Source organism: Cohnella hongkongensis, assembly GCF_042654645.1.
GTDB lineage: Bacteria > Bacillota > Bacilli > Paenibacillales > Paenibacillaceae > Cohnella > Cohnella hongkongensis.
Map to the genome: position 1 here is coordinate 1 of NZ_JBHSEP010000011.1, position 57,671 is coordinate 57,671.

The 57,671-nt window shown below is 55.3% G+C and carries 59 protein-coding genes (1 of these 59 running past the window's edge); 1 reads left to right on the forward strand and 58 read right to left on the reverse strand.

Going from position 1 to position 57,671, the window contains the following annotated elements:
• Positions 1–209: 209 nt before the first annotated feature.
• From ACFO3S_RS15375 to ACFO3S_RS15485, 23 genes are all read right to left on the reverse strand, one after another.
• Positions 210–572 carry a hypothetical protein gene (locus ACFO3S_RS15375; RefSeq protein WP_378097802.1) on the reverse strand — a complete coding sequence of 121 codons (363 nt, stop codon included), beginning with the start codon at positions 570–572 and terminating at the stop codon, positions 210–212.
• Positions 573–831: 259 nt separating this feature from the next.
• On the reverse strand, positions 832–1,335 hold the full coding sequence (locus ACFO3S_RS15380; RefSeq protein WP_378097805.1) for a hypothetical protein: 504 nt from the start codon (positions 1,333–1,335) through the stop codon (positions 832–834).
• 276 nt (positions 1,336–1,611) lie between these two features.
• Positions 1,612–2,172, reverse strand: coding sequence for a ribosome hibernation-promoting factor, HPF/YfiA family (gene hpf, locus ACFO3S_RS15385; protein WP_378097808.1), 561 nt, complete (start codon positions 2,170–2,172; stop codon positions 1,612–1,614).
• 206 nt (positions 2,173–2,378) lie between these two features.
• On the reverse strand, positions 2,379–3,044 hold the full coding sequence (locus tag ACFO3S_RS15390; RefSeq protein ID WP_378097811.1) for a TylF/MycF/NovP-related O-methyltransferase: 666 nt from the start codon (positions 3,042–3,044) through the stop codon (positions 2,379–2,381).
• A 17-nt stretch (positions 3,045–3,061) separates the two neighbouring features.
• Entirely contained in the window at positions 3,062–3,787 is a 726-nt protein-coding gene (kdsB, locus tag ACFO3S_RS15395; RefSeq protein WP_378097813.1) for a 3-deoxy-manno-octulosonate cytidylyltransferase, read from the reverse strand.
• Between the two features lie 32 nt (positions 3,788–3,819).
• Positions 3,820–4,317 carry a KdsC family phosphatase gene (locus tag ACFO3S_RS15400; RefSeq protein ID WP_378097816.1) on the reverse strand — a complete coding sequence of 166 codons (498 nt, stop codon included), beginning with the start codon at positions 4,315–4,317 and terminating at the stop codon, positions 3,820–3,822.
• On the reverse strand, positions 4,317–5,318 hold the full coding sequence (locus ACFO3S_RS15405; RefSeq protein ID WP_378097819.1) for a KpsF/GutQ family sugar-phosphate isomerase: 1,002 nt from the start codon (positions 5,316–5,318) through the stop codon (positions 4,317–4,319). Before ACFO3S_RS15405 ends, ACFO3S_RS15400 begins: the two co-directional genes overlap by 1 nt.
• An 18-nt stretch (positions 5,319–5,336) precedes the next feature.
• Positions 5,337–6,143, reverse strand: a complete 807-nt coding sequence (gene kdsA / locus ACFO3S_RS15410) for a 3-deoxy-8-phosphooctulonate synthase (RefSeq protein WP_378098296.1) — start codon at positions 6,141–6,143, stop codon at positions 5,337–5,339.
• 251 nt (positions 6,144–6,394) lie between these two features.
• Positions 6,395–6,592 (reverse strand): cold shock domain-containing protein, encoded by a 198-nt coding sequence (locus tag ACFO3S_RS15415; protein WP_378097822.1) that lies wholly within the window; start codon positions 6,590–6,592, stop codon positions 6,395–6,397.
• Positions 6,593–6,754: 162 nt separating this feature from the next.
• Complete coding sequence (pseC, locus tag ACFO3S_RS15420; RefSeq protein WP_378097825.1) at positions 6,755–7,936, reverse strand: UDP-4-amino-4,6-dideoxy-N-acetyl-beta-L-altrosamine transaminase; 1,182 nt, start codon at positions 7,934–7,936, stop codon at positions 6,755–6,757.
• 21 nt (positions 7,937–7,957) lie between these two features.
• On the reverse strand, positions 7,958–8,905 hold the full coding sequence (locus ACFO3S_RS15425; protein ID WP_378097828.1) for a dTDP-glucose 4,6-dehydratase: 948 nt from the start codon (positions 8,903–8,905) through the stop codon (positions 7,958–7,960).
• 21 nt (positions 8,906–8,926) lie between these two features.
• Positions 8,927–10,129: a glycosyltransferase family protein gene (locus ACFO3S_RS15430; RefSeq protein ID WP_378097831.1), complete on the reverse strand. Its 1,203-nt coding sequence runs from the start codon at positions 10,127–10,129 to the stop codon at positions 8,927–8,929.
• Between the two features lie 38 nt (positions 10,130–10,167).
• Positions 10,168–11,103: an aldo/keto reductase gene (locus ACFO3S_RS15435; RefSeq protein WP_378097834.1), complete on the reverse strand. Its 936-nt coding sequence runs from the start codon at positions 11,101–11,103 to the stop codon at positions 10,168–10,170.
• 21 nt (positions 11,104–11,124) lie between these two features.
• A complete protein-coding gene (locus ACFO3S_RS15440; protein ID WP_378097837.1) occupies positions 11,125–11,910 on the reverse strand; it encodes an SDR family NAD(P)-dependent oxidoreductase in 786 nt (261 codons plus the stop codon).
• A 22-nt stretch (positions 11,911–11,932) separates the two neighbouring features.
• Entirely contained in the window at positions 11,933–12,667 is a 735-nt protein-coding gene (locus tag ACFO3S_RS15445; RefSeq protein WP_378097840.1) for a cytidylyltransferase domain-containing protein, read from the reverse strand.
• A 15-nt stretch (positions 12,668–12,682) separates the two neighbouring features.
• Entirely contained in the window at positions 12,683–13,729 is a 1,047-nt protein-coding gene (pseI, locus tag ACFO3S_RS15450) for a pseudaminic acid synthase (protein WP_378097843.1), read from the reverse strand.
• 29 nt (positions 13,730–13,758) lie between these two features.
• Positions 13,759–14,433, reverse strand: a complete 675-nt coding sequence (locus ACFO3S_RS15455; protein WP_378097846.1) for an HAD family hydrolase — start codon at positions 14,431–14,433, stop codon at positions 13,759–13,761.
• Entirely contained in the window at positions 14,430–16,325 is a 1,896-nt protein-coding gene (locus ACFO3S_RS15460) for an NAD-dependent epimerase/dehydratase family protein (RefSeq protein WP_378097849.1), read from the reverse strand. The genes ACFO3S_RS15455 and ACFO3S_RS15460 overlap by 4 nt, the downstream gene beginning before the upstream one ends.
• The gene (locus tag ACFO3S_RS15465) at positions 16,318–16,899 is read right to left on the reverse strand and encodes a GNAT family N-acetyltransferase (protein WP_378097852.1); all 582 of its coding nucleotides are present in this window, start codon (positions 16,897–16,899) and stop codon (positions 16,318–16,320) included. Before ACFO3S_RS15465 ends, ACFO3S_RS15460 begins: the two co-directional genes overlap by 8 nt.
• A gap of 80 nt (positions 16,900–16,979) precedes the next feature.
• On the reverse strand, positions 16,980–18,107 hold the full coding sequence (locus ACFO3S_RS15470) for a glycosyltransferase (protein WP_378097855.1): 1,128 nt from the start codon (positions 18,105–18,107) through the stop codon (positions 16,980–16,982).
• 31 nt (positions 18,108–18,138) lie between these two features.
• Entirely contained in the window at positions 18,139–19,575 is a 1,437-nt protein-coding gene (locus ACFO3S_RS15475; protein WP_378097857.1) for a motility associated factor glycosyltransferase family protein, read from the reverse strand.
• A 28-nt stretch (positions 19,576–19,603) separates the two neighbouring features.
• Entirely contained in the window at positions 19,604–20,737 is a 1,134-nt protein-coding gene (locus tag ACFO3S_RS15480) for a glycosyltransferase family 8 protein (protein ID WP_378097860.1), read from the reverse strand.
• A 28-nt stretch (positions 20,738–20,765) separates the two neighbouring features.
• A complete protein-coding gene (locus ACFO3S_RS15485) occupies positions 20,766–21,932 on the reverse strand; it encodes a nucleotide sugar dehydrogenase (protein ID WP_378097863.1) in 1,167 nt (388 codons plus the stop codon).
• A gap of 125 nt (positions 21,933–22,057) precedes the next feature.
• Here ACFO3S_RS15485 and ACFO3S_RS15490 point away from each other — a divergent pair, with 125 nt between their 5' ends.
• Entirely contained in the window at positions 22,058–22,717 is a 660-nt protein-coding gene (locus ACFO3S_RS15490) for an SGNH/GDSL hydrolase family protein (protein WP_378097866.1), read from the forward strand.
• 20 nt (positions 22,718–22,737) lie between these two features.
• On the opposite strand, the gene ACFO3S_RS15495 is transcribed toward ACFO3S_RS15490, so the two are convergent.
• The 35 genes from ACFO3S_RS15495 to ACFO3S_RS15665 form a co-directional block, all read right to left on the reverse strand.
• Positions 22,738–23,742: an SDR family NAD(P)-dependent oxidoreductase gene (locus ACFO3S_RS15495; protein ID WP_378097868.1), complete on the reverse strand. Its 1,005-nt coding sequence runs from the start codon at positions 23,740–23,742 to the stop codon at positions 22,738–22,740.
• A gap of 24 nt (positions 23,743–23,766) precedes the next feature.
• On the reverse strand, positions 23,767–25,614 hold the full coding sequence (locus ACFO3S_RS15500) for a motility associated factor glycosyltransferase family protein (protein ID WP_378097871.1): 1,848 nt from the start codon (positions 25,612–25,614) through the stop codon (positions 23,767–23,769).
• Entirely contained in the window at positions 25,611–26,201 is a 591-nt protein-coding gene (locus ACFO3S_RS15505) for a hypothetical protein (RefSeq protein ID WP_378097874.1), read from the reverse strand. Before ACFO3S_RS15505 ends, ACFO3S_RS15500 begins: the two co-directional genes overlap by 4 nt.
• A gap of 152 nt (positions 26,202–26,353) precedes the next feature.
• Entirely contained in the window at positions 26,354–27,175 is an 822-nt protein-coding gene (locus ACFO3S_RS15510) for a flagellin N-terminal helical domain-containing protein (RefSeq protein ID WP_378097877.1), read from the reverse strand.
• Between the two features lie 117 nt (positions 27,176–27,292).
• A complete protein-coding gene (locus ACFO3S_RS15515; RefSeq protein ID WP_378097880.1) occupies positions 27,293–27,718 on the reverse strand; it encodes a hypothetical protein in 426 nt (141 codons plus the stop codon).
• Positions 27,705–28,100 (reverse strand): flagellar export chaperone FliS, encoded by a 396-nt coding sequence (gene fliS, locus ACFO3S_RS15520; RefSeq protein ID WP_378097883.1) that lies wholly within the window; start codon positions 28,098–28,100, stop codon positions 27,705–27,707. The genes ACFO3S_RS15515 and fliS overlap by 14 nt, the downstream gene beginning before the upstream one ends.
• Positions 28,101–28,141: 41 nt before the next feature.
• Positions 28,142–29,584 carry a flagellar filament capping protein FliD gene (fliD, locus tag ACFO3S_RS15525; protein WP_378097886.1) on the reverse strand — a complete coding sequence of 481 codons (1,443 nt, stop codon included), beginning with the start codon at positions 29,582–29,584 and terminating at the stop codon, positions 28,142–28,144.
• A gap of 29 nt (positions 29,585–29,613) precedes the next feature.
• Positions 29,614–30,000, reverse strand: coding sequence for a flagellar protein FlaG (locus ACFO3S_RS15530; RefSeq protein ID WP_378097889.1), 387 nt, complete (start codon positions 29,998–30,000; stop codon positions 29,614–29,616).
• A 5-nt stretch (positions 30,001–30,005) separates the two neighbouring features.
• Positions 30,006–30,266 (reverse strand): carbon storage regulator CsrA, encoded by a 261-nt coding sequence (gene csrA / locus ACFO3S_RS15535; RefSeq protein ID WP_378097892.1) that lies wholly within the window; start codon positions 30,264–30,266, stop codon positions 30,006–30,008.
• A complete protein-coding gene (fliW, locus tag ACFO3S_RS15540) occupies positions 30,266–30,703 on the reverse strand; it encodes a flagellar assembly protein FliW (RefSeq protein ID WP_378097895.1) in 438 nt (145 codons plus the stop codon). Before fliW ends, csrA begins: the two co-directional genes overlap by 1 nt.
• A 27-nt stretch (positions 30,704–30,730) precedes the next feature.
• Positions 30,731–31,186: a DUF6470 family protein gene (locus ACFO3S_RS15545; RefSeq protein ID WP_378097898.1), complete on the reverse strand. Its 456-nt coding sequence runs from the start codon at positions 31,184–31,186 to the stop codon at positions 30,731–30,733.
• Positions 31,187–31,228: 42 nt separating this feature from the next.
• Complete coding sequence (flgL, locus tag ACFO3S_RS15550; protein ID WP_378097902.1) at positions 31,229–32,119, reverse strand: flagellar hook-associated protein FlgL; 891 nt, start codon at positions 32,117–32,119, stop codon at positions 31,229–31,231.
• A gap of 17 nt (positions 32,120–32,136) precedes the next feature.
• Positions 32,137–33,714, reverse strand: coding sequence for a flagellar hook-associated protein FlgK (gene flgK, locus ACFO3S_RS15555; protein WP_378097905.1), 1,578 nt, complete (start codon positions 33,712–33,714; stop codon positions 32,137–32,139).
• Positions 33,715–33,771: 57 nt separating this feature from the next.
• On the reverse strand, positions 33,772–34,272 hold the full coding sequence (locus ACFO3S_RS15560; RefSeq protein ID WP_378097908.1) for a flagellar protein FlgN: 501 nt from the start codon (positions 34,270–34,272) through the stop codon (positions 33,772–33,774).
• Between the two features lie 17 nt (positions 34,273–34,289).
• Positions 34,290–34,559, reverse strand: coding sequence for a flagellar biosynthesis anti-sigma factor FlgM (locus tag ACFO3S_RS15565; RefSeq protein WP_378097911.1), 270 nt, complete (start codon positions 34,557–34,559; stop codon positions 34,290–34,292).
• Between the two features lie 83 nt (positions 34,560–34,642).
• Positions 34,643–35,065, reverse strand: coding sequence for a TIGR03826 family flagellar region protein (locus ACFO3S_RS15570; protein ID WP_378097914.1), 423 nt, complete (start codon positions 35,063–35,065; stop codon positions 34,643–34,645).
• Between the two features lie 87 nt (positions 35,066–35,152).
• Complete coding sequence (locus ACFO3S_RS15575; protein WP_378097917.1) at positions 35,153–36,340, reverse strand: acyltransferase; 1,188 nt, start codon at positions 36,338–36,340, stop codon at positions 35,153–35,155.
• Positions 36,341–36,458: 118 nt separating this feature from the next.
• Complete coding sequence (locus ACFO3S_RS15580; protein WP_378097920.1) at positions 36,459–37,217, reverse strand: ComF family protein; 759 nt, start codon at positions 37,215–37,217, stop codon at positions 36,459–36,461.
• Positions 37,218–37,258: 41 nt separating this feature from the next.
• Positions 37,259–39,634 carry a helicase-related protein gene (locus ACFO3S_RS15585; RefSeq protein WP_378097923.1) on the reverse strand — a complete coding sequence of 792 codons (2,376 nt, stop codon included), beginning with the start codon at positions 39,632–39,634 and terminating at the stop codon, positions 37,259–37,261.
• 158 nt (positions 39,635–39,792) lie between these two features.
• The gene (locus ACFO3S_RS15590; RefSeq protein ID WP_378097926.1) at positions 39,793–39,951 is read right to left on the reverse strand and encodes a hypothetical protein; all 159 of its coding nucleotides are present in this window, start codon (positions 39,949–39,951) and stop codon (positions 39,793–39,795) included.
• 666 nt (positions 39,952–40,617) lie between these two features.
• Positions 40,618–41,058: a hypothetical protein gene (locus ACFO3S_RS15595; protein ID WP_378097928.1), complete on the reverse strand. Its 441-nt coding sequence runs from the start codon at positions 41,056–41,058 to the stop codon at positions 40,618–40,620.
• Between the two features lie 301 nt (positions 41,059–41,359).
• Positions 41,360–42,082 carry a response regulator gene (locus ACFO3S_RS15600; RefSeq protein ID WP_378097931.1) on the reverse strand — a complete coding sequence of 241 codons (723 nt, stop codon included), beginning with the start codon at positions 42,080–42,082 and terminating at the stop codon, positions 41,360–41,362.
• On the reverse strand, positions 42,072–43,250 hold the full coding sequence (locus tag ACFO3S_RS15605; protein WP_378097934.1) for a sensor histidine kinase: 1,179 nt from the start codon (positions 43,248–43,250) through the stop codon (positions 42,072–42,074). Before ACFO3S_RS15605 ends, ACFO3S_RS15600 begins: the two co-directional genes overlap by 11 nt.
• A 140-nt stretch (positions 43,251–43,390) precedes the next feature.
• Positions 43,391–46,093 carry a phosphodiester glycosidase family protein gene (locus tag ACFO3S_RS15610; RefSeq protein ID WP_378097937.1) on the reverse strand — a complete coding sequence of 901 codons (2,703 nt, stop codon included), beginning with the start codon at positions 46,091–46,093 and terminating at the stop codon, positions 43,391–43,393.
• 203 nt (positions 46,094–46,296) lie between these two features.
• Positions 46,297–46,653, reverse strand: a complete 357-nt coding sequence (locus ACFO3S_RS15615; protein WP_378097939.1) for an MmcQ/YjbR family DNA-binding protein — start codon at positions 46,651–46,653, stop codon at positions 46,297–46,299.
• Between the two features lie 33 nt (positions 46,654–46,686).
• Positions 46,687–50,724 carry an Ig-like domain-containing protein gene (locus ACFO3S_RS15620; protein ID WP_378097942.1) on the reverse strand — a complete coding sequence of 1,346 codons (4,038 nt, stop codon included), beginning with the start codon at positions 50,722–50,724 and terminating at the stop codon, positions 46,687–46,689.
• A 135-nt stretch (positions 50,725–50,859) separates the two neighbouring features.
• The gene (gene metK, locus ACFO3S_RS15625) at positions 50,860–52,062 is read right to left on the reverse strand and encodes a methionine adenosyltransferase (protein ID WP_378097945.1); all 1,203 of its coding nucleotides are present in this window, start codon (positions 52,060–52,062) and stop codon (positions 50,860–50,862) included.
• Positions 52,063–52,194: 132 nt separating this feature from the next.
• Complete coding sequence (locus tag ACFO3S_RS15630; RefSeq protein ID WP_378097948.1) at positions 52,195–52,461, reverse strand: small, acid-soluble spore protein, alpha/beta type; 267 nt, start codon at positions 52,459–52,461, stop codon at positions 52,195–52,197.
• A gap of 96 nt (positions 52,462–52,557) precedes the next feature.
• On the reverse strand, positions 52,558–53,418 hold the full coding sequence (rfbD, locus tag ACFO3S_RS15635) for a dTDP-4-dehydrorhamnose reductase (RefSeq protein WP_378097951.1): 861 nt from the start codon (positions 53,416–53,418) through the stop codon (positions 52,558–52,560).
• Positions 53,415–54,395 carry a dTDP-glucose 4,6-dehydratase gene (gene rfbB, locus ACFO3S_RS15640; RefSeq protein WP_378097954.1) on the reverse strand — a complete coding sequence of 327 codons (981 nt, stop codon included), beginning with the start codon at positions 54,393–54,395 and terminating at the stop codon, positions 53,415–53,417. Before rfbB ends, rfbD begins: the two co-directional genes overlap by 4 nt.
• Positions 54,396–54,406: 11 nt before the next feature.
• A complete protein-coding gene (gene rfbC / locus ACFO3S_RS15645; protein WP_378097957.1) occupies positions 54,407–54,961 on the reverse strand; it encodes a dTDP-4-dehydrorhamnose 3,5-epimerase in 555 nt (184 codons plus the stop codon).
• Between the two features lie 17 nt (positions 54,962–54,978).
• On the reverse strand, positions 54,979–55,719 hold the full coding sequence (locus ACFO3S_RS15650; RefSeq protein WP_378097960.1) for a sugar phosphate nucleotidyltransferase: 741 nt from the start codon (positions 55,717–55,719) through the stop codon (positions 54,979–54,981).
• A 425-nt stretch (positions 55,720–56,144) separates the two neighbouring features.
• On the reverse strand, positions 56,145–56,525 hold the full coding sequence (locus ACFO3S_RS15655; RefSeq protein WP_378097963.1) for a reverse transcriptase domain-containing protein: 381 nt from the start codon (positions 56,523–56,525) through the stop codon (positions 56,145–56,147).
• Between the two features lie 230 nt (positions 56,526–56,755).
• Entirely contained in the window at positions 56,756–57,247 is a 492-nt protein-coding gene (locus ACFO3S_RS15660) for a hypothetical protein (protein ID WP_378097966.1), read from the reverse strand.
• A 90-nt stretch (positions 57,248–57,337) separates the two neighbouring features.
• Positions 57,338–57,671, reverse strand: partial view of a glycosyltransferase family 2 protein gene (locus tag ACFO3S_RS15665; RefSeq protein ID WP_378097968.1) — the 3' portion only. Its footprint extends 575 nt past the window's final position; only the last 334 of its 909 coding nucleotides appear in the window; its start codon lies beyond the right edge, outside the window; its stop codon occupies positions 57,338–57,340.

Genomic DNA, 57,671 nt, shown 5'->3' on the forward strand with positions numbered 1-57,671 from the left:
TTTAAGCCGTTTCCTCCTCCAAAATTGCCAGTAAAATTTGGATTTTCTTTATTTTCGACAATACCCTCGCAACCTTACTCCCACATGGCTTTAACGATTCATTTTTGATTCAGGTGCGTGGAGCCTGGACTGGAAATGAAAGTCATTTTGAGCATAAAAAAGGCCTCGCGGGGAGGCGGATTTAAGAAGACGGCATCAAGAGCCGGCAGTTACTTGTTGATCTGGAGGTCGCGGACGATCGTCTCCTGCTCCAGCGAACGGAGGGACAGCGTCTCGAGCAGGCGTTCCTGGCGAAGCTGGCCTTTCTTCAGGTCTGATGCGTCCGATTTGAGCTCGGCTACATCGGATTTTAGGATGGCTACGTCTGATTTGAGCACGGCTACGTCCGATTTGAGCACGGCTACGTCCGATTTGAGTACGGCTACGTCCGATTTGAGCACGGCTACGTCCGTTTTTAGTTCGGTTACGTCCGATTTAAGTCCCGCGATGTCGTGCTCGATTCTGGTGATCTTGGCATCCATCATTTCTACGCTGTGCTTGATCGCTAACAGGATTTCCTTCGTTTCGTCCATTCGATTCCCTCCCTGAAATCATGAATCGTATCTCGCTGGCTGGAAGCCAAAACGCCGCCCAACTCTCCGCGAGGAAGTCGAGCGGCGCGTGCTTCGCGTCCGGTGTTTGATGATTGTATTATAACACGGACAGGCGCCGCGTTCAAATTCATTTTTAGACAGCGCGAATCGACGAATTTCCTCCACGATCAACCGAATCTCCTCCGCTGCCGGGCCCTTCGCTTGAAAAGCTGCCGGATTTCGAGGCTGAATTTCGACTCTATACGCGAATGGAAACGGCAGGCTCGGCCCCCGCGGATGCAGATCGGCTTGCTCCCGAGGAGCTATAAATTTTCGGTTCATGCGCGATGGCGGCTTTCCCTTCGGTTGGGGCCGCAGCTGCGCCGGATGTATGACTGTTTTTGAAAACAAGCTGCCCTTCCTCGCTAATTTCCACTGTCACCCCGTCGACAGGCGCGCTTGCATGTTCTTGCTGATCCCTCAGCTTCTCGGCCGCTTCTTCCCTAAGCTTGGCCTCTTCGGCCTCGGCTTCGGCTTCGGCTTTTTCCCGGGCAGCTTCCAATTCCTCGGCCGCTTTATCGATTTCGCTCTTGGCAGCGGCAAGAGCGTTGCCCACATAACCTATAGCGCGCCCCATCATCTCCATATTCGGCTTGCGCTTCGCCGCTTCTTGCGAATAAATAGCCATCGATGCTTGAGTGGACTGCACGTGCGATGAAGCTCCTATCAATCCTGCCATGACTCCCGGAGTAAGCAAATTCACGGACGTCACCTCCTTCCGGACTCTATATCTGATATAAATACTATCGGCAAACAGAGTTGGATAATCGATAGCTTTCTGCCGAAATTGGGAATCTGTCCCTCGGCCGGAGCGTTAACCGCCGGGCGAAGCAAACATAAGCGGCTCACGACGTCCTTGGAGCCAGCTGGATCGCGTTGATATCGAAGGGGATTCAGATCAGCATAGCGAATTTATATGCTTTCTGAACCACCTAGATAAGCCCCGGCGAGATCGCCGGGGCCGGATGTTCCTTATGGATTATTGGGCTTCGATCAGCCCGTACTTGCCGTCGTTCCGACGATAGACGACGTTCACTTCCTTCGTGTCGGTATTGGAGAACACATAGAAATTGTGCCCGACAAGGTTCATCTGAAGGATCGCTTCCTCGACATCCATCGGCTTCAGGTTAAAGCGCTTCGTTCTGACCAGCTCGAGCTCTTCCTCCTCGTCCCTGGCCAGCGTCGTGACGCCGTTCCCGTTCGCGTAATCTTCCTTGAACAGCGCTCTGGCCGAGCCCGGTTCGCGGAAATTTCGGTTGATTTTCGTCTTGTGCTTGCGAATTTGTCTTTCCAGTTTGTCCACTACGAAATCGATCGAAGCATACATGTCGTCCCGTTTCTCTTCCGCCCGAAGCATCGCGCCCGGAAGCGGAATCGTCACCTCGACGGCCTGATGGCCCTTCGTGACGCTCAGAGTAACGTTGACGCCAGATTGTGGAGGCGCTTCAAAATACTTTTCCAGACGACTCAGCTTTTTCTCGACGTACTCTTTTAAGGCATCGGTGACTTCCATTCGCTGACCTCGAATGTTGTATTTCATGGGGCAACTCCTCCTTTGCTTACCACCATCATATCACATCCAGGATGGGCGATTCAAAACATTCAGTTAATAATTTTGAATTTTTTGAAAACTTGGCCCACGGCCTGCAGCTCCAGCGCAAACGCGAAAAGGAAAAGGCCCCGGACGGCTCCGGGGCGCTATAGGCGATGTCGAATACGGCCGAGCGCGTGCAGCTTTCCCTCAGCTTACTCCTCCTTGACGATGTAGCACGGAGTCATCGCGAAAGGAAACTTTCGGATCTGCACTTTCCTTCCCTTAAAGTAATCGTCGACCGCTTTGGTTTCTCCCGGGAAGGTTCCGTAATCGTCCAATATCAAGACCCCGCCTGTCACGATTCTGGGATATAAATGCTCCAGTATCGTCACCGCAGGCTCATAAATGTCCGTATCCAAATTCAATAATGAGATTTTAAGCTCCGGATTGTTGCGTACGTACTCCGGAACGGTCTGAGTAATGTCTCCGCTGATCAGCTCGATCTGCTTGTTGACCCCTTTGTTCGTCAGAACTTCATTCAGCTGGTCTACGGAAATGCTCGAATCTCCGGCGGCCTGAATAAATTTATGGAGAGCGGCGGCATCCTCTTCAAATTGGGTTTCGGGAAATTTGCCGAACGTATCGAACCCGATGAGCTTGCGGGAATACGGAGAGGAGAACAACTCCCGGAACATGGCGAACCGCGAGAAGGATACGCCTTTGAATACTCCGCATTCTACGACGGCTCCGGGCAAATCCAGCGTCATTTTGAAGAGCTCGTAATGGGCCAGAATTTTGCTTATTCTCGTAATGTCGCAGGAGAGGTAAAAGTTATTCTCGTATTCGAACGATTTCTTAAAATCCGGAAGAGTGATCATAATTCCCCTACTTTCGCTTATAGAATATGATGGGTCTCGAAATAGTCGCGCACCTTCCTCAAATCCTCATGCGTATCCACGCATTGAACCCGCTGCTCGATCTCGACCATCTTGACTCTGTACCCGTTTTCGAGAACTCGCAGAAACTCGATAGATTCCGCTTTTTCGATCGGTCCCATGGGCAGCGTCAAATACTTGATTAAAAAATCCTTTTCGAAGCAGTACACGCCAACCCCCTTGTAGTAGACCGGATTGGGATCGTTGAAATTAAAGGGGATGCGGCTCCGGGAAAAAGTAAGCGCATAGCCGTTTAAGTCCGTGATCACCTTCGCTCTGACTCTTAAGTCGATGTCTTCGGTAATTTTATGCATCAGGCTGTAGGCCACATCCGTATCATTAATGGCGTCGACGATCTTATCGACGGAGTCGCCATGAATCATCGGCTCGTCGCCTTGAACGATCACAATATAGTCGGCGTCGATCTGAACCGCGACTTCCGCCGCCCTCGAGGTTCCGTTCTCATGCTTGGAGTCCGTCATAAAGACTTCGGCATCGAATTGGCGGCACGCGCCCGCAATTCTTTCGTCATCCGTCGCCACAATGACCCGGTCCAGCTTCTTGGCCGCTTTGGCCCCTTCGTATACTCTCTGAATCATCGGTTTTCCGAAGATATCTTCCAACGGCTTCGCAGGGAGCCGGGTCGAATGATATCTTGCGGGAATAATAGCCACGACTTTACTCATCTCGCATCCCTCCAGCGCACGACGTCCGAAAGCTAGCTTTCACTGTTGCGATTATTAAGAATATAGGCAATGATTTCCCGGACCGCACCGTTGCCCCCGTCGGATCTCGATATGAAATGGACAATCGGTTTCAGTTCTTCGGCGCAGTTGTTTACCGCAAATTTGCTGCCTGCCCTCTCCAAAATCTCCCGGTCGTTCATGTCGTCTCCGACATAGCCGATCTCTTCGTCCGTTAGTCCGTATTTCCTCTTGATTTCCTCGTACTTCTCCAGCTTGTTCTCCGCTCCTTGGACGACTTCATCGATGCCGAGCTCTCTTGAGCGGATGTCGACGATCTCCGACACTCTGGCCGTAATGATGGCGGTTTTAATCCCTGCTTCTCTAAGCAGCTTGATACCGTATCCATCCTTGACACTGAAAGCCTTAAACAGCTCCCCTTGAGGGCCTATGTAAATTTTCCCGTCCGTCAGCGTTCCGTCTACGTCCATAATGAGCATTTTGAGCTTTCCCAGATGGCTTCCAGCTTTCACTATATAATTCCCGCCTTAAGAATGTCATGAATTCTTACAATTCCAACGACAACGTGATGATCATCCACTACCGGCAGGACCAGAATCTCTTTGGGCCTGTTCTCCATCAGTTCAAGAGCGGTGATCGCCAGTTCGTTCTCGTTGATGGTAATCGGAGTGGCGGTCATGACGTCCTTCACCCGCATCTCAAAAACGTTGGAGCTGTCGTTGCTCTTCTCGAAGATTCTCCGCAGATCGCCGTCTGTAATAATGCCGACAAGCTTGTTCTCCTCATTCACGACACTGACGCCGCCTAATCCTCTCGAGCTCATGACGATAATGGCTTCCTTCAGATTGGAGCGTACGCTGACGACCGGATTGTCTTCCCCTTTGAGCATAATATCCTTGATTCGGATTAGCAGTCTTTTGCCTAGCGCGCCGCTTGGGTGAAACAAAGCAAAATCGTTCGTATTAAAGCCTTTTAACCGGGACAAAACGACCGCCAAGGCATCTCCGAACACCAATTGGGCGGTTGTGCTTGACGTCGGTGCCAGATTGTTCAGCGAAGCTTCTCGCGGAACAGGCAAAATGATATTTAGGTCCGCGACTTTCCCAATGGACGAATTCGGCTTCCCCGTAATGCCGACGAGCTGCGCGCCGATCATTTTAATCGAAGGGATCAAATTCAGCACTTCGTCGGTTTCGCCGCTGTTGCTTACCGCGATGACGATATCCTCTCGGGTGATCATGCCCAGATCGCCATGAACGCCTTCCGCCGGATGGAGAAAGTACGAGGGGGTGCCGAGACTGGACATCGTTGCCGCAATCTTGGTGCCGATATGGCCGGACTTCCCCATTCCCGTAATGATGACTCTGCCCTTGCTGGCGTAGATCATGTTCACCAAGGCTTCGAACTTGGCGTCTATTCTATCTTTTATGTACCGTAGAGCCTCAATCTCATCTTCAAACACCTTTTTCCCTTCAGAAACGATGTCCACCTGGATTGACGCGGTGTTGGGCATCGGCCGACGTCCCCTCGCTCAACTATTTTTTGTAATCCGATCGATCTCCTGCAGCTTTCTTATCATTTCTCCCATGTCGCTCAGCTTAATCATGTTGGGCCCGTCGGAAAGCGCGTTGTCCGGGTCGGGATGCGTCTCGATGAACAGACCGTCTATCCCTATGGCAACGGCGGCTTTCGACAAGTATTCGACGTATTCCCGATTGCCGCCGGTAGAGGTTCCGTTTCCTCCGGGCTTCTGAACGCTGTGGGTGCCGTCGAAAACAACCGGAGGCCCGATTTTTTTCATCTCTACTAATCCGGTCATATCGACAACCAAGTTATTATAGCCGAATGAGGTTCCTCTTTCGCAGAGCATAATCCGATCATTGCCGGACTGAACCATCTTCTCGTATACGTTTTTCATATCCCACGGCGCCAGGAATTGGGCCTTTTTGATATTCACCGGCTTATCCGTGGCCGCAGCCGCCACCAGGAGATCCGTTTGCCTGCATAAGAAAGCCGGAATTTGCAAGACGTCCACAACCGGGGAGACTGCGGCCGCCTGCTCCGGGAGATGGATATCCGTAATGACCGGTATTCGATACTGGCTTCTTACTCGATCCAGGATCTTCAAGCCTTCCTCTATTCCGCAACCCCGATAAGACGATATCGACGTTCGGTTGGCCTTATCGAATGACGACTTGAAGATCAATGGAATGTTTAATTGGCTCGTAAGATGAACCAGCTTCTCAGCGGTTTCCATAACCAGTTTTTCCGACTCGATTGCGCACGGCCCAGCAATGAGAACGAACGGTTGATTCCCGCCGATCGGAATATCGCCAATATGAAATCTGTTGGATTGCCGCACCCTGCTTCCCCCCTCGAGCTCTGCTCGCCTCTTCGATTCGACTTTTTTCAACCTATTTCGATCACAATTATATCATAAACCGCTTTGACTTTACTTTGGATTCGTGTTAGATTTTACTTTCGAGCCGGTAAGTTTTTTTTAAAAAAAGAAAAACCCCCGGATTTCTCCGGGGCAACGCGATAGAACCGCATCTTGTATGTGAGTTCGGCGTAATCCCGCCGGTATGATTACAGTTTGGTAACGTTAGCCGCTTGAGGGCCTCTTGCGCCTTGAACGATGTCGAATTCCACCGATTGGCCTTCTTCAAGCGATTTGTACCCGTCCATTTGAATAGCCGAGAAGTGAACGAACACGTCCCCACCTTGCTCGGTTTCAATGAAACCGTAACCCTTTTCTGCATTGAACCATTTTACTTTACCTTGCATGTGTTAAACATTCCCTTCATATTCAAATGACGTTAGACATAGGCATCTATACCCAGCCCACACCCCGAATATAACATCAGGTAAAGATTGGTGTCAATCATTTTTTTGTAAGCGGTGTCATCCCCTCTGCCTTGCCGCGCCTTGCGGATGCCTTTATGGCCCTTATCCTTGACGCAAAGCGGCGGCGACCGACACGACCGCCTCGACGACGTCGTCCACGTCCGAATCGCTCATTCTCGGGAACAACGGCAAGGTCATCGCCTGCCGATAGTAACGCTCCGCTTCGTCGTAACCCTCCGAAGCGTAGCCTCGCTGTCGATAATAAGGCTGACGATAGACCGGAATATAATGGACATGAACGCCTATGTTTCTGCTGCGAAGCTCCTCGAAGGCGCGATCCCGTCCGCCGTCGAATACGTCCTCATCCCACCTGAGGATGTACAGATGCCAGCTGGAAGCGGCCTGCGGCAGTTGATGCGGAATCCAAAGTCCCTCGATATCACCGAAAGCGCTGTTGTACGCCTGGGCGATTTCCCTTCTGCGTTCGACGAACCGATCCAGTTTCTTCATCTGGGACGCTCCCAGCGCCGCCTGCAGATCCGTCATGCGATAGTTGTAGCCCAACTGCTGCATCTCGTAATACCAAGGGCCATCGTTCTCTTCCAGAAGCTGCGGGTCCTTGGTCATGCCGTGGTTGCGAAACATCAGCAGCTTGTGATAGAACACCGGGTTGTTCGTGACGATGACTCCGCCCTCTCCCGTCGTCACATGCTTAACGGGGTGAAAGCTGAACATCGTCATATCGGCCAACGAGCCGACTCGCTTGCCCGCATAACTCGCTCCGAGCGAGTGGGCCGCGTCTTGTATGAGCACCAGCCCGTGATCTCTGGCCAGCATGGATAGACGGTCGGCCTCGGCCGGCTGACCGGTAAAGTCGACGGCTATAATCGCTTTCGTTCTGGATGTTATTTTCTTGGCGACCTCGTCGGGATCGAGATTATAGGTGTCCGGGCGAATATCGGCGAAGACCGGCGTTCCTCCGCAGTAGAGAACGCAGTTGCTGCTCGCCAGAAACGTGATCGGCGTCGTAATGACCTCGTCTCCCGCGCCGATACCGGCCGCATAGCAGGCGCCGTGGAGCGCTGCCGTTCCGTTGCAGAAAGCAACGGCGAACCGGGCGCCGGAGTATTCCGCGACCGCCCGCTCGAATTGCTCGATCGCCGGACCTTGCGTAATAAAGTCGCTTTTCAGCACTTGAACGACTGCGGCGATATCGTCATCGTCAATGGCCTGCTGCCCGTAAGGAAGAAATGTCTCTCTTGCCGGGCGGACAGAATGGGTCATGATCGGTTTCCCTCCATCCGCTTAGATTAGGCTGGTGGACTGAATCCACCGCTCCGTGCGGCTAATGCCTTCTTCCAACGAAACCTCGGGCTTCCAGCCTAGAAGTCGGCTGGCTTTGCTATAATCGCATAGCAGCTTTTGAATCTCGCTTTGCGGATGGATGTGCTCGACGTGGGCGATCCGCTCGGAATCCCCGACCACAAGCTCGGCCAGCTCGTTAATCGAAATATCCCGGCCTAATCCCGCGTTGACGACCTCTCCGTTGACGGCGTCGGAGTATCCGGCCTCTGCGACGAAGCGTGCGCAGTCTTCCACATACAGCAGATCTCTCGTCTGCGTTCCGTCTCCGTATATATTCAGGGTCTTTCCCGCTAACTTGTTTTTGATAAATATCGCGACAACGCCGCCTTCGCCGCCGGTCTTCTGGAACGGACCGTACGTATTGAACGGGCGGATCACTACGGTTGGCAGCCCGTAGGCATAGTAATAGGACAGCACCATGTTCTCGGCGCCGATCTTGGCCCCGGCATAAGGAGAAGCCGGCTTTGTCGGATGCAGCTCCGTAATTCCGGTCGAGTCCGTGCAGCGATCGTACACCATGCACGTGCTCATGAACACGACTTTAACCCGATGCTTGCGGCATTGCTCGAGAATATAAAACGTTCCGACCGTATCGTTGTTAAAGGTGGTTCGCGGATCGTCTATCGAGTCCTGCACGTTGATCGACGCTCCCAGATGATAGCAAATCTCATAAGAATGAGCGCTGAACAGCTCCGCAAGCAAGCCTTCATCCAGAATAGATCCTGGAATGAACGCTTTCAGTCCCGGGTGTCCGCGAAACTCCTCCAGATTCGCTTCCCGGCCGTTGGACAAGTCGTCGAGAATCCATACGGCATGCCCGTCGTCCAGCAGTCGCTTGGTCACCCATCTGCCGATAAATCCGGCTCCGCCGGTAAGTAGAATGTTCATGGCCTGGTCGCCCCTTCTCTTCTATTCGAATGGATAAAACGTATAGTGGAACTTAGCGGTCTCGACAATCTGGGCGGCGCGATGCTTCCACAGATGCGCCGACTCGACCGCCGCTCTTCCGGCCTCTGCGATCTGTTCCATGCGAGCCGGATTGTCCTGCAGTTCGGACACCATCTCCGGTATGGCCTTCCAATCGGACAGCGAATACGAAACGAAGTGTTCGCCGGGGGTGAAGGCGCGATCGAGATACGAATTGGAATCCGTAACGACGACGGAGCCGCTCAGCATCGACATGAACACCCGCTCATGTCCTCCCTGAGTGAAGTACGGCAGGACGTTCAAAGAAATTTGCGAGTTGCCGAGAAGCTGCTTCATCTGCTCGTAATTTACGGAGGGGTGAATGACCTTATTGGCGCGCAGCGAAGAGGGCAGTCGATCCCAGCCATTGCCGAACAGATGAACTTGAACGTCGCGCAGCGCATCGAGCAGCTGCATTCTTCGAGTCGACCGAACGTACCCGTCCAGCGGGAGAAGCAGAGGGGCCAGCTTGCGCAGGAAAAGCGGATTCTCTCCGATGCCCTTCTCGCGCAGAAGATCCGAGAGAATCTCGACCAACGTGCGATTCGAAGCAGACAAGGCGCGCTCCACCGTCTCATCCAGTAGTTGAGACAAATGCGGGTCGTACTGCGTCCATTTCCGTCTGTAACCTTCCGGATCGGCCAAAGTCCCGGTCCATATGACCGAATACTCGCGCTCGCTTAAAGGCTTGACCGCCTCGTCGTTCGCGCTGGCTCCGTGCGGAATGAAAGCTCGTGTATATTTCTTGGGGTGAAACTTCGCCAAATATTGCGTGTGACTCTCGTCTACGCATGACACGATCAGATGGTGAACAGAGGCATTCAGGCGCTCCATGTTGTAGAGCGGGTGATCGACCAGATAAGCAAAAAAAGGAAATCCCCCCGCGTCGTAAAGGGACTGATTTCCCGATTTGAGCTCGATTCCGATCCCATTCATTCCTAGAGCGAAAAAAACCGGCTGACTAAGCGCCTGCTGAAGCTGCTGGACAAAGCTCGGCTCCGTAAAATCGATGATCACGGCGCGGTGCCCCAGCTCTTCCAGGCCCAGCTTTAATTCATCGATAAATCCGCGAACCACATCATATTGGCTTTGACCTTTGAACAGTATAATTTGCCCGTTAAACGGATGCAATTCACGGCTAGACATCCTACGCCTCCCCTTCTGTCGCTTCGCCCTGATCGTGTTTACTGCCAAAGCTGCGGGCTGATTAACCGATCGGGCATGGCCTCGAATCGCTTCTGCAGCTCGGAACGGATCCTCTCCTGCAGCGGCGGGCCTTCTATTAATTCCGAATTTCTGCGAATCTGGTCCACGGACTCTGCGCCGATGACCAGGCTATGAACGCCGGGCAGATCCCGAACGTACGATACCGCCAACTGCGCGACGGACATCCCCTCGCGCTCCGACAGCCGCTGAAGATGCTGCAGCGCATCGCCGGCCTCCGTCAGGTGGGCGGGAACCCGGTCCGGGTTCATCAACAGCAGACCTTGCAGGAAAACGCTTCGCGCAAATACGATTTTATCGGCATCCTGCAGCCTCCTCAAGGCTTCGCTGTGAACCAGTCTCTGATCCAGGACGTTGACGGGAACCTGCACGCCTTCAAATACCGGATCGCTGGCATATTCCCAGATTTGCTCGAATTGACGGGCAGGCTCCGCTCCGAAGGAAACCCCGGCCGCCTGAATGCAGCCTGCTCGAATCAAGTTTCGGCATGCGCGGATAATCTCCGAACCCTGTCGGAGCAGGTCTCCTGCATGATGGAGCATAGCCATATCGAGGACAGGAACACGAAGCCGCTCCAACGACGCCTCCACGCTGCGGACAATCGCGCGTTCGACCTCGCCTTTCTCGATCTCTCGGGGCAGCGCAAACTTGGTGACGATAGCCGGCCTGTCCCGCTTTCCCTGCAAGCATTGACCGATCACCCGCTCGGATTCCCCGTAGCCGCTGGCCGTATCCAGGCAATTAATCCCCAGCCTGAGCGCTTCGCCGATCATCAGACAGCTTTCCTCGGCGGAAGGCTGTCCGGTTGGATTGGCGACGCCATAGGGCATCCCCAGTTGAACCGTCCCCAGCGTCATCCGCGAAGGAGCAAGCCTGAACCGTTCGGATTTCCGCATTCTCTTCCCCTCCTCTCTCGGCTATTGAGCGGTATATCCCCCATCCACAGGAATATTGACGCCGGTCAGATAGAGAGAAGCATCCGATGCCAGAAACACAATGACCCCCATCAAATCCGTATCGTTCGCCATTCTGCCTAGGTACGTAAGCTTGCCGTATCTTTCCGCGAAGGCCTCCGAATTGCGCTCCGATCGCAGCCCGCCCGGGCTGACGCAATTGCAGCGAACGTTATGCTTGCCATAGCGTGCCGCCGCAAACCGGGTAAAGTTGATCATGCCGCCCTTCACGAAAAAGTAATCCGGAACCGGAAGCGGCAAATCCAGCCCTTCGTACAACGACTCCGTCGGACCGACCATCCCGTGAATGGAGCCGATGTTAATGATAGAGCCCGCTTTCCTCGCGGCCATCGCGTCTCCGAAGGCTCTGGTCATCGCGTACAACCCGTGCGCATAAACCCTCATGCTCTCGGCGAATTGAGCGCCGTCCTCCCAAGCGTTCATCAATCGGCCGCCGGCATTGTTGACCAGAATATCCACCTGGCCGCCGTTTTCTCTCAGAACCCGCTCCTTCAGCTTCTCGATAGAGTCGGCATCCCCCACGTCCAAATAGTCCGCGACAACCGTACAGCCCAGCTCGGCGTACATCCGCTCCATCTCGCCCAGTCTGCTGCGGTCGCGCGAGGTGACGTACGTCGTCGCGCCGGCCTGCGCCAAGGCCAGTCCGATCTGACGGCTGAACTTATCGTAGCCTCCGCTCACGACCGCGACTTTGCCGCGGAGAGAAAAGAGGTCCAGCACCTGTCTCATAACCCATCCTCCTGTCTGTCGTTCATACCACGGGCTTTTGGATAACGGACCGGTTAATGGCGGCGAGCTCCGGACGCTCGCGCAGAAAGCGAATCACATCGGCGGCGGCAACCAGCCGCTCGCCGGGAAAAGCGTCGGCTACGGCGCAGCCGAGCCGATAATCTTCCTCCGTATCGATCGTTAGCCTGAACGGCTCCGCTCGGATGCCGTCGGGGCATTCCAGACTATGGATGGAAAATCGCTCCGGGTGCTCGTAGGCGTAGGGCGTGACATGCTCCCGGTGTCTGACCTCTGTTCCGGCTTCGCACATCTGCAGCAACGTTGAATACGAGACGACTTCCGCGGCAAGCCCTAACGGGCATTCTCCGGCGACTCGGACGATATCCGCCCGGCGGCGGAGCGCTTCCTGAAGCATCCGACGGGCCATCTCGTAATCGATGAAGGGATTGTCCCCGGTGACTCGAACAATGTAGTCCGGCGCATACTGTCGGGCTGCGTCCGCAAAGCGGCCCAATACGTCATCCTCGGCTCCTCTGAAGCATGGAACGTCATGGGCTTCGCACCAATGAGCAATCTCATCGTCCATCGGCGAAATCGAAGTCGCCACAAGGACCCCCATTGTCGCGCCCATGGCGCGGCTGCGGCTGACGCTATAATCCAACAAACAGCTCCGGCCCAGAGGAAGCAGCATTTTGCCGGGCAATCGGGTCGACCCCATACGGGCCTGAAGGACGACGAGAGACTTCAAGCTGCGCACCGCCTCGTTACTCGTTTATAACAAATCGAAGGTGACGGGCGTTCCCTTGGCTACCGCCTTGGATACGGGCCGTCCGAGAAACAGATCGAGGTATTTCGGCGGGAGGCCGGCGCCGGGACGAATCGAGCGAATGTTGCTCGCCGTAAAGCGGTCCCCCGGCTTCATATCCTCGGTTATGTACAAGGAGCGACGGTGCTTCATGGATACCGACTCTGTCGTCTCCGGACCGTACCGGACCTGGCCGAGACTCTGCCATGCGCGTTCCGACTCGATGACGAGCTGTTCCATCTCGTGCGGCTCCATGGAGAAGGAAGCGTCCACTCCGCCCTCCGCGCGGGATATCGTCAAGTGCTTCTCAATGACCGAGCCTCCCAGCGCCACGCTGGCGACCGACACCCCGATTCCCATCGTATGGTCGGACAGTCCGACCTCGCAGCCGAACAGCTCTTTAAGATGGGGAATCGTCATCATGTGCGAGCTCTCCGGAGAGGCCGGATACGTGCTGGTGCATTTCAGCAGGATTAAATCCCGGCAGCCGGCTTTCCGAGCTTCGCGAACCGTATCGTCCAGCTCCGCAAGCGTCGCCATGCCGGTGGAGATGATCAAGGGCTTGCCCGTCGCGGCAGCTTTGCGAATAAGGGGGATGTCGGTATTTTCGAAGGAAGCGATCTTGTAGCAAGGCACCTCCAGCGACTCAAGGAAGTCGACGGCCGTCTCGTCAAAAGGCGTGCTGAAGCCGATCATTCCCAGCTCCCTGCATTTATCGAAGATCACTTGATGCCATTCCCATGGCGTATAAGCTTGTTGATACAGCGAATATAACGAGTTTCCCTTCCACAGGCTTCCGGGATCGTCGATGTAGAACTCTCCGTCGTTGACGTTCAAGGTCATCGTATCCGCCGTATAGGTTTGCAGCTTCAGGGCATGAGCCCCCGCCTTGGCTGCGGCTTCCACAATCTCGAGCGCTTTCTCCAGAGACTGGCTGTGATTGCCGGACATCTCGGCAATGATGAACGGCCGGTTGCCCGCGCCAATCGTATATGGGCCAATCTGAATCGCCATTGAATTTCCCCCCACGTTATCCCTTTTGTTCACCCGAGCAGGACGGGCAGTTCGTCTAGACTGAGCACCGTATGATCGGCTTCGTAATCCTCCGTCAATCTAACGGAAGCATAGGCGCCCCTTAATATTCGAACGGTGCGATAGCCGAGCGGCTTGATGCCGACAAAGTCTTTGTTCGGATTATCTCCGACGTACACCACCCGCTGCGGTTCCACCCTTTCCATCTCGCAGATGCGCTGAAAGCAATAGGGTGAAGGCTTCTCGTTATGCAGTCCGTACCTTCGGGTAACCCAACAGCGGCGAATCTTCCGTTCCTGGTCGAGCCCCAGCGCGCGCAGTTTCATCTCCTGTACGCGCGCATGGCCGTCCGTCACGATGTAAAGCGAACGATCCGCCAGCGCCTCCAGCGCTCGCCGCGCATCGGGATATAAGCGGATATGAGGGGTATGCGTGCGATACGCCTGCACGCACTGGCGCACTCTGGCTTGCGTACCGATTCCGTACCGCTCCAACAAACGGTCGAATACTCGTCCCCTCCCGCTTCGTTTCTCCTCCGTCACCATGAAGCGGTAAGCGTCTTCCGCATCCGCCTGCTCGTAATTTTCGGCCAGGAACGAAGCGACTGCCCGAAATCCGCTGTGGACGTAGGTGAGCTCCTCATACAAGGTATCATCCAGATCGAAGACGACGACTTCCGCTCTCATTGAAATACGTCCTCGGGAAAACGAATCATTCTCCGCTCCCTGCCCAACCTGACGAACGGCTCGTCGAGCGGCTGCCCCTCGCCCTCCATCAGGAACCAGCGAAAGCTGTCCAACCCCGCTTCCAGGCTCAATCTGGAGGCGCCGCCAAATCTCGCGTTGCATTCGATAATATGGGGCCGCCCGGAATCGTCGACCATGAGCTGCATCACGGCATGTCCATAAATGCCGAGCTTCTCGGCCAGATCCGAGCACAGCCTCTCTATCGATTCGTCTCTGAAGGTCACCGTGCTTTGCGACTCTCCGTCGATGACGATCTCACGATACCGCAGGACGACGCCGCGACAGCGTCCGGCTTGATCCACGTACAGATCCGCGCTGACCTCGCGCCCCGGAACGTACGGTTGGTAGATCGGCTCCGGAATCCGCTCCGCTTGCCGAACGGCATCCTCAGGCGAGACGTCGAGCGCCATCGTTCGCGCGCCCGCTCCGTATCTCGGCTTCGCGACGACGCGGTCCCCCATCTCCGCAGCATACTGCGCGGCTGTAGGAATAACCGGGAAGCCGTGTTCCGCTCCGTACTCGTAGAACGCCAGCTTGTCGGCGCACCTCTTGATCGTCTGCTCCGAAGAAACCATGACCGCGATCCCCGCTTCCGCCAGCGCGGGCTTGGCAGCGGCAAAATAGGCTAGCTCTCCGTCCCTCGTCGGAATGATAGAGCGAATACCATGCTTGCGGCAATAGGAAACAAGTTCCGTGAGCGGCAGCTGATCCAGACGAGGCATGGGCCAAAATCCGTCGACGAAATGTCGGCCGATCGCCTCCGGATTGCTGTCGGCGCCGTAGATCAGCCTCCTGCCTCCCAACCGTTCATTCGCTTGACGCAGACACTTGACCAGCGGCACTTTCCTGGAGAGGCTGGTGACGAGCACATTAGCCGCTTCCGCGTCCGCCGGCTCCGCCGTCCGTACCTGGCGATAGTGAGCGATCAGCTCGGGGATCACGTTCTCCAGATCGTGTTCAGGCCTCCAGCCCGTCCATTCATAGAAGCGCGTCATATCGGCTTCGGAAGCTTCAAACGGAATATCGCTTTCTTCGTCCACGGCCTCCATCTCGGGGAAGTGCGCCTTTAAGAGGTCGAGCAGCTCGCGAACCTCGCGCGCTCGTCCGTTCCCCAGATTGACGACCCCCGAATACTCGGCCATCGCCAGCCGGTATAGCCCTTCCGCGACATCCTCCGCATAAATATAATCGAATCGCCCTTCCTTGCGGAAGACTCGAATCGTCTCCCCTCTGAGCAGCGACTGGATCCATCGCGATACGATATCGCGAGAATTTTTGCCGTAGACCCGGTAGATGCGGGCGCTGACCGTCTGCAAATTCGGCTTGAACTCGCTCAGAAACCGAAGCTCCATCTCATGCTGCAGCTTGGCCATTCCGCACAGGTTGCGAGGCCGGATCGGATCGCTTTCCTTCAAGGCGGATGGGCTGCTCGCCGGTTCCTCGAACTGGTACAGCGCCGGATCGTAGATCAGATAGCTGGAAGCGAATATCACCTTGCGCAAGGAGGGCATATCCTTCATCAGATCGATCAGATGATGGCTCAGCCGGGTATTATGCCGGTCGTTCTCCTGCCAGAACTCGTAGGTTTCCGTAGAGCGCTCGAACGTAGCGGCCAGATGGAAGTAATACTCCGGAGCGAAATCCGAGAGCTCGTCGTACGTTATCCGATTCAGATCCCCGCGCCAGTAACGAACGGAGTCCTTCCAGACTGCGGGAGGAGCCTTCAAGTCGCCGACCATGACGATCGCGCCTGCTTCAAGAAGCTTGCTTACGAGTGCGGTGCCGATGACGCCGGCGCCTCCGCTGACAAACACTCTCCTGTTTCTATACATCTTCCGTCTCCTTTAAGCATCCGTGAATAAGCGAGTCGACGTACCTGTCGCCTATCCGGACATGATCGCGCATGCGTCCTTCCAAGATAAACCCTGAATTCTCCAGCACCTGAATATGAAGCGGCCGAATATCGTACGTCTCCGTGAACAGCCGTTGCAGCTTCAAATCCTTGAAGGCGATTCGCCGCATCAGCAGCAAAAAGTGGGAGAAATCCCGCCGGTATTGATCCGGATCCTGGCCATGACCGTCGCTTCGGCTGGTTTCCAGCAAAAATGAAATTTCCGCCCTCCGGTTGTTCCAGTCGATATTGGTCAACCCTCCGTATCCGATCAGCTCTCCCACATAAGAATAGCCAAACAGCATTATGCGCGTCTCCGGATCCGAGAAGGAAGGAACGACAACGCTCCGGTAATAGTGGGACTGATCGGCTTCGGTAAGCGGCCTGGACTGGCGCAGCACGCTCATCTGCTCGTTTCTCCAGCGGCGAATCTCGGGCATATGCGAAGGCTGAAGCGGCTCCACGACATAATCGTTCACGGAATAAGCGGCCTGCTGTAAGTGCATATACTTCATAGCTCGCGGTTCCTCGCATTCTTCCTTTAGATCTATTATCGGTGTTTCAGGCAGGGAAAGAAAGCCCCTTGCCGTTACGGTCATCCCGGCTGATATTGAACCAGACGATCGCGAAGCGGCCTTTCGGTGAAACGCATCTGAGCGGTATTCCCGCTATGGGCCGCTTGCCGATTATGCTCAGCGTCCATATAACCCGGCTTGACGCGCAATGCCTCCTCAAACCAGCGGAACGCCTCGTTCCGTTCTCCGCCGCCCCGGGCATACAGCACGCCCAGATTATTCATGACCGCAGCGTCTTCCTGCTTGGCGTGCAGCGTACGAAACACATTCAGACTCTCCGATAGCCGATTTTGCTTGTAATAACTCACTCCCAACAGAAAGCCGACCTCGAAGGCCGGCCGCAGCCCCTCAAGCAGCTCGCTCGCTTTCTCCGGCTGCTCTCTCCAGAGATATACCGCAGCCATGGACTTCGCCGCTTCTTCCGCCCCGTACTGCAGCTCGAGCCGGCGGTGCAGTTCCTCTCCGTTAAGCTGAGAGAGCACGTTGCGGACGGTTTGGTCCGAGGAGGCGAGGCCGTTGGAAATATTGCGGGAATGTCTCCGGTACAGCGTCAAGACGTCCGGCATAATCGAACAGCGGTAATCTTTCAGCAAGAGCGTCAAAAAGAGAGCGAAATCTTCTCCATTGGGAAACTCCGAGCTGAACGCGATGTCCGGGCTTTTGCGAACGAGGGACAGTCCGCTGCACAAGTAGTTGCGCTGCAACTGATAGAGAAGCGCATTGCGCTCGTCCATCGCCGCCGGATATCCGTTGCCCGATCCGATGGTCTTCCCGTGCTCGTCTATTAATCGGCAGTCGTGAAAAACCATATCGGCCTTATGCCGCTCCAGATGGGCCAGACTTCTCTCCAGTCTGTCGGGCAGTTGAATGTCGTCTGCGTCGGTCATCATCATGATACTGCCCGAGCTCTTCCGTATGGCCGTATTGCGAGCCGCCGATACTCCGCGGTTGGATGCGTGCTGCTCGTACACAATTCGTGAATCTATGGAGGCAAACGACTCGATGATGGCGGCCGACTCGTCCGTGCTGCCGTCGTCGACAATGACGAATTCAAAGGACGAGTACGTCTGGGCCAATACGCTGGATATGGCCTCTTTCAGATATGCCGATCCGTTATAGACGGGCATAATGACGGAGACATCGGACATGGTTCCATCTTCCCCTCCCATCGACGAAGCTCTAGCGTATTTCACGTTTAGACAATGCCGGTATATACGAAGGAGTGATCGACCGGTAGGTAATGCCTTGCGACTCTCCATACTCGATCAACCGCTCCATAAAGTCGTTATGTCTGTCGAAATAATCGGCAGCCGTATTCAAGCGGAAAAACGACTCGTGGGCCCGGCGCACCTCGTCCTGCACCGTATCCTCCTGCAGCAGACTGCTGCGCTTCCACCATGCGACATCCTTGCGGGGACTGCCGTCGCACCCCATAATATGTACCGTTCCCGCCAACGACGAGGCCACGGTCAGTCCTAATCTCGTAATGACGTTGTACGTCTCCATTACTGTGAACGAGGCAGCGGAAGGGAAGTTGAAGGACGGACTGACCACCGGAATTCCGATAATCCGATCCTGAAGCTCCGGATAATGCCCGAGGAGAAGCGCGGCATTCATCTCCGGAACGACGCAGTATCTCCCCGGAACGCTCAGAAACTCTACCACTTTTTTTCGAAAATCGACGCCGTATCGGGTATGACTGTGCCATAGCGGATCGGAGTAAACCAGAATATCCGGATCCAAGCGCTTCACCAGGTCCGGATTTTTCACAATGGAATTGCATACGATTTTCACGGAAGACGTCTCGAACGCTTCCTCCCACGCCTTCTCCAAGGACGGACCGGTGCCGAACACGTAAGCCAGTCTGCTCCCGCTGAACCGCTCTTTCATCCGCATAAAATTCGCAACGTATTGATCCAAAAGCGCTTTTCTCTGCTCGGGAGCAAGCGTCCGGTAGTGGAGGCGAATATAGGTCAGGATTTCCAGCGTTGTCGAATACTCCGGATCCACGCAGACGATTTTCTGTTTGAACGGCTCAAGGAGGCGGTCTCCGAGCCTTTGCTGCTGCCAAACCAAAATCAGGTCGCTCGCTTCGAAATGCTGCAGCCACTCCTGATCGTTCGCTGCGCTTCCCGGCTTGAATACGGTCAATTCCTTGCGCGTCGGCAAGTACCAGTCCAACCGCGCCTCCATGTCCCGATCCGCAGCTTCGTCCTCTATCCGAGGATAAATAACGAGATGCTGCACCGGACGGCGAAGAAGCGGAAAATAGGCCGTTTCTCCTCCCATTGCTGCGGCCGCCGGCAGGACGATCTTGTCCTCCTCGATGCCAATTCCCCGCAGGCCGTCGGCGATATACTGCGCGGATCCATAGGAAGCGATCAGAAACAGCCATTCGCGGCTCGTTTCGCGATTTTGTACGTCCTCCAGGCTGAAGACCGGCTTTCCTCTTACCTTCTTGCACTCGGAAGGATACGTATTGACGAAGCATACGACCCTGTTTTCCTCTCCCGACTCCTCCAGCTGATCCATATACTGATGAGCAATCTCGCCGGTGCCATAGATCGCGATAGACGCCGTTCCGACCAGCTCGTTCCGGGGCAGTCTATACTTCATTGCCTTCATCCTTTCCGCAGAAGCGACGCTATCTTCGCCCAAACCCCGCAATAAAATGCTCGCCTTCTACCAATCCCATGCTTTGCAAATTTTGAGCCATCTCCGGGTAATAGCTGTAGCTCGCCACAAAGACGGCCAACTGCCCCATCTCTTCCTGTCTCAAGTGCTCGGGGGAGCGAACCTCCCGATCGCAATAGCTCATCCCCCATTTGGACGAGTCTCCGTCGACGAAATACGAGATGTTCGCTCCGTGCTCCGTCAAGATGCGGTGAACCCTCAGCCCGCTTGATCCTGTTCCGTATACAACGATAGTTGGCTTGTTCAGAAGCGTAATCGCTTGCTCTTGTTCCAACGGCACGAAATCGGCCCATGGCGTCTTCTGCAAAAATTGAAAGTACTCGCGCTTAAACGGATGATCGTTCAAAAAGTACCACGGCTTGGACGAGGAATAATGGATGATGCCGGGATTGCGGAGAGCGGTCTCCCAGGCTTCGGTATCGCCCGGTATTTCCTCGGCGCGCAAATAAACAATCGTGGCAAACTGATTCCACTTGGGATGTATTCTTGCCCAGTCCGAATACAGAACCGCATTGAGCGCATCCTGGTCGTGAAGGACAATTCGATGCGAATTTTCTTGCAGAAACGCCATCGTTCTCTCGAAAACGCAGTTTTGGCGCCACCAGGCGACATTGATGACCATTACTCCCGAATTAAAAATTCCGATCTGCGAGCTGGGAAACCCCAGCTGCTCGTGCCGGTTAAAAAAAGGCTCTTCGACCGCCGCGTGGGACACATTCGACACGTCGGTATCCCACAGATATCGAATATCCTCCTTAATGATCAAATCGCAATCCAGGAAGATGACTTTATCCACTTCCTCGGGCACAATCAACGGAATGGCTAATTTGTAGTAAGCCGCATGACTCATCCGGTTTCGGGTTCCGAAGCTTTCGAACAGGGTGGCGTCTAACGTTAAAATTTTTAAGTTCGCCCGATACCGATTCGTAATCTCGTTAAGCTTCTTCTCATTGTCCGAGGCGAGCCCCCCGGTCAACACATAGATCACCACTCGGTCCGGCGTGGAGGCGTTCTCCAAAAGAGAAGTAATCATAACGCCCAGATGCTGCGCGTATCGGTCATCGGTTACTGCGACGATATTCAATTCCAAGCCCTCCTCGCTGCCGTCATCGTTAATCTCGAACGAATAAGTCCCGCGTATAGATTTTATCCGCCACGTCCTCCAGCTCCTCCGACATGCGATTGGCGACGATCACGTCGGAAGCTTGCTTGAACCGATCCAAATCCTGCACGACCCGGGATCCGTCGAAGCTTTCCTGACGGAGCGTCGGCTCGTATACGATCATTTCCACTCCCATTTCTTTCAGCCGGTTCATCACGCCTTGAACGGAGGACTGCCGAAAATTATCCGAGTTCATCTTCATCGCCAATCGATAAATCCCGACGACTTTCGGTCGTCTGGCCGCGATCCGGTCCGCGATATGATCTTTTCTCGTTCGGTTGGCGTCTACGATCGCCGCCATAATCTTATTAGGCACATCGCTGAAGTTGGCCAGCAGCTGCTTGGTATCCTTCGGCAGACAGTATCCGCCGTAGCCGAATGACGGATTGTTGTAATGATCTCCGATTCTCGGATCCAGTCCTACCCCTTCGATAATCTGCCTGGAGTCCAGGCCCCGGATTTCCGCGAACGTATCCAGCTCATTAAAAAACGCGACTCTCATGGCCAGGTAGGTGTTGGCAAACAGCTTGATAGCCTCCGCCTCCGTCGAATGGGTAAACAGAACGGGAATGTCCTTCTTAACCGCCCCCTGAATCATGAGGTCGGCGAATACCCGCGCTCGCTCCGACCGCTCTCCGACAACGATTCGGGACGGATACAGATTATCGTGCAAAGCTTTTCCTTCCCGCAGAAATTCCGGAGAAAAAAGAATGCGGTCCGTACCGAACCTCTTGCGCACCTTCTCCGTATAGCCCACCGGCACCGTTGACTTAATGACCATTATCGCGTCGGCATTCATCGACAGGACGCTGGCGATAACCGCCTCGACGGAGGTCGTATCGAAGACGTTTTGGTCCGGATCGTAATCCGTCGGCGTGGAGATGATGACGTATTCCGCGTCTGAGTAGGCTTCCGACGGGTCGGTCGTCGCATGCAGCTTTAACGGCCGGGTGGCCAGAAACCTTTCGATCTCCTCGTCATGAATCGGCGATTGCCTGTTATTAATCCGATCCACCTTTTCCCGAACAATGTCCAGAGCGATCACTTCGTTAGATTGGGCCAACAGCACCGCATTGGACAGGCCGACATAACCCGTTCCAGCAACTGCGATTTTCATACCGTCCTGCTCCTTTGCGTAAACGGGAATCGATAACAGGTTACAGCCTGTTCAAGGTATGGATTGATGTTCTTGAAGCACTCTACTATAATGTCTGTATCCAAAAACAAGGAGAGTTGAGCGCATTGCACATTGTCGTTACCGGTGATTCCAATGCTCTTCCCCGCCCTTTCAACAACAAGACGTTCACTTTCGAAGAAGAGCTGTCCTTCTATTATCGAGACACCTATGGCTACCTTACGTATTCCTGGCTCAGAGAGAGATGTCCCGATCCGCTTCAAGCGATATACAGCAACCGGGCGTTCAAGGGCTCAACCATTAGAGACGTGTATCGGGAAATTGAACAGCATCTATTTCTGCTGCAGCCTTCTCTGCTGCTCGTGCAAGTCGGGTTGTGCGATTGCTGGATCCGTCCGGCGCTGGAAACGGACCCCAAGCAGTATGTGCCGATCGAGAAGTTCACGGACTACTACGGCAAAATCATCGATTTGTTAAAAAACCGGCCCAAAATGAAGTGCATCATTATCGGAATATGTCCGCCCGATCCCGTCATGGAGGAACGCTTCCCGGGAGTGCTTCATGAAATCGATCGATATAATCAAGTGTTAAAAGCCGGGGTCGACTCCGAGCAAATCTTTTTTCTCGATATCGCCAAGAGAATCGAGGAAGTCCAGCCGCCGAATTACCTGCATGCCGATCATCAGCATCTGGACAAGGCCGGACACTACTTTTTATTTCAGGAGATTCAGAAGATCGTCCTGGAGCATCGGTTTGATTTTACTTAGTCCGCACTCTTATGTACCCGTTAAATTAAGCTTTCGTGCTTCAACCATTTTCTAAGTTTGGCCTTATTGACAAGCTCGTTCGGGGAATACTTCGCTTCGCCCATCGCAGCCGACATGTTCTCTTCGTCCGGGTACGTACTGCTGCTATAGATGGGCGGAATAATATATACGTATCTTTTGTCGATTACCTTGCACCTTTCGTCGTAGGTCATCAGCTCTTCTTCCATCTTCTCGCCCGCTCGAAGACCGATCTCCCGAATCTCGATCCGCTCGGACAGTTTGTTCCTCTCCGTCAATTCTTCTATCATCACCTCTGCCAGATCAATGAGCTTCACGATAGGCATTTTCAGTACAAACACCTCTCCCCCAAGCGACATCCGGTTAGCCTCCAGCAGGAGACTCGTCGCCTGGTTGGGCGTCATCATGTAGCGGGTCATCTTCGTGTCCGTCACCGTAACCATGCTTTGCTCCAGTATCTGCTTCTTAAACAGCGGAATCACCGAGCCGCGCGATCCCATCACGTTGCCGAACCGTACCGAAGCAAAAGTTGTCGATTTCGCTCCCTTCTGGTAACCGGCTGCCGAGATGAGCCGCTCAGCGGTTAATTTGGTCGCTCCGTACGTGTTGGACGGACTGACGGCTTTATCGGTGCTCGTAAACAAGACCTTCTGGACATTGGTCTGAATGGAGGCTTGGATAACGTTCTGCGTTCCGATCACGTTCGTCTGTACCGCCTCGAACGGGTTGTATTCGCAAAAGGGCACATGCTTCATCCCCGCCAGATGAAACACATAGTCGATATCTTCCATCGCCCTTATTAACCGCTGCTGATCCCGTACGTCTCCTATTAAAAATCGAAGCTTCGAAACGCTGTCTTGAAAATCCAGGCTCATATTGTATTGCTTATATTCATCTCTGCTAAAAATACGAATCACGGCAGGATCCTCTTGAAGAAGCCGTTTGGTCAGATAATATCCGATCGTCCCGGTCCCGCCCGTAATCAGTATTTTTTTCCCTTTGTACACGGACTTCCCAACCTTCCCCAGCTATCAGATTTTGCCCGAATGGACGTTCTCTCCGTATAATCCGCCAAGCCCTTCAAGGAGCTGGGGGGTCAGCTTCCTTAACCCCTGCACGAGCGGTCTTGTGCAGAACTTCAATAGCTCCTGCTTTTTGGCTTGATTCGTTTCCTTGTACATCTCTCCCCAGTACCGCTCCGCATGATCCTTCTCCTTGGTCAAGTAGAAGCTAAGCACATCCTGGAACAGCGCATGGTCCACAATTTTTTTCCAATGGGCTTCGAATTGCCCCAGCCAGATATGAGCTTCCCTCTGGGAAGGCTGAGACATCAGACGCTCTATCCGAGCCAGCTCCTTCTCCAATTGCTGCAAGTTCTTATGCATGTCCAATGCGCGCTTTTCCATGGCTTGTCTCCGTTCCTCCGGATACAGCTTCAGCCGTTCGGCCATACGCTCTTTGAACCAGGCTGCGCTCACTTCCAGCGCCGCCGGCTCCTTCACCGTATCCGATAGCGGACGAGGCTCGGCATGCTCAATGACAGCCCCGACAGGCGAAGCGTTGTAAAATTTCACATGAGGGAACACTTCCATCACGAACTCGACGTCCTGACGCAAATTGTTCATGGAAGCATTGGTTCGGTTCAGCCCGCCCTTTACGTTGCGAACCGTTAATTGCGACTCCTTAAGTCTCCTGTCGACGATATGCTGGCCCAGATAAGAAACGCCCTCCGCGTAGATCTGGTCGTTCGGATACGAGAAATCCTGCCCGATGAAGGTAATCTCCGGGCACCCCAAGAAGGAGGCGATCTGAATCGCGGTTCCGGTAACGGATGAAGTGCTGACCAGAAGCCCGTCTTCGGGCTTGACTTCCATCAGATGCTGGGAAAGTCTGTCCACCGAAAGATATCCGTGCATTAAATAAGGGGAATGGTCGTCCTTAATGACAGAGTGCTTAATGGTCGTGAAATAGAGAAACGGAATCGCGGATGCGTCGATGGCCGCAAAGGCCCGCCGGTTCGGCTCTCCCGGGTCCATAGAAACGATGAGATGCGGTGTAATTCCCAAGTGCAATAAAGCCGCAGCGGCCGTGCCCGCAGCAATGATAAACGCTTTATCCTGAAGCTCGCGCAGCCGCTCCGCTTCGATGCCTAAAGACGGTCCGGAGCCTGCGATGACCGCCGGAATGCCTTCGCATACCCCTTTCAGCGGATAGAAATTCGGAGTGCGGAAATTGCGTTTGAGATTGACAAACACATTTTCAATCCACTCCTCGGTATGATGAGCAATAGTATTGACGTCGGTACTATAGCCATGAGCCACCTTCGACACCCGCTCCCCCCAGTCCGCCTCCAATTGCGGCAGCAACTTTCGGTGCGGAGGCGGAACGGAAACCCCGAGCGTGCCCGTCATAGCCTTGAATACGCCGACCAGGAATTTCACTTTAACCGATTCCTCGTCCCCGACGGCAAACAGCGCAATTTGCTTATTCTTCAGCAGGGGACGCAGGTCGATCGTCTCCACTGCGGCAATGAACATCTCGATGTCCGGCTCATATAGATATAGCCGCTTATCCGGGTAGGCCACAGCCAGCGCAAGCGCATGGTAGCCCAGGCCCACGCCCACCAGCAGCACGTCCGACGCGGAACGTATGGACTCCGGCAGCGTAGCCGCCCAACGTTCGCATTCCAGGATCGGATCGTACTTGCTGTACAGATAAGTTTCCGTGCTGCCGTCTTGCACAACCAGATTAGGGCTGCCGCCTCGCGTTTCCTCTCTGCGGAACCTGTCTGCATGGATCGAACGATTGCGAACAACATTGTAGATCGCCGGATATTGCTCCCGTAAAAACATCAGATTGTCGGCCGCGTAAGTTTTCATGCGTTCTGCAGCGCCTCCAGCAGCTCCTCGAAGCTCTCCGGCCACTCGTACTTCAGCTGGTCTCCGACGGCCGTATAGTCCTTCTGCTCCAGCGCCGCTTCCAATTCGGGAAGATGGCGCTCGGAGAACGCCTCAAATTGCTTTAAGCTTCCGTGCAACGCCGAATAAGAGGGACTGCGCTCCGCATAATTTCGCAAGCCGTAGACGCACTGCATCGTCCATTGCATTCCCTCCGTCAATTGCGAGAAATGGCCCCAGTCCTCATTGCTCATTTCCCCGTAGAACAGTTCCGATATCGAATCCAGTCCCTGAATCAGCTTAGGCAAGTACGCCGCCAGCTCGTCCCGGATCTCCTTCATCAGTTGTTCCTCTCCAACCGAATGAATGACGATCTCCCGAATGCTCTGCATATGGTTTAAGATGTGATCGTTGTACCCCTCATAATACGATTGTCCGTCGATGACGACGCTTTGGACAATCTGCTGCTTCTCCAACAGGGCTTTGTACAGTTCGTTCAGCCCCGCAACTACGGCATCCGCTTGCGATGCATCCAACTCGGTCGTCCCTAACTGAGATTGTATACGCACTCTCTTCAGCACCCTATTCTAGTTTTCTCATCCCTATGTACGTCCATAGAATTTTACTTGAATCTATAACATATATCGGTTGGCGGGCACCTTTTGTAAATAGAAAAAACTCTCCGATCCTAGAATCGGAGAGTTCCAAATGCATCCAACGATTAGCCGAGCAAACGAAGCACGTTTTGCGGTACGGAGTTTGCTTGAGCCAGCATTGCCGTTCCTGCTTGAACCAGGATTTGACGACGAGTGAAGTCCGTCATTTCTTTCGCCATGTCCGCATTGCGGATACGGGATTCGGAAGCGGACAGGTTCTCTGCGTTTACGCCAACGTTGTTGATCGTGTGCTCGAGACGGTTTTGAACCGCACCGAATTCTGCACGACGTTGGGATACGGTGCTGATAGCTGCTTGAATCGAAGAGATTGCAGCTTGTGCAGCCGAAGCAGAGGAAACGCTGATGCTGTCGATGCCCAGAACCGAAGTGGACGTACCGCTGCCCAGCGAAACGCTGATCGTCGTATTCGCTTCGAAACCGACTTGGAAGGATACGCTGGATTGCGTTCCGTTCAGCAGGCTGATGCCGTTGAACTTCAAGCTCGTAGCGATGTTGTTGATTTCGTCCGTCAGAGCCGTAACTTCCAATTGGATTTTCGCGCGGTCCGTGTCGTCCAAAGTTCCGTTGGAAGCTTGGTTCGCCAGAACGTTCAAACGCTGCAGCATGGAGTGAACTTCCGTCAGCGCACCCTCAGCCGTTTGGATCAAGGAGATACCGTCTTGCGCGTTGGCGATCGCTTGGTTGTAACCGCCGATTTGGTAACGCATTTTCTCGGAGATCGCCAGACCAGCAGCATCGTCAGCAGCGCGGTTGATGCGGTAGCCGGAAGACAGCTTCTCCATCGTTTTGCTCATGTGGGTGTTGTTGAAACCCAGGTTGCGGTGAGCGTTGATTGCACTTACGTTCGTGTTAATGAACATCGACATCTTCAATCATCCTCCATGATAGTAGGTAGTAATCGCATCCTTGCGACCTAAACAGTATATCGGAAGAACGGAATTCAAACTTTATAGGGCGAAACAAAAAAATCAGACAAAATCTGCTTATTTTCGCTCATCGAAATAATAAGAGATTTGGTCGTCCGATTGGATCCCGCTGTAAGCGTCGAAGAGCTTGCGATGAGCTTTGGCCGTTTGAAGCTCGGAACCGGTGCTAATCATCATCGTCTCGATTTTGTAGGCGGCTTCGAACGTCAGCACTCGTGCAGATTCCGCGAGACTTTGAATTTCTTGGCGAAAAACGGCCTTGAGCTCGCTCGATCCGATCCGTCCCTCCAATTCCGACTGCAGGCTCTCCATCTGCTCTTGAATGGCCTGCCGATCTTCCCCCAGCTGCCGCAGCTGATCCAGTATGGCGTCGTTAAGTTCGCCCGACTTGATCAGAACGAGCTGCTGCTCGCTGATGTCAAGCAGCCTTGCATAACCCGACTTCCACTCCCCGATCTTCGCCGCATGATCAAGCTCCGCCATTGCCGACCTCTTTCCCGATTTGTCCCCACGTATCGCGAAGATCGCGCACAATCGTCTGTACCTCAAGCAGCTCATCTTTTCTCTTATGGATGTTGGCTTTCACCAGCTGATTCACCACGTAGAAGTAGATTTCGCGCAAATTTTTCGCGATCTCGTCGCCATGTTCCATGTTGAGGCAAGCCATCAGCTCCAGAACGATTTCCTGCACCTTCTGAATAAACCGGTGAGCGTCTGCGCGATTATTCGAATCCAGCGCCTGAGCGGCCCTGTTCAAATTCGTTAACGCTCCGTCATATAACATCAGAATAAGGCGATGAGGGGAGGCCGTCTCGTACTTGTTCTTCTGATAGGCTAGATAGCCGGGCTTTTGCTGCACAGTCACTGCTTACCCATCTCCTTGTCTCTAACAGCTGCGCTAACGGACTAGTAGGACAGAGCGTTGATCTGGTTGCTTAACCAGGACTGCTGGTTTTGCAAGGACGACAGCGCCTTTTCCATCGCAGTAAACTGACTCTGCAGCTGCTTCTCTTTCATTTTGAGACGCATATCCATGTCTGTCATTTGCTGCGTGACGGCTTTAATATCGGCGTCATAGCCCGAAATCTTATAAGCGAGCAGCCCCGTTCCCGTGCGCGTCCAATTGTAGAGCATATTGTACAGCCGAGTGGAGACTCCCTTTTCTCTGTTCTTCTCGCCTTCATCGGAAGCGAACAGCTTATACACCGATTCCGGATCCTTGTTAAAGGCTTCCGCAAACTTGCTCTTGTCGAAGCTTAGCTTACCGGTCATCGCCTTGCCGCTCGTAATCCCTTTATCGATTTCCAGTCCGATTTCGAATAAATACTTGAAGGCGCCCCCTCCCTTAACGGCGCCGCTAACCATATCGTTCAGTTCGGATTGCAGCATTCGCAGGGTGGAATCCCCTTGCATCTTGGCTTCTTGGGCCGAACTGGAACGAATCAGGGTAATCGCATCGTTATAGGCGTCCACGAACGCCTGAACTTTGTCTGCGACCTTGTCCGTATCCTTGGTCACCGAAATCGTGCCCGAAGTGTTCTCCTTCAGCAGCGTCAACGTAACGCCCGGGAGAACATCCTTCAGTTCGTTGGTGGAAGAGTTGATCGTAATGCCGTTGACTTCCGCGATCGCGTTCTGGGCCGCTTGCCGGGTATTGATCGTGTCGTCGGACTTCATCACCCCTAGACTCTTAAGCAGCGCGTCGTCCCCGCTGATGTAGACATGCTCGTCCGCGGGATCCGGCATCGCTCCGAATCGGATGTCGGCATTCTCGCCAAACTTGTCCGAGGTTAACACCAACGACTGCTTGCCGGGCGACGTTTCGACGATACTTGCGCTAACTCCCAGCTTCGCATTATTGATGGAATCCTTGAGATTGGTCAAAATCTCCTTGCTGGTCTCGCCCTCCAGCTTGATCGTTTTAGGATCGGCTCCCCCTTTGCCGTACAGCTGAAACGTCTGTCCAACCAGAGAAGTGAGGGAAGTGTCGCTCGGATCGTTAACATTAAATTCTGTGGAACTCACCACGTGCTTTTTGGCAAGTTGCGTAACCTCTACATTATAGCTCCCGGTTGCCGCCTGCTCTGAAGAGGAGACGCTGAACGCTGTGCTGTCGCTCGTCTTCGCCGATGTCAGATTATAAGCCGATGTGTACATAAGCTCGGAGATTGCGCTTCTAAGCGTGACCAGCTTGGTGTTCAGGCTTCGAATGATTCCCTGCTCATCCGACAGCTTGGTCTTCTTCTCTCCAAGCTTGTTATAAGGAATACGCTCAAGCTGCATTAACTTTTCAATCATCTCGCCGGTATTAATTCCGGATGCAAGACCATTAAAACTAATTCCGCTCATTGCTGTTCCTCCTGTTCCTGTCCGAGTGTTTACAACTTCTTGTCGATAAACATTCCAATTAATTCCTTCATTTTAATCGACAGATCGATTAGAAACTCCGGCGGCATGCTGGCCACGACTTTCTGGGATTCGGCGTCGATCACCTCGACGTAGGTTGTCTTCGCCTCTTCGTTGTACTTGAACTTTAACATTTTTCCGCTGGAAGCGAGAGACTCGTTCAACTTCTTCAGTTCCTCGTCCAGCTTCTTCTGGTCTTCCTCTTTTAAAGAGTTGATATCGAATACGTTCTTGTCTCCGTTCTGAGCCGCCTGCTTCAGGGAGAGATCGCCTCTCAGAAAATTTCTTTGCTCCACGCTCATTTCGATTTTGGGAGCCTCGAGCTTGGGGACTCCGCCCAAACCGGTAATTCCGCTCATCCTCATCACTCCTCGTCCTGATCTGATCCTCGCTCTTTAAAGCTTTTAAGCAAACCGATGACTTGAGAACTCTGTGCCGAATCGGGTTGACCCGCCTGAAGGTTTTCTTCCACCAAGCCTTCATAAAGCTCCTTGCGCAGGATCTGGATGTGACGCGGAGCGACAAAGCCCAGCTTAACATTATCGCCTTCGACTGCCAGCACTTGAAGTTCTATTGAATCCCCCACCATCACTTTCTCTCCGACTTTCCTCTTCAGTACAAGCATCAGCTCTCCTCCTTGCCGGTCAACGGATGCCGGATCGGATAGTCGCTCTGATGAATGACGAACTGACAGCCGGTACGCTGATTCGGAGCAATGAGTAGGGGAGCTTTCAAATTAATGTACAGCGTGTCGTCTATGATGTTCACGATCAGAAACGTGACGACGTCCTCCAGCTTCTGGATGGACAGCAGCTCCACCGTCTCTTCGTCGATCTCGAACCCGTAGTCGCGGACGGCTTTCTCGGCGGGGATCAGAATGAAGCTTAGCTGTTCCTCCAGCGCATGAAGAATGTAAAAGGGGGTGTCCTCCATCGCGATAAGCCCGTACGACTCGATATTCTGCAGACCGACGATGCCTTTGCTGAAGCGGATGATCTGGCTCTCGGACAGCACGAGTTCGCCGTATCGTTCGCTCCTAATGACGGTTTCCTGTTTATTCACGGCGCCAACTCCATTCCTCGCTCCAAATCACTTTTTCGCCCAGGCAAGCGGACGGGTCTGAACATCGATCTCGGGCGGATGCACGCGCACGTCGAACTTCACTCTCGATTTTGGAGCGACGTCGATCGCGACCTCCACTCGGCTCCTTCTCATATAATCCTCATAGGCCTGTCTTCCGAAAATGTTGGGATTCGACGGGTTTCTCAGATCGCCGGCCTCATCCCCCTGCCGAGCGTTGATCGCCACGCCTTCCGCGAACTCCGCCGCCATCTTCCGGTCCATTTGCCGTTGGTATGTGGAAGGTCGCAGCAACCCCAGTTCGTCCCACACCTGCCTCCAATCGGTATCGATCTCGGCGGAACGATTGCGAATCTCCAGCTTGGCCGGCACATGGGATGCATCAATCTCAGCCTTGGGCGCAATCGTGCGAACGGGATTGGGTTTAGGGATTCCAAGAGGCGGTCCGGATGTTATCCCTTGCATGCTCCACACCTCCTCACGCAGGCCAGACGGGCCACCGTCCGTCTATCGGATGAAATCGATCAACGAAAGCTGGCTGATTCTCGCCCCCGTCGACAGTGCCGCTTGCAGCACGTTCTCTTGAATTTTCAACTGCATAATCGCTTCGGGCATGTCCACATCGGCGACCTTGCCTCTCAGCTCCTTAAGCGATACCTGCTCGTCCAAAATCCGGTTCTCGACAAGATCGAACCGGTTGGAACGCGCCCCGATCTCCGCCCAAGTTCTCGCGATTCTGTCCGCCGCCATATCGAATCGATCCATGTCGGCCAGAATCAGATCCTGATCGTTCGCCTCCAGATGAGCGATCGTGTCGTCCAAAATTTGGAACGTATTCTCGGGATCTCCGGCCGCGCCGAAGATTTCCTCCCCGGTTAAGCTCACCGGAACGGTGACCGAAGGGCTTACGTTCAGGAAGTAAACTCCGGGATCGGTCGAATCGTTGGCCGCGGTGGCCGAGTTGTAAGGCGCCTGGTCCGTCTTCTGCCCGTTAAACAGGTAGCGTCCGTTATAGGTGCTGTTCCCGATCAATACGAGTTGCTCGCGCAGTTGCTTCATCTCGGCCGCGATCGTCGCCCGGGCATCTTCGGGAACCGTGCCGGTCGAAGCTTGCTGCGTGATCAGCTTGGCTCTCTTCAGAACGTCGTTAGCCTGCTGCATCAACGAGTCCATCGTCTTGAGAATGCCGCTGCCGGTTCTCGTATTTTCCAAATATTCTTCGCTTCGGCTGAGCTCCGTATCGTACCTCATCTGATAGCTGATGCCGACCGGATCGTCTCCGGGGCGATGAATTCTCTGGCCGGTCGCCAGCTTGTTCTGCCAATCTTGAATGTTCGTATTCATATGGCGAAGATTTCCAAGCAGCTGCGTCGTCTTCATCATGCTGGTTACACGCATCGGCGATTTCCCCCTCCTTATCTACCCACTAGTCCCATCTGGTTAATGACGCGATCGAGCATCTCGTCCACCATCGTCATATTCCGCGCGGCGGCGTTATAGGCGTGCTGGAATTTGATCATATCCGCCATCTCTTCGTCCAGCGACACTCCGCTGACGGACTGGCGGCGAATGTTGACGGAATCGACCAGCTGCTGCTGGTTACTCATAGAGCGCTCCGCGTTGGAGGCTCTCGTTCCGAGATCGCTTGTCACCGCGCGGAAATAGTCGTCGGTCGTGCCGGAGGAAAGATTGGTCAAGTTGGCCGGATAATTAAAGACGTTGTCCCTCAGCTTGGCGAGCGCGTGCGCGACGTCGCTGTTGCCCTTGATCGTGGAATTGCCGGTCGCGTTCGTCTCGTATTTCGCCGATGCCGCAATCAGGTTCGTGTCGTTCTGAATGGCGGGATTGACGCGGATGTTCATAATGTTGAACGTGCTGGAGCTATCTGAAGTGACGAAGAATGGAATGCCTGAAGTGGCCGGATCGGACTGGCTGTAGCCGAGCTGATGAACGCCGTTAAATCCGTTGACGACGAATTGCGCCGAAGAAGCGATTCTCGTGCCTGCAGGAATAAGCGTCCCCGCCGTTACGACCGTTCCGTTCTCCAGCGTGACGTCGTTGACGGCCGTCATGTCCGTGCCCGTCACGTATCCGTTCGGAAGCGTAACCGTCAGCTCGCCCTGGACCAGCGTATTGATCATCGCATTAAGTTGATTCGTAATGATCTCCACTTCGCCTCGGGACTGAACGTACCCGTGCAGTTGTCCAGCGGCAGCCGCTTCGGCGTCCGCCTCGGTCAGCGGCGTGAATGCGTCTCCGTTCACGACCTCGACGCCGGCCGCAACGATCGTAACCACGCCATCCGGGGATTCCGTCGCCTGCACGTCGACAAGCGACGAGAGCTTGTCGATCAGAAGATCTCTCTGATCGCGATAATCGTTGGCATTATCGCCGAACGCTTCCGTCCGCCGAATAAAATCGTTCAGCTGCGCGATCTCCTGCGTAATCACGTTGGCTTCATTCACCTTGGCGGTGATGTTGCTGGCCAGATCCGCACTGACGTTGGCCAGCGACTGGCCGATGTGCTGGAGCGTATCGGCGAAGTTGACTGCGGAGCCGACGACGTCGATTCTGGCGCTAAGCAGCGTCGGGTCACGGTTCAAAACTTCCCACGAATTCCAGAACTTATTCATGACCGCGCTTAATCCGGTCGTCGAAGGCTCGTTAATGATTCCTTCGATCGCGCTGATCGTGCTGCTTCGGACTTCCCAGGAAGCCAGCATCTGATTCTCTCTCCGGTACTGAAGGTCCAGGAAGCTCTCCCTGACCCGGGTGATCGAGTCGTACTGGACGCCCGTTCCGATCTGTCCGGGATTGACGCTGCGGCTCATGCTCATCGTCTCGAGAGGGCTCGTCGCGGAGACGTTCACCCTCTGGCGGGAATACCCATCCGTCGACGCGTTCGCAATATTGTGTCCTAACGTCGTCAAAGCTGTCGTCTGGGTCAGCACCGCGCGCTTGCTTGTCTCCAACCCGTGAAATGTCGATCTCATTGGCTATATCCCTCCGTTGGTCTTCCAAGAAAGCGCCGGCAAAGGCGTCCCTCTCGGCTAGGCTCGGGTATCGAAGTAGGAGTTGCGTTTGGCCTGCGGGGCGCCGTGTCCCGGATTCTGATAGACCATCTCGTCTTCCGGGCTGCCAACCAGCAGATCCAAAGAATGATTCACGATGTCCAACGCCTGGCGAACCAGCTGCTGATTGCTCTCGTTCAGCTCCTGAAGCGTCCGCACCCGCTCGGACAGCTCGGAGGCCATCGTCTGCAAAGCTTGCTTGTCGGCCAGCGTCGTACACAGACGAACTACGCCGTCAAGTCTCATGTAGGGATCTCCCCGGAGGCCGGCCGACTGCTGGAACGCGACGAGCGCTTGTCTTCTCGCCTCGTCGGCGGACGCCAATGACTTCACGACCTTGGACTCCTGCGACAGCGTCTGCGTCAGTTCGTTGATTTGATTGCCGATGACTTGCTCCTTTTTCCTCAGGCCTAGCTCAATAAGCCGGGCGTATAGAGCGCTCATCTGCTGCAATGAATCCATAAAAGGTTGAAAAGCCACCCGTCATCCCCCGATCGTCAGGTTCTAAAAAAAGGAAGCAGCTTCTCGACGATGAGCTGATCTTCCACATAATAATTGCCCGTCGCCACTTCGTTCTTCAGTTGCTCGATCCGCTTCGTCCGATCGGGATCGGTTACGGGCTGTCTCGATTTCAGCATCTCCATCGCTTCGGCGGAAAACTGCACCTCATCCTTGCGGCGCTTGCCGGCAGCCTGATTGGCGCGAATATCGGATTGCTGCTGGTAGGTGCGATAGGCACCGATTCGTTGCGTTTCATTTATTTTCACGACGATCACCTCAATAAATAAAAAGACCGATAATGTCTATCCCTATTATCGGTCGGCGTATATGAAATGTTTAGTTATTGCGATTATTTCCCGCGATCGCTCGGGCGTTCTCCAATCTGGTACGTATTGCGGTGTCTATCCTCGTCGGGATTCGATCGGGGTTCCGTCGGAGTAGCCACGGCATTCTTCACATCCCGCGTCAGCCTCTTCTTGCAGGAATCGCACAGATGGTCTTCGCGAATCAGCGTTCCGCACGACTCGCAAGGATAGGACAGATTGGGAGCGTCCATCAAGGAAATTCTGCCCTCTCGCACCCATTTGGTAATCTGCTTGATGCTGATCTCCGTCTCCTCCGACAGCTGCTGGATGTCCATGCCTCTATTCTTGCGGAGATGCTCGGCGCATCTCTCGTAATCCTTCTCCAGCTGTTGATAGCAGCTGTTGCACACATCGCGGAAGCTCTTGGAGAACAATCTCCCGCATTTCGGACAGTAAGTCAAATTCACTTCATGACCCCCCGATCTCCGACATTGAATCGACTCTAATTACCTGAATTATACTAAAAACGACAAGTTATAGCCAGTGAAATCCCGTCATCCCGACGCCGCAGGCTTGGAGGCCGGCGTATCGCCGCGCTTGGATTCGCCGTAGGCGGCTTTAAGCTGGTTCGGCACGCTGCCGAACAGCAGCCAGGACCAGCCGGTCAGCCGGCTCAGAGCGGTGACGGCGACCCAGGAGATCAGCAGCGCCAGAAGGAAGCCGCCGGCGTACCAGGCATGGTGAATCAGCGTGCTCCCCCCGGAAACCGGAAATTGGCGATAGACGAGCAGAACGATCGGATGGACCAGGTACACCCCGAACGAAACGATCCCCAGATGCCGCAGCCTTCCGACCCAGAACGAGCTGTTCATCTTTCCGCCGATCAGGAAGGCGATCTGGATCAGCACCAGCGGGGTCAACATCGTATAGATGTCCCACAGCCCGTCGTACAGCGCGTTGTGATATCTCGTCTGGTAGAGCCGGGCGTTGTAGAAAATCGAGACATAAGCGATGCCGGAAGCGAGCCAGGCCGCCCACAGGACGATCCATACGGCGACCTTGGATTTCGTGACGTTCTCCTTGGCGATAATCAGCCAGCCCTTGATCCGGTCGAAGTAGATGCCGAGCCACGCCCCGAGAAAGTACTGCCCGAAGTAGGACAGAGACCAGCTTCCCCGGTTCGTCACCTGCCAGTATTCGCGGTTCAATAGGAAGAACGCCCATTGCAGACCGACGCCGATCACAACTGCGGAAGCCGCGAGCCACTTGTATTTCTTCATCAGGAACAGCAAAACCGGGAACAGCAAGTATAGCTGAATGCTGATAAACACAAAATAAAGGTGCGTATAAGCCTGCCCCTGCGACACCTTGCTCCAGAAGCTCGGCCACATCTGCGACAAATCCCAGGCATAGCCGTTCTGGTACCATCTGAGCACGAAGTACAGCATCGAGAACAGCAAATAAGGGACGATAATATACATAAGCCGGTTGCGGTAAAACTTCTTGAAGCGCTGGACCGTAAGCGGCTGCGGATAGTAATTATAGAATAGAACGAAGCTGCTGAGCAAAATAAAGGACGTCGTTCCGATCTTGAAGAAGACGTTCAAAAAATTGTAGACCCCGTACAGGGAAGTATGCTTCATATCGAGCGTAGCGAACGATGTCGAGTGCACCATAAGCACTCCCAAAATTGCGATGCCGCGTACGATGTCGATCTCGTTTAATTTGGCGCGACGTTCCATGTCTCCTCCTTGAAGTTCGGCGTTGTAAGAACGACTTTCTCTCTCGAATTCATCCTATCATAGCATACGGCGAACGCCGTCGAAAAGCGAGAGGGCATGGAATCTTCCGCCTCGCTTGCTAGGAACGGGCCCAGAGCAGCCCGTAGATCCGGCTCCGCTCCTCCGGACCGTACGCCTGCTTCAGCACGCGGGCGCACTCGTCCAGAGTGCTGCCGGTCGTGTAGACGTCGTCCAGCACAATGAGATTCCCGGACAGAGAGAGCGGCTGGACGGGCGCGAAATTGCCCTTCATATCGGCGATGCGGCCGAGACGGGACTTCAGGCTCTGCTTCTCGGTGTGGCGAAGCCGCTGCAGCATCGGGCGGTAAGCCATCCCGTACCACCCGGCCAGGCGAACCGCCAGGCGTTCCGCCTGATTAAAGCCCCTCTCCCGCAATCGTTCCGGCGCCAGCGGCACGGAGGTTACGAGCGGGAAGGACGCGCCGGGCTCGGACGCGATCAGGCGCTCGAGAGCAAAGGCGAGCATGGCGGCGAGAACGGTCTCGACGCCTTCGTTGCCCCGGTATTTATACAAGGCGAGCCAATCCTTCATCGTGTCCGTGTAGCGCACCGCGCACCGGCTTATGAAGTAAGAACGGTCCGTTCTTCGCACGCAATCCTCGCAGCGTTCCGCCCTCCCGCATACCCGGCAAACCGGATGGACGATCCACGGAATCGACTGCCGGCACAGCCCGCATAGCGAGGCTAACGCCTGTCTGGGCGCGGGATGCCGGAGCGGAATCGGCACGGCGGCGTTGGCGGTCTGGCGCGCGTCGCGTCCGCAAATCGGACATTCGCGCTTCGCTGCGGCGAACCATGAGCCGAGCTTCGGAAGCATGACGGATCCCTCCTATTCTAACGAGTTTAAAAACGAAAAAGTTACACCTGCGTTGGCGGCCCGTCCGTCCGCAAATAGCCGCCGCGTCCGGCGGCGGCGTTCATCGCTTGAATCTGCCGGATCGCGCTTCTCTGGGACCGGGTCCACTCCGGCGCCCCGAAGAACACGAAGCCGAACGGATCGTCCCCGGAACGCCCCGCCCTTCCCGCCATCTGAACGAGCGAGGCCGCGTCGAACAGCGAATGATGGGCGTCGAGGATAAACACGTCGCTGCGCGGAATCGTAACTCCGCGCTCCAGAATCGTCGTCGTGACGAGAAGCTGTACGGACTGGCCGCGGAAGGACGCGACCTTGCCGCCCCGCTCCCCGTCACGGGAGGACGTTCCGGCGACGGCAGTCGCGGCCAGACCGAGCTCGCCCGCTCTGCCGCGCAGCAGATGAACCATCGGCTCCACCTGCTTCACGTACGGGACAAACAGAAACAGCTGCGCGCCGCGGGAGACGGATTGGCGCATCGGCCTCAGCAGGCGGGCGGGCAGCGTCTGCCGGCCAAGCATCTCGTAGACGGACGGCAGCTTCAGCCGGCGCGGCACCGGCAGCGGGTAACGGTGATACCGGACCGGAACCCTCGCATAAGCGAGTCTCCCGCGCGCCGCTTCGCGCTGGAGCGCGGCCGGGGGCGTGGCGCTCAAGTACACGGTGCGGCCGTCGGGCTTGCCGCTCTTGGCCGCGGCGTAGTGCAGCATCGGATCGTTATGGAAGGGAAAGGCGTCCAGTTCGTCGATCAGAACGAGGTCGAACGCCTCTTGGTAACGAAGCAGCTGATGGGTGGTCGCCAGCGTCAGCTCCCCGCTGCTCCAACGATCCGCGCTTCCCCCGTACAGGACGGCCAGCCGGCGGTCCGGGAACGCCTTCGCCAGTCTTGGCGCCAGCTCGAGCACGACGTCCCTTCTCGGCGTTGCCACCAAGGCGCGGCCGCCCCTGTCCAGCACCGACTCGAGCAGGGGAAAGATCATTTCCGTCTTCCCCGCCCCGGTTACGGCCCACAGCAGGAACGAGCGTCCGCGCGACGCCGTCGGATCCTCGAGGAAGGCGAGCGCTTGGGCCGCCGCGTCGCTCTGCGCCGGGCTGAGTCCCCAGCGCTCGATCAGCCGGCGCCGGACGGCTTCGGCCGACAGCGTCTGCGAAGCGGAGGCCGGCGTCGCCGGACGGCGGAGGATGCCGCCGAATCGAACGGCCGCCGCCCGGGCAGCGGCGGGCCTGATCGGCCGGCTGGCCGGCGAGATGACGGACGAGATGATAGGCGGCTCCGCTAGAGGCGCAGTCGGGACGGCGGACGGGCTGGCTGGCGAGATGACGGACGAGCTCGCGGACGGGATGGCCGACGGGCTGGCTGACGAGTTGACGGACGAGCTCGCGGACGGGATGGCCGACGGGCTGGCTGACGAGTTGACGGACGAGTTCGCGGACGAGTTCGCGGACGGGATGGCCGGCCGGCTGGCTGGCGAGTTGACGGACGAGATGATAGGCGGCTCCGCTAGGGGCGCTGTCGGGACGGCGGACGGGGAGCGATCGCCGAGCCGGCGAGCCGTAAGCTGCGCAGACGCCCCGCCGGCGGCGGGAGCGCCGATGACGAGCAGCCCGCATTCGCGGCTGCGCCCCATCGTCAGGCAAGCCTCGCAGTATGCGCAGGCTTGCCCGCATGCGGCGCAATCCGTGCGCCGCAGCTTGTCCGCGCTGCCGCACCGCCGGCAGCGCAGCTCCTGGGCGCGGGTGCCCGGCCCGCGCCCCCGAAGCGGCCGAGCGAGGCGCAGCCGCTCGGCCCAACGACGCAGCCCCCGCGTCGGCGGGGCTGCCGAATCGGGGGCCACGGCAGCGGCAAGCTGCACGGCCCCCTGCAGGGCCGCGAGCTGCAGCGCGGCCAGCGGACGGACGCCCGAGCTGCCGGGCAGCACGGCGTCCAGCAGCTGCAGCGCTTCCTCGCGGAGCAGCGAGCGGCCGGCCAAACGGGCGGACGCCAATCTTGCCGCTTCGAGCAGGCGCGGCTCCGCAACCGCTCCTTCTCTCGGCCTCATTCTCTCTATCTCCCCCGCATACCCGGCCAGTTTCGCATGATGCGCCAACGAATCCGCCCAGTCGCCATGCTCGACGGGATTCTCCCCCTTCTCCTTGCTAGCTCTTCTTATGTCGCGCGGCTCTTTTTTCACTCCCTTACTCCCAAGCCTTCTCGCCTCGCTCTCCCATTCTTCCGCCAACACTCGGCACAGCCTTTCCGCTTCTCCCAGAGGCATCTCCTCTTTCAGGCGAACGATTTCATCCGCCCTTCCGCTCCAAAACTCGCAATCCGTCCCCCAATCAATCGAGAAGGCAGCCCTGCGCCCAATCTCTGTCTTTACCGCGTATACGATAACCCGCATTTCTCTCCCTCCCGCTCGGATGCAGTTGCCCGCCTTATCCAGACTCTCGTCGTTTCTCGTAATATCGCCATGAATCCGCCCCTCCAACAACAAAAAAACACACCTGCGCCTATTCGGGCGATACGAGGTGTGCTTCACCTGATGATCATTTTTACAGGTTAATGAACCGATTCCTTAAGCATGCTGATCCTGTCGGCCGTTAGTCCGGTCACTTCTTCCACCATAGCCGGATCGAGGCCTTTGGCGAGCAGCCTTGCGGCAATTTCCTCCACCGCTCCTTCGAACGCGATAAACAGGACCAGGGACAACAAATTCACGAAGACCAAGTGGCGATGACTATGGCGCCGCCGACGGAGTCCCGACGGTCATCGCGAACAAAGGCCAACTCGCGCCAACCTATGCCAGTCCAACATCCGTCAACTTGGGCCATCCCACCAACCCACGTTAGCCCTGCAACCTACGTTGCCCACCACCCCACGCTAGCCCACCAACCTGCGCCTGCCCGCCACTCCACGCTAGCCCGCCAACCTGCGCACCCCACGCCAAATCGCTCCCCCCCACGCCACCCGCTAACGTAACGGTTGCCAGCGCGGCTAATCGTGCCGTTTTCGCAATATGAAGATTGTAACGGTTGCAGTCGCCGCTATTTCAGCTGAACACGCGCCGTTTCGCTCGATAACCCCAGAATAAGCGCGGTGGCAACCGTTAGCTTTTCCTTTTTCGGAAAAACGATCGATTAAGCGCCACTGTAACCGTTAGACGTAGCCAAGCAGGATGCACGCCGTCGATCGCATATCGTCGATCACATACGACAACAGCTTAACCTGACCACATTGACTCCCTCCTGCGCCGCCAGCCCGCCAACCAAACAGAAAGCCGCCCGTTCTCCCAGAGGAGAATGAGCGGCGTGTGCTTCACGGCCGAGTACTTTATTTCTTTTATCGTATCACGGAACAGTGAGTGAATCAATCGCTTCTCTTTTTCTACTCTTTATTCCTTGCCCTCCGCCATAGAGGCAACCGCTGCATATCCTCCTGACGCGCCAACTCCACCCAGACGACATCCGTCCCGGCGGCGGCGAGGCCGAGGGTATCCGGTTCGCTCGCGCGCTCCTCCGGCTTGCCTTCCCCGAGCGAGTCCCGCCTGACCCATTCGATTGCGGAATCCGTCCGACCGAACCGCTCCAGAATCGCCCCGGTTTCGTCCGTCGAACGGTCCAGCACGACCGTAATTCCGATCTCCGTTCCCGTTCTTCTGGAAAACTGCCGAAGCGCCCGGATATATCCTTCTATTTGCATCTGATGGTTTCCCGCGACCAACACATATCGGCGGCGTCCGTCACCGGGGCTTCGGCGAATGAGCCAGTTCGCGAAAGCCGCAGCCGCAGCATATAATCCAATAATCCATAACAGATCGGGCAGCATAGCGGACCTCCTTTGCCATGAAGGTGAGCGACGGCCGACGCGCGCCCGCCCCCTGGGTTCCCGCCCACTCGCCGTCTACTCGTTCCACACTATATGCCGCCGGACGGCAGGGGGTTCCTCCGCCAGGCTGCGGCCCGGCCACACCCAAGCAAAACGCCTCCATCACCCTCTAGACGCAGAATCGCGTTTTTGAGGTGATTCAGAGAAATATAGCGACGATTTTTATACTTGCTGAATCACCAAAAAAAATCGCGGCTCCAGGATCGTTCAGATCCCGAGAACCGCGATGCGCTCTTATGTATTACAACGTCACCCAACCGTACTTGATCGAATTGATGACGGCCTGCGTGCGATCGTCGACCTCCATCTTCTGCAGAATGCTGCTGACGTGGTTTTTGACCGTCTTCTCGCTGATGAACAGGTTCTCGCCAATCGTCTTGTTGCTCTTGCCCTCGGCCATCAGACGAAGCACCTCCGCCTCGCGGCGGGTGAGCGGGTTGTTGCCTCTCGGGATGAACTTCGTCACCGTCTCCCGGCTGGCCGCCGCGCCCGAGGCGGCGCCGATCTCGTCGAGATAGGTCATGCGGCGAAGCTGGTTGATCAGCTTGCCCGTTACTTTCGGATGTATGTAAGCATGTCCTTCCGCGACCGTGCGGATGGCGTTGACGAGCGACTCCGCTTCCATGTCCTTGAGCAGATACCCTGACGCGCCCTTGCGCAGAGTCTCGAACACGTAGCTCTCGTCGTCGTGAATCGAGAGGATGATGACCTTGATCTCCGGAAAAATATCGCGCAACCGTTCGGTCGCCACCACGCCGTTCTCCGTCGGCATGTTAATGTCGAGCAGGACGACGTCCGGCTTCTCCCGGTTGCAGAACTCCAGCACCTGGATTCCGTCGCCGCACTCCCCGATCACCTCCAGATCGCTCTCCATGTTCAGAATTCGCTTCAGTCCTTCGCGGAAGAGCTGGTGATCGTCGGCAAGAAGCACTTTAATCGTACGTGCCGCATTCTTATTCTCCATGCGCGATTAACTCCTTTCCTGAATCCGCTTTTATAGGAACATTGATTTTAATTACCGTGCCCTGGCCGATCGTCGAATCGATCTCCATCTTGCCCTGCAGCAGCTCCACGCGCTCCTTCATTCCGATCAAGCCGAAATGGGAGGGCGATTTGATCCGGGCCTCCGCCACCTCGGGACGAAACCCGACCCCGTTATCCTCAATGAACATCCGGACGCCATCGTCCAGAAAGATCAGCTCAAGCGAGACGAACGTCGATTGCGCATGCTTCAGCACATTGTTGAAGCCCTCCTGCACGAGCCGAAACATGGCCGCTTCCATCGCGTTCGGCAATCTTTTCTCCTTGCCCGACGTCTCGAACACGGCCCGGATTCTCGTCTTCTCCTCGAAATCCTGCACGAACTTGCGAAGCGTCGGCACCAAGCCCAGATCGTCCAACGCCATCGGACGGAGATTAAAAATAATTTTGCGAATCTCCTCCAGCCCGATCCGGATTTGCGATTTCAAGTCGATCAACTCGTTGCGGACAAGCTCGAGATCCCCCGTGTCCAGCATCCTCTCGGCAATCTCCGTTCGCATCACCAGATTGGCGAGCGATTGAGCCGGTCCGTCGTGAATCTCCCTGGCCACCCGCTTGCGCTCATCTTCCTGGGCCAGTATGATCTTGAGGCCGATCATCTGGCGATTTTTGGCCGATTCCAAAATCCTCGTTACCTGCGTCAGGTCCCCCGACAAATAATCGAGCACTACGCTCATCTGAAGACTGATCGTATCCGCTCGCTCGATGGACACCTCCACGCCCTTGACTCTCATCTGCAGCTCGTCTCTTCGGGCTTTCAGATAGCTTTCTTTTTCCCGATAGACCATCAGATCCAGTTGGAGCTGCGTGGCCTTCTCGTACGCCGACTTGATATCTTTCTCGGAATACCGGACGAAATCCCGGCTCACTTCCGTGAGCCGGATTCTCGCCAGCCGGTAGTCCCGCTCGATGCGGTCTACCTTATCTATCGTTTCCGACGTCTCTTGCAGCACGCTCTCCAACTCTTGCGTGAGGGATACAAGCTCTCGGCGGGCAGCCTCGCAAATTTCAAACACTTGAACTTTGCTGTCTTCCATGACGGAAATCGCATTCTGGATTACACGGTCTATTTGATCTACATGATAATCCACCATCATTACTCCCCTACTCGAGACGCCGTCTAAAATCCTTCCCTGTATCCGCCTACCGCCGAACTCAGGAACTCGCAATGTTTACATCATACCATATTTTGAAGTTTCATCGAGAGCGGAATAGGACCTTGGGTCTAAAATTAACGAATTGTAATCGTCTGCGTCTTATTCTCCCAATCTACCTTCTGCCCCAGCTGTTCGGATACGAGACGAACCGGAACGTAGACGCTGCCGCCGATTAACCGCGGCGCCGCAGGCACGGGCTGACGGACGCCGTTGACGGTCATCGTGTCCTTGCCGACCCACAGCTCCAGCATCGTATTCCCGCGAAGCACCGTTACTCTCTTGGAAGCATTGTCCCAGACGACCTGAGCGCCCAGCGTGTCTCCTACGAAACGGAGCGGCAAATAGTTCGTATTCGTGCCTTTCTGGATGAACGGGGCTCCCGGGAGCGTCACGCTCTTCCCGTCGACCATCGCCTGCTTCTTGCCGACCGTCATGACGATCGTCGGATTGGAGACGGCGACCGTCCCCGGAGGGTATTGAAGCATCAGATTGTCGAAGGCCATCTGGCCCAGCATCGAGCGCTCGTCCTGATCCTCCGCCTTGTTCACAAGATAGAGCTTGGTCAGCTTGGCCTCCCCCTTCAAAGCAGCCTCAGCCAGATCGAAACGGATGTTCTTCCAGCCGGTCCAGTCGACTTTGTCGGCGATTGTGGCGTAAGCCGCCTTGCCGTCTCCGTTAATGAACTCGGCCCGCAGCCAGTGCATGCCGCCGTCGCCCAACACGTCGATCGAGATGGCGCTAGGCGAGCCGGGAAGCGCAATGCCCTTGCCGTCGTTGAGGACCGCGTTCGCGAACCTCCTGCCGGAGCCTACCGTGAAGTCGTAATCCATCGTCAGCACTTTGGACGTCTCGCGCCCCGCGATGCCCGTAACGATCGCCGCCGTCCCGGCCGTCTCGGCTGGCGACCCGGAGAAGCCTACGTTGTAGGTCGCGTTCTCGAAATCCTCCAGCAATCGCTCCGTTCCCGGAGCCAGCGTGACGACCGTTCCGAACCCGTCGTAACGCGCGATGGCGTAGCCCGCGGCAAGGTTGTTCTGCACCTTGTTCACCGTCAGCTTGCCGTCTTGGACCGTGGCCGTGAAGCCGCGGAACTCCCAGGACACCGACGAGGCCGGCACGGACAGCAGGCGGCCGTCGGTCAGCTGCGCTTTCACCGGTACGTTGATGACCGCGCCCGGCGCCAACAGCGTCGAGCTTGGCTCGACGATCAGCTTGGCGACCTTGGCTTCGCCGACGATCTCCACCTTCATCGAATCCGAGGCGCTGCCCGACTTGACGCTTACGGTCGCCGTCCCGGCCTTGGCCGCTTGGAACGTGCCGTTCGCGAACGCGCCCAGCTGCTTGTCGACGCTCCAGGTCGGCGTCAGCCCGTTCGGATCGATCGGATTGTAGTACGTATCGTAAGCCTTAAGCGAATAGCTGGCCTGCTGCCCGATAAACAGCGTCTGCGGGCCGCTGGCCACGATGCCTCGCACCGTTCCTTGCGGAGCGTTCGTATAGACGCCGATTCCGTTGGTGACGAGCCGCTGCGTCGTTCCGAAGGAGGTCGGATGAACGAGCTGCGTCTGGAAATCCCCCAAAGGCCGGGCGACCATCGTCGTCGAGCCTCCGCCGTCCAGATTGACGGCCTTCCAGACGCCGAGCTCCTTGAGCATCTGCTGCAGCTCCTTCAGCGCAACGCCCTTGCGGCCCCCGTTCTCCTCCACGGTCACCAGATAGACGGTGGAGCCGTCCTTGGAGAAGCCGACAGCCGTACGGGCGCGATCCGCATATCCGCTCAGCCCGTTGACGTCCCGGGTGAAGGAGACCGGCGCCCCCTGATTCATCAGCAGCGTATGACCGCTCACCATCATCTGGAAGTCGGCCGGATCGTAGGTTTGGCCGGAAGCCGTCTTCAGAGAATACTCCGCGGAGATTCGGTCTCCTGCCGTCAGATTGGCGACGAAGTCGCCCGAAGCTCTTCCGTAGTGGCCCCGCAGGACATAACCGTTCTCGGGAATCGGAGTCGCGACGGCGCCCCCTACGACCACCTCGGTAACGACTCCGTCTACGACGAGCGCTTCGTTCGGCGTCGTCGCGCTGTTTACGGGCCGCTCGGGCGCCGTCCAGGCGCTCGTATACATGTACAGGGCGTTCACATGGCTGTAGGCTTTGTCCGGCTCGGTGCGGTACGCCGATTTGTTCAGGCCCGCCAGCGGGAAGGAGACGCCCTGGTCCACGGCGGTGACCGTACCGGTAAACGTGAAATTGTCGATGATCGGCTGACGGTCCTTGGTAACGCCGAACGCATACATTCCCTTCAGCTGCTCCGTGCTGACGAGAAGCGACCCCGACGTGATCTGCGCGCCCATCGGCACGCCTTCCGTGCTCCCGGCCGTCCGGAATACGTCGCCGTTAACGCCGGCCACCGCTCCGGTTTCTCTCGTCATGGCGCCGACCGACTGTTTGCCGGTTACGCTCCCGCCCGGACCGCCCATCGCGTTGAGCTGAACGTACGGATTGTTGAGGTCGACCTGCAGAACATGCATCATTTCGGTCGGAATCGACGGAGCGGACGGAATCCAGGCATACGTGATCTGCCGAACCCCGGAGGTTACGAAGGTTTCATTTTGCTTGACGAGCTTATAGGTGACCGCTGATTTCTGAGTCGCGGCGACGGCATGGGGAGCGGACAGGACCCCCGGTGCGGCGGAACCTGTGAACACCAATACTCCTGCGAGAAAAGGCAGCACGAATCGGGAACTCTTCTGTCGGGCTTGTGAAGTGAATAATGGCATGTACTTCTGTTCTCCTGTAAGTCGATTAGATTTGGGCGAAGGCTCGGGGCCGCGCCATCTACGCGTTCCTAGCAAGCTCTCTATTATCCCTAATCTATTAGACTCCTAAAGAGGCTAAAAGTTACATCCCGAATTCTCTATCTTGAAAAATAATATAGGCAAAAGAGGGGGACGCGCGTATGTATGCGCCGCCCCCCTCTCTTCTATTCTTGCAGTTCTTCCCGCTCGCCCCTGGGCAGCTTGCTCCGGACGAGCCGGTAAGACTGCTCCAGCATCGCGAGCACCTCGTCATCCGGCACCGTTCCGTCCAGAATGACCGTGTTCCAATGCTTCTTGTTCATGTGATAGCCCGGAAGCACCGAGCCGGCATACTGCTGCCGCAGCATCCACGCCTCCTCCGGGTCGGCTTTCAGGTTAACGCTCTCGCGATCCCCCGTATGCCCGAGCAGCGCGAACATTTTGCTCCCGACGAACAGCACCGGCAAGTCGGGAGCGAAAGGATGCCGAAGGGAAACGCCGGTCTTCGCCAATCCTTCATCGATTATCCGAGAGTGATTCATCTCGCTCCTCTTTCCGTTAGCCGCTTAGGAATACTAGGAATCGATAAACTCTACGAATTCCAGCAGCCTCTTGATCATGACGACGGCTTCCGCCCGGGTCGCGTTGCTCTTCGGCTTCATCGTCGTCGGCGTGACCCCTCCGATAATGCCGGCTTGCACGCTGATCGACACGCCGTCTCTCGCCCAGCTGCTGATGCTTCCCCTGTCGCTGAAGCGATTCAGGTTGGAGCTGTCGGGAGACTGCTGTACGCCGGCGACAGTCATGGCGCGAACCATCATCGTCGCCATCTCTTCGCGGGTAATCGGCGCGTTCGGCCGGAATTTGCCGTCCGTTCCGCCTTGAACGATGCCTGCCGCGCTTGCCGCTCCGATGTAGGAGGCGGTGGCGCCGGAGCCCGACACGTCGGAGAACTTGTTTGCCGACGAACGATCGCCGTTCAGGCCCAGCCCGCGAACGATATACTGCGCGAAGTCCGCTCTCGTAATGCTGGTCTTCGGCGCGAACGTCGTCGGCGTCGTCCCGTCGATAATAAATTTCGAGGCCAGCAAGGAGACGTCGTTGTTCGCCCAATGCCCTCTCATATCCGCATACTGCGCCGTCCTGCGCACGACCGCGTACTTGCTGTTGCTCTTGCGCATGAAGTTGACGTACAGCGAGGTTCCGCTATTCGTGACAGTCGTCGGAACGTAGCTGATCTTCCCCGTCTCCGAATCGAGATGAACGACGGACAAGCTGCCGAGAGATCCTGCGGAGGACGGAATGACGAACGAACGCGTCACGTATCTCTCATAGCTGTTCACCGGGTGCTCCCGGCCGCCGAACAGTATCGAAGCCGTGAAATCGGCAGGTGTCGTCACCCGCTGCGCGCCCTGACCGGCCAACGCCGCAATAAACGAAGTGTCGGTGACTTTCTCGATGCTCAGCTGCAGCATCGCGTCGCTCGAGCCGTTCCCGCCAATCTGCTGTAGCTGTCTTGTAAAGTTGATCGCATTCAGCGGCAGGTTGAATTGCACGTCTCCGAAGTCCAGCAGGAACTCCGCGTTCGACACGTTCGACGCCGAGGAAATCAGCGACTGGATCGGCAGGCTGACGAGCGCTCCGGCCTCGGTGGAGGGAATGCGAATGGACACCCTCGGCACGGTGACACCGCTGTTCGACTTGATCAGAGCGTACGACGCCGCCAGCTTGTTGGCATCCACCGTGTAGCGCTTGGCCGCTTTTCCGGAAGGGGTCACCGCAGCGGTTGTCGTCACCGCCTTGCTGATGACGAGCCGGACAGCGCCGGCATTGTCCGATTCCAGATAGTCCGGCAAGTTCGCGATCGGCGTTCCGGTCTGCGCGCCGACCGTAATGTTATTCAGCGCGCCGACGATGCGATCGAGCGTATCCCGCAGCGGGTTGCCAGAGGTCGTGTAGCTGAGCGTCACCGTCTGACCCGCTCCGACGGGCGAAGACAGATTCAACACGACCTGGGTCCCTGCCACGGACACTCCCGTCACCGGCACCGTCGTCCCGTCGTACTTCACCGTATACTGCGAAGCGTACGGGGCCGTATTCGCGTTCAGCGGCGCGGAGTACACCAGAGTGAGCTGGTTGTTCAAGATGCTGGACGACGCCAGCTGGGCGACATCGCTCGAGCCGGAAGTAAAGTTGTAGCCTACGATCGCCGGAGCGATATTGCCGGACAAATCCATAATGGCCGGCGAGCTCTGGTAATAGTACAGCAGAACCGGCACGTTCGAAGAGACGCTCTGGGACAACGTCAGCTCGATCGTATTGTTCGTCACCGTCACCTTGTTCACGGTCGGCGGCGTAACGCCGGTCGTCACCACCGAGAAGGCCGACGTCGGGGGAACGCTGTTCGGGTTCAGCCCCTCGTTGAAGGTCATCACGATCTTGCTGCCGTTCAGGGCGGCCGACGTCAGCTGAGGCGACTCGTTGTCGTACTGATTCCGGACGTAGAAGTCCGTAAATGCCGGCACCATGCTTCCGCTTGGATCCCGAAGCGGATAGGCGCCCGGCGCGTACGACACCGATACCGGCAGCGGGCTCGTTGACGATGAGTTCAGGGTTAAGTTCAGAAAGCTTCCATTCAAAAAAGCGGAATTGATGCCAATCACATTTCCGTTTTGCTTGACAGTGAACTGACCCAATATTTGACTTTGAAAACTAGGCGCTACATCAGCCATAGGCTGGTTAAACGTTAATGTCAATGTATTGCCAAAGAAATGACCGTTCTCCGGTCTAGGGAGCGTAGAATTGGTCGAATTCGTCAGCACCCGATTGGTGAAGGACGCCACTTCGTTGCCGCTCGTATTTTGCAGTCTTCTGGCAGCATTCGTGTCGGGATAATACGAGAGTCTGACCGTCTGTCCCACCAACACGCTGCTTTGCAGGTTCAGGCGAACCTCATTGCCGCTGACGGACACCGAGGTTACCGCTCTTGCGGAATCATTAACCGTCGCATAGAAGTTGCTGGCGTTCGGCGTCTTCGAAGAATCGAGATTCTCGCTAAACGTCAGGACGACGGCGGCGCCGCTGATCGTCGAGCTCGTAATGACCGGCACGCTGTTGGTGCCCGTCCGAAAAGTCCACTGGTGCGGATTCGTAATTCCTGCGAAGAAATTGCCAGACGTGTCCTGAATTACATTCGCAGGCACGGTAACGGAGTACAGCGTGGAGTTGCTCAGCTTGGCGCTGCCCGTCAGTCTCAGGATCACCCTCTGGTTATTCGCAGGATCGATCGACATCGTCAGGTTCCGCTTGCTCGCCGGGGCATTCTGCGGGAAGATCTCCGCCGTCGCCGAGGAAGCAAGCGGGCCTAAGGGCTCGTTAAAGGTGAGGCTCAGCTCGTTCAGAGACGTGCTGATCGCCGTCGCCGATACGGCCGGGAAATACGAGCTGACAGCAGGCGGCGCCGTGTCCTTGAGCACCTTGAACTTCCAGGTCACGCCGTCAAAATAGTTCCCGCTGGCATCCCGGTACACATCGGAACCGATCTGAACGGTATAGTCGGTATTGTTCATCAGGCTCGGACAGGAGGCTGCGCTAAGATTGAACACCACATTAGCGGTACCGCTGGCCGTCGAGCTCGCCGGAATCGTGCAGACCAGCGCGTTGCCCGCTCCGGACATGATCGCCACGCTTCGGTTGGCATTGGCAAAAACAGGCTCGTCGAAGACCATAGAGATTTCGGTTGCGTTCACATTGCTGAGAACGCCATTATTGGCAGGACTGAACGTAACGACCTTCGGCTTGGTCGTATCCAGCGCGGGCTTCGTTTTGAACGTCCAGCTTCCCGGCCCGCTCGGCGTCTGTATGCCCGCATAGGCTCCGTTAAGCGGGTCTACAAGCGCCCCGGAGTCGATCAGAACATAATACGATGCTCCGTACTCCAACCCTTTCAGCGGCAGGCTGACCCTCCAATTGGCACCTGCAGAAGCTATCGACACGTCTGCCGCCTGCACACTTGTGGAATGAACCGTCACATGATCCGAGGCCCTTTTGATCTGAATATAGCCCGAACCTTTGACGACACTTCTCGCAAATTCGAAGGAGAGGTGCCCCGGATTCACCGGATCCAAGGTCTCGAACCGATCGGCAGGAACGAAGTTGGTTGCGACCGGAGCCAGCTGCTCCGCGCGGAAGCTCCATTGACCGTTCGGGATCCCGGCGAACGGAGCGTTATCGGAATAATTGCGCACAGCCCCGGCCGGCACGACGACCGAATAGCGGGCTCCGGACGTTAACCCTCCGGTGGGCGTCATCACGATGGACTTATTCTGATGATCCAACTGGACAGACGGAGGAGAAGTATCGGCGATGTTATACTGCTCTACGAGCGCTCCGCTATCCGCATTATATAGCTGAATCATCCCCGTTCCCCGAACGATCTCTTCGTCGAATGTAAGGACCAGGTTCGTCGTCGTCACGGCCGCTGTGGCGCCGTTGCTCGGTGTCATGGATACGACAAGCGGTCCGCCGGGAGCCGCATCGGCGGCCGGTAAGGAAAAAGTTTGTAACAGAAGCGCAACCGTCAAGATGAGCGATAACATACGAATTCGTTGCAACCGAATGACCTCCCGAAAATGAACATACTTACCTTTTTCTTCGGCTAGAATGCCCCGCAAAGTTAGTTTTCGACAGAAAAAAGCGCGCCGCAGCTTCAATCGGCTGCGGCGCGCTTGAGTTTCAAATCATGAAGATTAAGCCAGCGCTCCTTGCTTCAACGCCTCGACGCGATCCAGGCGCTCCCAAGGAAGATCGATGTCCGTGCGGCCGAAGTGACCGTACGCGGCCGTCTGACGGTAGATGGGACGACGGAGGTCCAGCATCTTAATAATGCCTGCAGGACGAAGATCGAAGTTGGTCTTGATCAGCTCGACCAGCTTATCCTCCGCCACTTTGCCCGTGCCGTAGGTGTCGACATTAATCGATACCGGGCTGGCTACGCCAATGGCGTAAGCGAGCTGGATCTCGCATTTGTCGGCCAAGCCGGCGGCCACGATGTTCTTGGCCACATAGCGGGCCGCGTAAGCTGCTGAACGGTCCACCTTCGTCGGATCCTTGCCGGAGAACGCCCCCCCCCCATGACGGGCGTAGCCGCCGTAAGTGTCGACGATAATTTTCCGGCCGGTTAATCCGGCGTCACCTTGAGGCCCGCCAATGACGAATCGGCCAGTTGGGTTGATGAAAAACTTCGTATCGGCATCCAGCCACTCGGCCGGGACCTCCGGGTAGATGACATGCTCGCGAATGTCCTTCTGGATCTGCTCGAGCGTTATTTCTTCAGAGTGCTGCGTGGAGACGACGATCGTGTCGACGCGAACCGGCTTGCCGTCATCGTATTGCACCGTCACCTGCGTCTTGCCGTCCGGCCGCAAGTATCCGAGGGTGCCATTCTTGCGAACCTCCGACAGACGGCGGGACAGCCTATGCGCTAGAGCGATCGGCAGAGGCATCAGCTCCGGCGTCTCGTTCGTAGCGAATCCGAACATCAGTCCCTGGTCTCCGGCGCCGATGTCTTCGTTTTCTTGTTGAACGTCTTTGCCGTCCCGGGATTCGAGCGCGGCGTTAACCCCCTGCGCAATGTCCGCAGACTGTTCGTTCAGTGAAGTCAGAACCGCGCAAGTGCTGGAATCGAAGCCGTACTTCGCGCGGGTATACCCGATATCCTTAATCGTGCGGCGCGCAATGGCGGAAATATCGATATAATCGGCTTTACTGCTGATCTCGCCGATAACAAGCACAAGTCCTGTCGCTACGGATACTTCGCAAGCTACCCGAGCATGCGGATCGGCCTCCAGAAACGCGTCCAATACCGCGTCGGAAATCTGATCGCAAATTTTATCCGGATGGCCCTCTGTGACCGATTCGGATGTGAAGAGATGCCGGCCTTTAATCGACAAAGTCTCCAACCTCCACATATAAAAATCAACCTTTCCCAATTGGAAAAGGCTGTTAAGATAAACCTTCGATAAATAATGATACCGGATTTGTCGAGGGGTGTCAATGGACACCATGTCTGCTTCAGCCTTATCTTATACGAGCGTTTGCTGCGCTTGCTGAACCAGGCGCTTCGTAATTCCGCCGCCAAGAGATCCCGCTTCCCTCGAGGATAAGTTGCCGAGATAAGCTTGCCCGAATCCGGCCGCCCCTATACTCCCCAACTCTCCGGCAAACTCCGTATCGAAGCCTTCCGCATGTTGTCCAATCGACACGCCGAGCTCGGACGCGATTTCGTACTTCATTTGATTAATCGCGTTCTTGCACTCCGGTACGATAAGTCTGTTGCTCCTTCTGGCCATCGTCCATTCCTCCTTAGAAAGTGATGAGCTTATTATGGCTCGCTTGCCGCTCTTCGAGGCGTATTACATTCTGGATGGACGGGAAAAGTATAGGAGTCAGCAGGAACGGCTCGACAAGTAATCGCGCAAGGCGTCGCGCCATGGCCTAAGCGGGGAAAATCCCGCTTCGGTTAGCGCCCTATGGCCGAGTACGGAAAATGCCGGGCGCGGCGCCGCCCGTGGGAACTGCTCCGTGGAGCAGGGATGAACGACGATCGAATCTTCTCCCGCTTCTTCGAAAATGGCTTTGGCAAACTCATACCACGAGCAGCTGCCGCTATTCGAAGCGTGATATACACCATATTTTTCGGATCGGACCAAGTCGACAATAAACCTGGCTAAATCGTAAGTGTAGGTGGGCGATCCGATCTGGTCATCCACGACGGTCAGCTCTTTCTTGCTTGCCGCAAGCCGCAGCATCGTGTGCACGAAATTAGAGCCGTACTTTCCATATACCCAGGACGTTCGCACAATAAAACATTTCGAGCAAATCTCGCTTGCTTGCCGCTCGCCTCCCAGCTTCGTCGCCCCATAGACGGACTGCGGGAAGGTTGGATGATTTTCCGGATAAGGGACATTCCCTTTTCCATCGAATACATAATCCGTACTGATATAGCAGAACTTAGCTCCAACAGCTTCTGCCGCCTTGGCCATATTATGCGTTCCCTCAACATTTATCGCCCAGGCCGCCTCCGGTTCGGATTCAGCCTTGTCGACGGCCGTATACGCTGCCGCGTGAACGATGATTTCCGGTTTTAGGGACAGGCATGCCTTCACGCAGCTTTCGAAGTCCCTAATCTCCAACTCAGCATGTTTTTTCCCAATGATATCGATATCGCCAATGTTCATACGTACGAGCTCTTGCCCGAATTGACCGCCCGCGCCGGTGACCAACAGAATCGGTTTTCGCCCGCTCATTGGCGATAAGCTCCGGAAGCGATCCTTTCCAGCCACTCTCCGTGCTGCAAATACCATTCGATCGTTTTCGCGATGCCAGATTCGTAATCATATTGAGGCTGCCAACCGAGCTCGCGGCGAATTTTGGAGGCATCAATCGCGTATCTCCTGTCGTGTCCCAGCCGATCTTCGACAAATCGGATCAGCGAGTCAGGCTTCCCCAATTCTTTCAAGATTGTTCTTACAACCTGAAGATTCGTCCGTTCGTTATTGCCGCCGATATTGTACACTTCGCCCTTTTTTCCGTTATGCAGAACCAAATCGATTGCCCGGCAATGATCCTCCACGTATAACCAGTCCCTTACGTTCAGCCCGTCCCCGTATACGGGGAGAGGCTGATCCAGCAGCGCTTTGTTCACCATAAGCGGGATTAACTTTTCCGGGAATTGATACGGACCGTAATTGTTGGAGCAGCGAGTAACATTGACATCCATCCCGTACGTTTCGTGATAGGCGCGAACGAGCAGATCCGCTCCAGCCTTGCTCGCCGAGTAGGGACTGTTGGGGGCAAGAGGCGTCTCTTCCGAAAATAATCCGACGTCACCAAGCGTGCCGTAGACTTCATCCGTCGAAATTTGCACGAACCTTGGAACATTATATTTTCTCGCCAGATCCAGCAGCACTTGCGTTCCCGTCACGTTCGTTCTCACAAATAAACCCGGATCGGCAATGCTTCGATCCACATGCGATTCCGCGGCGAAGTTGATGATCGCGTCGAATCCTTCACCTACGATCGTCTCCATGACTCTGGCATCGGAGATATCGGCTTGCATGAATCGGTAGTTCGGCCAATTCTCCATTCCCAGCAAGTTATCCGGATTTCCTGCATAAGTGAGAAGGTCGATGTTGACTAAATGATAATCCTCATGCTGACTGCGCATATAGCGAACGAAATTACTGCCAATAAACCCGGCACCGCCCGTAACAAACAATCTCATGTTGACCACCCTTAAACCTTAAAATTACGCTCCGCGAGCGCCAGAACCGGATGCCCGGCATCTTTCTCCGAAAGAATGGGATTACTCGTCGGCCATACGATACCAATCTCAGGATCATTCCAGAGAATTCCTCTATCATGCTCCTTGGAATACAAGCGATCTACCTTGTACTGCACCTCGGTATTAGGAACCAACGTACAGAAGCCATGAGCGAAGCCTGCCGGGACGAATAATTGCATCTTGTTCTCCGCCGACAATTCAAAGCCTTCCCACTGGCCGAAAGTAGGAGAACCTGTGCGGATATCCACCACGACATCGTAGATGGCCCCGGCTGTTACACGAACCAACTTGCTTTGAGCCTGGGGATGAAGCTGGTAATGCAGCCCTCTAATCACTCCTGCTTCCGCGGATAATGAATGGTTATCTTGAACGAACGCGATTCTGATACCCAAATTTTCATAAGTTTTTTTATTATAACTCTCCATGAAAAACCCCCGAATGTCTTCAAAAACAACGGGTTCCAGTACCTTAATCTCTTTTAGAATTTGTCCCTCAAGCAATTTCATGAGATCACCTGCAAGAATTATTTGAGCTTTCCAAATTCCTCTCCGAAATCAACGTCTTTAGCGAGCTCATTAGCTACCTTTAACGAAGAATGAGTTCCCGCATCGGTCCACCATCCTTGTAGCTCGTCATACATTAAAAGCTCTTTTCTCACATACTCATTATTGACATCCGTAATTTCTAGCTCCCCGCGTTTGGAGGGCTTTAACTTCTTGATGATGTCAAAAACACTGGCATCAAACATATATATGCCAGTAACCGCATAGTGACTCTTCGGCTGACTTGGTTTTTCATCGATGGATGTAATTTTTTTTCCTTGGAGATCTGGGACTCCATATCTTGTAGGGTCGGGGACCTCTTTCAACAAAATCCTGGCTCCCGAACCTTGTTTCCGGAAGCTCGAAACATGCTGGGCAATACTATCTGAGAATACATTGTCCCCTAGTATGACAACCATGGAATCAGTGCCCACGAATTGCTCGGCTAATCCAAGAGCTTGGGCAATTCCTCCCGGTTCATCTTGAACTTTGTATGTAAAAGTAACCCCCATCTCTCGGCCGCTGCCTAAGAGATTTACGACATCCCCCATATGCTCTTTGCCTGTTACAATTAAAATATCCAGGATGTCCGCTTCTTTGAGTTTCGCAATTGAGTGGAAAATCATGGGATATCTACCAACTGGAAGCAAATGTTTGTTGGTTACTTTTGTAAGAGGCAACAATCGGGAACCTGTCCCACCAGCTAGAATAACGCCTTTCAAACATAACACTCCCTTTCGTACATCTCGGGTTTAATTATACACGAAAATCGAGTAGATAGGGGCGGCTAGCCCCTGACTCCGGGTAGAAAGGCCACCCAACTGGTGGCCCGAACCCCCACAGAACCCGGCGTGCGGATTTCCCGCACCGGGCTCTTCAGAAATGGATTCACAGCATAGCGTAAGTCTTCAATCGATTGTAGGGGATGAAGAGTTTCGGTCGCTTAAGGGGAAATAATGTGCGAATGTGGCGGTATTCTTCCCAAGTTACATAGCTTTTCTGACTTCGCCTGCTCAGCACTTTACGCCAGTAGGTGACAGCGGCGGCATAAACCTTGTTCAGACACCTCATGTTGCCCGCCATTCCATAGTAAGCATAATGGCCTTGTAGCATCTGGTTTATCTTTATCGCCTGTGTCTCTACCGCTTCATGCTGCATTCTTCTCATCGTTTCCTGCACGTTCCCAATGCTTCGCTCGCTTCTTCTCCGTCTTTCTGCCCACCATGAAGTTCCCTTGTCGGTTTCGTGTACAGTAATGCGTGAAGCCTAGAAAGTACAGCGTATCCGGTTTTCCTGTTCCCTTGGCCTTGCTGTGTCTGCTTGCAAATCGCCCAAACTCGATTAATCTGGTTTTGCTCGGTTCAAGCTCCAGCTTAAACTTGTGGAGTCGATTCCGGAGCGCTTCCTGGAAGCGGATAGCGTCACTTCGGTACTGGAAACAGACGATGAAATCATCGATATACCGAATGAGGTAGGCCTCGCCCCTGAGCCGTGGTTTGATCGCTTTCTCAAACCATAGATCCAGCACGTAGTGCCGATCTCGTCAGCCAACATGGTTTCAGCCACCTGTTCCGTGGTTTGCCTGCAGGCCCTCCGCACGCATCCTGTTGGACTACGCACTGCCTGTCAGCTATGCACTTCCGCCACCTCGCGGCATGCTGGAGTCTTTCACTCCTTAGTCGGCGCGCTGCCAAGCGTACAATAAGCCGCCAACTGAATCGTTTGGCGGCTTCATGGCTTTTCACTATGTTTTTCATATTATTGAATCAACTTGTAAGGCCCACGAACTAGAACCGTCAAGCCTTTAGTTTGTTTGGGATCTGGTTCGACGCCTCGATCCCCTCTGGGGTTGAGAATAAGATGATTGTTAGCGACCGGTTTCCCAGGTTTAATGTCTAGACCATCTGTTAGATCTGATAATCCATTTGCATCTAAACTATATGCCAACGCTTTACCGGTCCGAACGATTATCTCACCACCGTCTTCAACCACAAGCTTGACTCCCCAAGGGACCGTCACGACTTCCAGTTTGGAAGGACCACCTCCACCGGAGGTCTCAATCTTATCCAGTTCTTGTTGGACAAGCTTGGCAACGACAGAATCCACATAACCTTTCGTTACTATTGGGTCGTCAACAGTGCCCGGAGTAGAACTAGTATCCGCATAAGCAGATTGAAAGAGTCCAATAGCCCCAACAATTACTGCAACTAAAACTGCAATCGATAGAAGCTGAAACAATTTCGAACGCATATTCATCATCCTTCTGTATAATTCGACAGTTTCGAGACAGATAATTACGTGAATTTGCGACTAAATACGTTAGATATTCCTCAATTTCCATCATACACGCCAAAATAATCGATGCATACTGAACTTTCGAACGATTTTTCGTGGAATTTTGCGAAAAGATAATCCCAGACGGTAACCTAGATATTTCGCTACTGACTCCGCAAACCATCTCGGTAACCATATCCACAGCCCGTGTTTGCACAAGTATCGGATCTGGGCTTTTATTAACTTAAAGCCTTCTCCCTCGGGTGTTGCATATTCGAAAATCCAATCGTTCATTCGGAAGGAGACGCCCAGGTCAAAGTTCCTTCTGAACTCCATTCTCAATGAATAATGATGGGAATGGAGAACAGTCGCTTTTGGAGCATAAGCTACAGAATAACCT

Excerpts from the sequence above, each read along its gene's own strand:
- ACFO3S_RS15585 (WP_378097923.1), bottom strand. The coding sequence starts at position 39,634 with ATGCGGGTTATCGTATACGCGGTAAAGACAGAGATTGGGCGCAGGGCT.
- ACFO3S_RS15485 (WP_378097863.1), bottom strand. The coding sequence starts at position 21,932 with ATGAAAATCGCAGTTGCTGGAACGGGTTATGTCGGCCTGTCCAATGCG.
- ACFO3S_RS15615 (WP_378097939.1), bottom strand. The coding sequence starts at position 46,653 with ATGAATCACTCTCGGATAATCGATGAAGGATTGGCGAAGACCGGCGTT.
- ACFO3S_RS15435 (WP_378097834.1), bottom strand. The coding sequence starts at position 11,103 with ATGCGGAAATCCGAACGGTTCAGGCTTGCTCCTTCGCGGATGACGCTG.
- flgL (WP_378097902.1), bottom strand. The coding sequence starts at position 32,119 with ATGCGTGTAACCAGCATGATGAAGACGACGCAGCTGCTTGGAAATCTT.
- pseC (WP_378097825.1), bottom strand. The coding sequence starts at position 7,936 with ATGACCCATTCTGTCCGCCCGGCAAGAGAGACATTTCTTCCTTACGGG.
- ACFO3S_RS15425 (WP_378097828.1), bottom strand. The coding sequence starts at position 8,905 with ATGAACATTCTACTTACCGGCGGAGCCGGATTTATCGGCAGATGGGTG.
- ACFO3S_RS15630 (WP_378097948.1), bottom strand. The coding sequence starts at position 52,461 with ATGGCCAGAAGGAGCAACAGACTTATCGTACCGGAGTGCAAGAACGCG.
- ACFO3S_RS15575 (WP_378097917.1), bottom strand. The coding sequence starts at position 36,340 with ATGGAACGTCGCGCCAAATTAAACGAGATCGACATCGTACGCGGCATC.
- ACFO3S_RS15460 (WP_378097849.1), bottom strand. The coding sequence starts at position 16,325 with ATGTATAGAAACAGGAGAGTGTTTGTCAGCGGAGGCGCCGGCGTCATC.
- ACFO3S_RS15405 (WP_378097819.1), bottom strand. The coding sequence starts at position 5,318 with ATGCCCAACACCGCGTCAATCCAGGTGGACATCGTTTCTGAAGGGAAA.
- ACFO3S_RS15660 (WP_378097966.1), bottom strand. The coding sequence starts at position 57,247 with ATGCGTTCGAAATTGTTTCAGCTTCTATCGATTGCAGTTTTAGTTGCA.
- csrA (WP_378097892.1), bottom strand. The coding sequence starts at position 30,266 with ATGCTTGTACTGAAGAGGAAAGTCGGAGAGAAAGTGATGGTGGGGGAT.
- ACFO3S_RS15515 (WP_378097880.1), bottom strand. The coding sequence starts at position 27,718 with ATGGCGGAGCTTGATCATGCGGCGAAGATCGGGGAGTGGAAGTCGGGT.
- rfbD (WP_378097951.1), bottom strand. The coding sequence starts at position 53,418 with ATGAGCGGGCGAAAACCGATTCTGTTGGTCACCGGCGCGGGCGGTCAA.
- ACFO3S_RS15430 (WP_378097831.1), bottom strand. The coding sequence starts at position 10,129 with ATGTCTAGCCGTGAATTGCATCCGTTTAACGGGCAAATTATACTGTTC.
- pseI (WP_378097843.1), bottom strand. The coding sequence starts at position 13,729 with ATGGCGATTCAGATTGGCCCATATACGATTGGCGCGGGCAACCGGCCG.
- ACFO3S_RS15610 (WP_378097937.1), bottom strand. The coding sequence starts at position 46,093 with ATGCCATTATTCACTTCACAAGCCCGACAGAAGAGTTCCCGATTCGTG.
- ACFO3S_RS15530 (WP_378097889.1), bottom strand. The coding sequence starts at position 30,000 with ATGAGCGGAATTACCGGTTTGGGCGGAGTCCCCAAGCTCGAGGCTCCC.
- kdsB (WP_378097813.1), bottom strand. The coding sequence starts at position 3,787 with ATGAGTAAAGTCGTGGCTATTATTCCCGCAAGATATCATTCGACCCGG.
- ACFO3S_RS15545 (WP_378097898.1), bottom strand. The coding sequence starts at position 31,186 with ATGCAAGGGATAACATCCGGACCGCCTCTTGGAATCCCTAAACCCAAT.
- ACFO3S_RS15475 (WP_378097857.1), bottom strand. The coding sequence starts at position 19,575 with ATGAAGTATAGACTGCCCCGGAACGAGCTGGTCGGAACGGCGTCTATC.
- ACFO3S_RS15440 (WP_378097837.1), bottom strand. The coding sequence starts at position 11,910 with ATGAGACAGGTGCTGGACCTCTTTTCTCTCCGCGGCAAAGTCGCGGTC.
- ACFO3S_RS15415 (WP_378097822.1), bottom strand. The coding sequence starts at position 6,592 with ATGCAAGGTAAAGTAAAATGGTTCAATGCAGAAAAGGGTTACGGTTTC.
- ACFO3S_RS15390 (WP_378097811.1), bottom strand. The coding sequence starts at position 3,044 with ATGATCACTCTTCCGGATTTTAAGAAATCGTTCGAATACGAGAATAAC.
- ACFO3S_RS15600 (WP_378097931.1), bottom strand. The coding sequence starts at position 42,082 with ATGGAGAATAAGAATGCGGCACGTACGATTAAAGTGCTTCTTGCCGAC.
- ACFO3S_RS15465 (WP_378097852.1), bottom strand. The coding sequence starts at position 16,899 with ATGAAGTATATGCACTTACAGCAGGCCGCTTATTCCGTGAACGATTAT.
- hpf (WP_378097808.1), bottom strand. The coding sequence starts at position 2,172 with ATGAAATACAACATTCGAGGTCAGCGAATGGAAGTCACCGATGCCTTA.
- ACFO3S_RS15455 (WP_378097846.1), bottom strand. The coding sequence starts at position 14,433 with ATGAGAGCGGAAGTCGTCGTCTTCGATCTGGATGATACCTTGTATGAG.
- fliD (WP_378097886.1), bottom strand. The coding sequence starts at position 29,584 with ATGAGCGGAATTAGTTTTAATGGTCTTGCATCCGGAATTAATACCGGC.
- rfbB (WP_378097954.1), bottom strand. The coding sequence starts at position 54,395 with ATGAGATTGTTTGTTACGGGCGGTGCCGGGTTTATTGGCAGTAATTTC.
- rfbC (WP_378097957.1), bottom strand. The coding sequence starts at position 54,961 with ATGAAATTGCTTGAGGGACAAATTCTAAAAGAGATTAAGGTACTGGAA.
- ACFO3S_RS15375 (WP_378097802.1), bottom strand. The coding sequence starts at position 572 with ATGGACGAAACGAAGGAAATCCTGTTAGCGATCAAGCACAGCGTAGAA.
- ACFO3S_RS15500 (WP_378097871.1), bottom strand. The coding sequence starts at position 25,614 with ATGAAAACTTACGCGGCCGACAATCTGATGTTTTTACGGGAGCAATAT.
- ACFO3S_RS15595 (WP_378097928.1), bottom strand. The coding sequence starts at position 41,058 with ATGCTGCCCGATCTGTTATGGATTATTGGATTATATGCTGCGGCTGCG.
- ACFO3S_RS15470 (WP_378097855.1), bottom strand. The coding sequence starts at position 18,107 with ATGTCCGATGTCTCCGTCATTATGCCCGTCTATAACGGATCGGCATAT.
- ACFO3S_RS15580 (WP_378097920.1), bottom strand. The coding sequence starts at position 37,217 with ATGCTTCCGAAGCTCGGCTCATGGTTCGCCGCAGCGAAGCGCGAATGT.
- ACFO3S_RS15510 (WP_378097877.1), bottom strand. The coding sequence starts at position 27,175 with ATGTCGATGTTCATTAACACGAACGTAAGTGCAATCAACGCTCACCGC.
- flgK (WP_378097905.1), bottom strand. The coding sequence starts at position 33,714 with ATGAGATCGACATTTCACGGGTTGGAGACAAGCAAGCGCGCGGTGCTG.